The 57,671-nt window shown below is 44.7% G+C and carries 48 protein-coding genes and 1 tRNA gene (2 of these 49 cut by a window edge); 35 read left to right on the plus strand and 14 right to left on the minus strand.

Annotated features, from left to right (window positions below):
- A protein-coding gene (locus A4V03_RS07250) for a cytochrome ubiquinol oxidase subunit I (RefSeq protein WP_065538440.1) crosses the window boundary here: on the plus strand, positions 1-1,326 show its 3' portion. 222 nt of this gene lie to the left of the window's left edge; the window shows 1,326 of its 1,548 coding nt (coding positions 223-1,548); the start codon falls outside the window, past its left edge; it ends in the stop codon at positions 1,324-1,326.
- Between the two features lie 149 nt (positions 1,327-1,475).
- Positions 1,476-2,618 (plus strand): cytochrome d ubiquinol oxidase subunit II, encoded by a 1,143-nt coding sequence (locus tag A4V03_RS07255; RefSeq protein ID WP_065538441.1) that lies wholly within the window; start codon positions 1,476-1,478, stop codon positions 2,616-2,618.
- A 367-nt stretch (positions 2,619-2,985) separates the two neighbouring features.
- Here A4V03_RS07255 and A4V03_RS07260 read toward each other — a convergent pair whose 3' ends face one another.
- The 4 genes from A4V03_RS07260 to wecB form a co-directional block, all read right to left on the minus strand.
- Positions 2,986-3,942 carry a D-2-hydroxyacid dehydrogenase gene (locus A4V03_RS07260; RefSeq protein ID WP_065538442.1) on the minus strand — a complete coding sequence of 319 codons (957 nt, stop codon included), beginning with the start codon at positions 3,940-3,942 and terminating at the stop codon, positions 2,986-2,988.
- A gap of 145 nt (positions 3,943-4,087) precedes the next feature.
- Complete coding sequence (locus A4V03_RS07265; protein WP_065538443.1) at positions 4,088-5,368, minus strand: replication-associated recombination protein A; 1,281 nt, start codon at positions 5,366-5,368, stop codon at positions 4,088-4,090.
- A 9-nt stretch (positions 5,369-5,377) separates the two neighbouring features.
- Positions 5,378-7,954 (minus strand): DUF5686 and carboxypeptidase-like regulatory domain-containing protein, encoded by a 2,577-nt coding sequence (locus A4V03_RS07270; RefSeq protein ID WP_065538444.1) that lies wholly within the window; start codon positions 7,952-7,954, stop codon positions 5,378-5,380.
- Positions 7,955-8,300: 346 nt separating this feature from the next.
- On the minus strand, positions 8,301-9,386 hold the full coding sequence (gene wecB, locus A4V03_RS07280) for a non-hydrolyzing UDP-N-acetylglucosamine 2-epimerase (RefSeq protein ID WP_065538445.1): 1,086 nt from the start codon (positions 9,384-9,386) through the stop codon (positions 8,301-8,303).
- Between the two features lie 92 nt (positions 9,387-9,478).
- On the opposite strand from wecB, the gene A4V03_RS07285 reads away from it, so the two are divergent.
- On the plus strand, positions 9,479-10,102 hold the full coding sequence (locus tag A4V03_RS07285) for a trimeric intracellular cation channel family protein (RefSeq protein WP_065538446.1): 624 nt from the start codon (positions 9,479-9,481) through the stop codon (positions 10,100-10,102).
- A 192-nt stretch (positions 10,103-10,294) separates the two neighbouring features.
- Here A4V03_RS07285 and A4V03_RS07290 read toward each other — a convergent pair whose 3' ends face one another.
- A complete protein-coding gene (locus A4V03_RS07290; RefSeq protein ID WP_065538447.1) occupies positions 10,295-10,789 on the minus strand; it encodes a DUF4251 domain-containing protein in 495 nt (164 codons plus the stop codon).
- Between the two features lie 406 nt (positions 10,790-11,195).
- On the opposite strand from A4V03_RS07290, the gene A4V03_RS07295 reads away from it, so the two are divergent.
- Entirely contained in the window at positions 11,196-11,699 is a 504-nt protein-coding gene (locus A4V03_RS07295; protein WP_065538448.1) for an RNA polymerase sigma factor, read from the plus strand.
- A 173-nt stretch (positions 11,700-11,872) separates the two neighbouring features.
- Here the strand turns inward: A4V03_RS07295 and A4V03_RS07300 are convergent, their stop codons facing one another.
- Positions 11,873-12,589: an OmpA family protein gene (locus tag A4V03_RS07300; protein WP_004306354.1), complete on the minus strand. Its 717-nt coding sequence runs from the start codon at positions 12,587-12,589 to the stop codon at positions 11,873-11,875.
- A gap of 289 nt (positions 12,590-12,878) precedes the next feature.
- Here A4V03_RS07300 and A4V03_RS07305 point away from each other — a divergent pair, with 289 nt between their 5' ends.
- The gene (locus A4V03_RS07305) at positions 12,879-14,264 is read left to right on the plus strand and encodes a GDSL-type esterase/lipase family protein (protein ID WP_065538449.1); all 1,386 of its coding nucleotides are present in this window, start codon (positions 12,879-12,881) and stop codon (positions 14,262-14,264) included.
- A gap of 469 nt (positions 14,265-14,733) precedes the next feature.
- Here A4V03_RS07305 and A4V03_RS07310 read toward each other — a convergent pair.
- Positions 14,734-14,806: transfer RNA gene (locus A4V03_RS07310), tRNA-Lys, on the minus strand.
- Between the two features lie 185 nt (positions 14,807-14,991).
- On the opposite strand from A4V03_RS07310, the gene ettA reads away from it, so the two are divergent.
- Positions 14,992-16,683 carry an energy-dependent translational throttle protein EttA gene (gene ettA / locus A4V03_RS07315; protein WP_071807645.1) on the plus strand — a complete coding sequence of 564 codons (1,692 nt, stop codon included), beginning with the start codon at positions 14,992-14,994 and terminating at the stop codon, positions 16,681-16,683.
- Between the two features lie 124 nt (positions 16,684-16,807).
- Here ettA and A4V03_RS07320 read toward each other — a convergent pair whose 3' ends face one another.
- Positions 16,808-17,401, minus strand: a complete 594-nt coding sequence (locus A4V03_RS07320) for a hypothetical protein (RefSeq protein WP_065538450.1) — start codon at positions 17,399-17,401, stop codon at positions 16,808-16,810.
- A gap of 172 nt (positions 17,402-17,573) precedes the next feature.
- Between A4V03_RS07320 and A4V03_RS07325 the strand changes: the two genes are divergently transcribed.
- A complete protein-coding gene (locus A4V03_RS07325) occupies positions 17,574-18,458 on the plus strand; it encodes a DUF7833 domain-containing protein (protein WP_065538451.1) in 885 nt (294 codons plus the stop codon).
- Between the two features lie 229 nt (positions 18,459-18,687).
- Positions 18,688-20,481 carry a bifunctional DNA primase/helicase gene (locus tag A4V03_RS07330; RefSeq protein ID WP_065538452.1) on the plus strand — a complete coding sequence of 598 codons (1,794 nt, stop codon included), beginning with the start codon at positions 18,688-18,690 and terminating at the stop codon, positions 20,479-20,481.
- 78 nt (positions 20,482-20,559) lie between these two features.
- Here the strand turns inward: A4V03_RS07330 and A4V03_RS07335 are convergent, their stop codons facing one another.
- Positions 20,560-20,817: a DUF4248 domain-containing protein gene (locus A4V03_RS07335; RefSeq protein WP_065538453.1), complete on the minus strand. Its 258-nt coding sequence runs from the start codon at positions 20,815-20,817 to the stop codon at positions 20,560-20,562.
- Between the two features lie 274 nt (positions 20,818-21,091).
- Between A4V03_RS07335 and A4V03_RS07340 the strand changes: the two genes are divergently transcribed.
- Entirely contained in the window at positions 21,092-21,619 is a 528-nt protein-coding gene (locus A4V03_RS07340) for an HU family DNA-binding protein (protein WP_065538454.1), read from the plus strand.
- A 368-nt stretch (positions 21,620-21,987) separates the two neighbouring features.
- On the plus strand, positions 21,988-22,434 hold the full coding sequence (locus A4V03_RS07345; RefSeq protein ID WP_065540334.1) for an N-acetylmuramoyl-L-alanine amidase: 447 nt from the start codon (positions 21,988-21,990) through the stop codon (positions 22,432-22,434).
- 17 nt (positions 22,435-22,451) lie between these two features.
- On the opposite strand, the gene A4V03_RS07350 is transcribed toward A4V03_RS07345, so the two are convergent.
- Positions 22,452-23,621 carry a BamA/TamA family outer membrane protein gene (locus A4V03_RS07350; protein ID WP_071807726.1) on the minus strand — a complete coding sequence of 390 codons (1,170 nt, stop codon included), beginning with the start codon at positions 23,619-23,621 and terminating at the stop codon, positions 22,452-22,454.
- 247 nt (positions 23,622-23,868) lie between these two features.
- On the opposite strand from A4V03_RS07350, the gene A4V03_RS07360 reads away from it, so the two are divergent.
- The 21 genes from A4V03_RS07360 to tnpC (A4V03_RS07465) all read left to right on the plus strand — a co-directional run bounded on the left by A4V03_RS07360 (position 23,869) and on the right by tnpC (A4V03_RS07465) (position 46,534).
- Positions 23,869-25,263, plus strand: coding sequence for a C1 family peptidase (locus A4V03_RS07360; RefSeq protein WP_065538456.1), 1,395 nt, complete (start codon positions 23,869-23,871; stop codon positions 25,261-25,263).
- 668 nt (positions 25,264-25,931) lie between these two features.
- Positions 25,932-27,281: a Na(+)-translocating NADH-quinone reductase subunit A gene (locus A4V03_RS07365; RefSeq protein WP_065540335.1), complete on the plus strand. Its 1,350-nt coding sequence runs from the start codon at positions 25,932-25,934 to the stop codon at positions 27,279-27,281.
- A 247-nt stretch (positions 27,282-27,528) separates the two neighbouring features.
- Positions 27,529-28,701, plus strand: coding sequence for an NADH:ubiquinone reductase (Na(+)-transporting) subunit B (locus A4V03_RS07370; RefSeq protein ID WP_065538457.1), 1,173 nt, complete (start codon positions 27,529-27,531; stop codon positions 28,699-28,701).
- A gap of 12 nt (positions 28,702-28,713) precedes the next feature.
- The gene (locus A4V03_RS07375) at positions 28,714-29,388 is read left to right on the plus strand and encodes a Na(+)-translocating NADH-quinone reductase subunit C (RefSeq protein ID WP_065538458.1); all 675 of its coding nucleotides are present in this window, start codon (positions 28,714-28,716) and stop codon (positions 29,386-29,388) included.
- A 21-nt stretch (positions 29,389-29,409) separates the two neighbouring features.
- The gene (locus A4V03_RS07380; protein ID WP_065538459.1) at positions 29,410-30,051 is read left to right on the plus strand and encodes an NADH:ubiquinone reductase (Na(+)-transporting) subunit D; all 642 of its coding nucleotides are present in this window, start codon (positions 29,410-29,412) and stop codon (positions 30,049-30,051) included.
- A gap of 110 nt (positions 30,052-30,161) precedes the next feature.
- Complete coding sequence (gene nqrE / locus A4V03_RS07385; RefSeq protein ID WP_065538460.1) at positions 30,162-30,788, plus strand: NADH:ubiquinone reductase (Na(+)-transporting) subunit E; 627 nt, start codon at positions 30,162-30,164, stop codon at positions 30,786-30,788.
- An 18-nt stretch (positions 30,789-30,806) separates the two neighbouring features.
- Positions 30,807-32,081 carry an NADH:ubiquinone reductase (Na(+)-transporting) subunit F gene (gene nqrF / locus A4V03_RS07390; protein WP_065538461.1) on the plus strand — a complete coding sequence of 425 codons (1,275 nt, stop codon included), beginning with the start codon at positions 30,807-30,809 and terminating at the stop codon, positions 32,079-32,081.
- A 257-nt stretch (positions 32,082-32,338) separates the two neighbouring features.
- Entirely contained in the window at positions 32,339-33,673 is a 1,335-nt protein-coding gene (locus A4V03_RS07395; RefSeq protein ID WP_065538462.1) for a DEAD/DEAH box helicase, read from the plus strand.
- Positions 33,674-33,999: 326 nt separating this feature from the next.
- Positions 34,000-35,067: a 3-phosphoserine/phosphohydroxythreonine transaminase gene (serC, locus tag A4V03_RS07405; RefSeq protein ID WP_065538464.1), complete on the plus strand. Its 1,068-nt coding sequence runs from the start codon at positions 34,000-34,002 to the stop codon at positions 35,065-35,067.
- Between the two features lie 107 nt (positions 35,068-35,174).
- Complete coding sequence (locus tag A4V03_RS07410; protein WP_065538465.1) at positions 35,175-36,095, plus strand: NAD(P)-dependent oxidoreductase; 921 nt, start codon at positions 35,175-35,177, stop codon at positions 36,093-36,095.
- Between the two features lie 88 nt (positions 36,096-36,183).
- Positions 36,184-37,431 (plus strand): DUF1015 domain-containing protein, encoded by a 1,248-nt coding sequence (locus tag A4V03_RS07415; RefSeq protein ID WP_065538466.1) that lies wholly within the window; start codon positions 36,184-36,186, stop codon positions 37,429-37,431.
- Positions 37,432-37,664: 233 nt separating this feature from the next.
- A complete protein-coding gene (locus A4V03_RS07420) occupies positions 37,665-38,282 on the plus strand; it encodes an IMPACT family protein (RefSeq protein ID WP_065538467.1) in 618 nt (205 codons plus the stop codon).
- Positions 38,283-38,298: 16 nt separating this feature from the next.
- Positions 38,299-39,096 carry a C39 family peptidase gene (locus A4V03_RS07425; RefSeq protein ID WP_236588649.1) on the plus strand — a complete coding sequence of 266 codons (798 nt, stop codon included), beginning with the start codon at positions 38,299-38,301 and terminating at the stop codon, positions 39,094-39,096.
- A gap of 82 nt (positions 39,097-39,178) precedes the next feature.
- Complete coding sequence (locus A4V03_RS07430) at positions 39,179-40,264, plus strand: HpaII family restriction endonuclease (RefSeq protein ID WP_065538468.1); 1,086 nt, start codon at positions 39,179-39,181, stop codon at positions 40,262-40,264.
- A gap of 184 nt (positions 40,265-40,448) precedes the next feature.
- Positions 40,449-41,018, plus strand: coding sequence for a nitroreductase family protein (locus tag A4V03_RS07435; protein ID WP_065538469.1), 570 nt, complete (start codon positions 40,449-40,451; stop codon positions 41,016-41,018).
- 210 nt (positions 41,019-41,228) lie between these two features.
- Positions 41,229-41,597 (plus strand): hypothetical protein, encoded by a 369-nt coding sequence (locus A4V03_RS07440; RefSeq protein ID WP_016272333.1) that lies wholly within the window; start codon positions 41,229-41,231, stop codon positions 41,595-41,597.
- Position 41,598: 1 nt separating this feature from the next.
- Complete coding sequence (tnpB, locus tag A4V03_RS07445) at positions 41,599-41,943, plus strand: IS66 family insertion sequence element accessory protein TnpB (RefSeq protein WP_065538242.1); 345 nt, start codon at positions 41,599-41,601, stop codon at positions 41,941-41,943.
- An 87-nt stretch (positions 41,944-42,030) separates the two neighbouring features.
- Positions 42,031-43,812: an IS66 family transposase gene (gene tnpC, locus A4V03_RS07450; RefSeq protein WP_065538470.1), complete on the plus strand. Its 1,782-nt coding sequence runs from the start codon at positions 42,031-42,033 to the stop codon at positions 43,810-43,812.
- A gap of 161 nt (positions 43,813-43,973) precedes the next feature.
- Positions 43,974-44,342 carry a hypothetical protein gene (locus A4V03_RS07455; protein ID WP_065538471.1) on the plus strand — a complete coding sequence of 123 codons (369 nt, stop codon included), beginning with the start codon at positions 43,974-43,976 and terminating at the stop codon, positions 44,340-44,342.
- Between the two features lies 1 nt (position 44,343).
- Positions 44,344-44,691, plus strand: a complete 348-nt coding sequence (tnpB, locus tag A4V03_RS07460) for an IS66 family insertion sequence element accessory protein TnpB (RefSeq protein ID WP_065538472.1) — start codon at positions 44,344-44,346, stop codon at positions 44,689-44,691.
- Between the two features lie 82 nt (positions 44,692-44,773).
- Complete coding sequence (gene tnpC, locus A4V03_RS07465; protein WP_065538473.1) at positions 44,774-46,534, plus strand: IS66 family transposase; 1,761 nt, start codon at positions 44,774-44,776, stop codon at positions 46,532-46,534.
- Positions 46,535-46,845: 311 nt separating this feature from the next.
- Here tnpC (A4V03_RS07465) and gcvP read toward each other — a convergent pair whose 3' ends face one another.
- From gcvP to A4V03_RS07485, 4 genes are all read right to left on the minus strand, one after another.
- The gene (gene gcvP / locus A4V03_RS07470; protein WP_065538474.1) at positions 46,846-49,695 is read right to left on the minus strand and encodes an aminomethyl-transferring glycine dehydrogenase; all 2,850 of its coding nucleotides are present in this window, start codon (positions 49,693-49,695) and stop codon (positions 46,846-46,848) included.
- A 138-nt stretch (positions 49,696-49,833) separates the two neighbouring features.
- Positions 49,834-50,472: an MBL fold metallo-hydrolase gene (locus A4V03_RS07475; protein ID WP_065540337.1), complete on the minus strand. Its 639-nt coding sequence runs from the start codon at positions 50,470-50,472 to the stop codon at positions 49,834-49,836.
- Between the two features lie 43 nt (positions 50,473-50,515).
- Positions 50,516-51,136, minus strand: coding sequence for a 16S rRNA (guanine(527)-N(7))-methyltransferase RsmG (rsmG, locus tag A4V03_RS07480; RefSeq protein ID WP_049702941.1), 621 nt, complete (start codon positions 51,134-51,136; stop codon positions 50,516-50,518).
- Positions 51,137-51,249: 113 nt separating this feature from the next.
- On the minus strand, positions 51,250-52,101 hold the full coding sequence (locus A4V03_RS07485) for an RsiV family protein (protein WP_065540338.1): 852 nt from the start codon (positions 52,099-52,101) through the stop codon (positions 51,250-51,252).
- A gap of 334 nt (positions 52,102-52,435) precedes the next feature.
- Between A4V03_RS07485 and A4V03_RS07490 the strand changes: the two genes are divergently transcribed.
- From A4V03_RS07490 to A4V03_RS07505, 4 genes are all read left to right on the plus strand, one after another.
- Complete coding sequence (locus tag A4V03_RS07490; protein ID WP_065538475.1) at positions 52,436-52,834, plus strand: hypothetical protein; 399 nt, start codon at positions 52,436-52,438, stop codon at positions 52,832-52,834.
- A gap of 124 nt (positions 52,835-52,958) precedes the next feature.
- Positions 52,959-55,181: a TonB-dependent receptor gene (locus tag A4V03_RS07495; protein WP_065538476.1), complete on the plus strand. Its 2,223-nt coding sequence runs from the start codon at positions 52,959-52,961 to the stop codon at positions 55,179-55,181.
- A gap of 69 nt (positions 55,182-55,250) precedes the next feature.
- The gene (locus A4V03_RS07500) at positions 55,251-55,574 is read left to right on the plus strand and encodes a heavy-metal-associated domain-containing protein (protein WP_065538477.1); all 324 of its coding nucleotides are present in this window, start codon (positions 55,251-55,253) and stop codon (positions 55,572-55,574) included.
- A gap of 100 nt (positions 55,575-55,674) precedes the next feature.
- Positions 55,675-57,671, plus strand: the 5' portion of a protein-coding gene (locus tag A4V03_RS07505; protein WP_065538478.1) for a heavy metal translocating P-type ATPase. Its footprint extends 214 nt past the window's final position; only the first 1,997 of its 2,211 coding nucleotides appear in the window; the start codon lies at positions 55,675-55,677; the stop codon falls past the right edge of the window.

A 57,671-nucleotide genomic window follows, 5' to 3' on the forward strand; every position in this document is an offset into this window, starting at 1 on the left:
GGTTTGATTCTGGAGTTCGAGTTCGGTACGAACTGGAGTAATTATTCGTGGTTTGTAGGAGATATTTTCGGTGCCCCGTTGGCTATTGAAGGTATTCTGGCATTCTTTATGGAAGCTACGTTTATTGCGGTTATGTTTTTCGGATGGGGAAAAGTAAGTAAACGTTTCCACTTGGCTTCCACTTGGCTGACAGGATTGGGGGCTACGATTTCTGCCTGGTGGATTCTTGTTGCCAACGCATGGATGCAGCATCCGGTAGGCATGGAGTTCAATCCTGACACTGTCCGTAATGAAATGGTCGATTTTTGGGCGGTGGCTACTTCACCTGTAGCAGTCAATAAGTTCTTCCACACGGTATTGTCCGGCTGGGTGTTGGGTGCTATTTTTGTAGTAGGTGTCAGTTGTTGGTACTTGCTGAAAAAACGCAATCGTGAGTTTGCGCTGGCGAGCATCAAGATTGGTGCCATCTTCGGATTGGTGGCATCGTTGCTCTCTGCTTGGACGGGCGACGGTTCCGGTTATCAGATTGCCCAAACGCAACCGATGAAACTGGCTGCTGTGGAAGGTCTGTATGAAGGCGGCACGAATGTCGGTCTGGTCGGAATAGGAGCATTGAACCCTGAAAAGAAGACTTACAACGATGGGAAAGATCCTTTCCTTTTCCGTTTTGAAATCCCGAGTATGCTTTCTTTCCTTGCCGAGCGTGATGTGGACGGCTACGTTCCGGGCATTGCGAATATCATCGAAGGTGGTTATCAGTTGAAAGACGGATCGACAGCTCTCTCTGCTGCCGAGAAGATAGAACGTGGTAAAACGGCTATCGGCGCACTGGCTGCCTATCGTGCCGCAAAGAGTGCCGGACACGAGGAGGATGCGAAGATTGCCTATCGTGTATTGCAGGAAAATATTCCCTATTTTGGCTACGGATATATCAAAGACGTGAACCAACTGGTTCCGAATGTTCCTCTCAACTTCTATGCATTCCGTGTCATGGTCATCTTGGGCGGATATTTCATCCTGTTCTTTATCGCCGTTCTTTTCTTCATCTATAAAAAGGATTTGAGCCGGATGCGCTGGATGCATTGGATTGCTCTGCTGACAATTCCTTTGGGGTACATCGCCGGACAAGCCGGATGGGTGGTTGCCGAATGTGGTCGTCAGCCGTGGGCCATCCGCGATATGTTGCCTACAATGGCTGCCATCTCCAAATTGGATGTAAGCTCCGTGCAAACTACGTTCTTTATCTTCCTGCTCCTGTTTACAGTGATGCTAATTGCCGGTGCCGGAATTATGGTAAAAGCCATCAAGAAGGGACCGGAAAAATAAGTATTAAGTATTAGGTATTAAGTGTTAAACGTAGCTGCGGGTATGGTTTGCTGCTTTGTTAATACTTAATATTTGATGCCTAATACTTATTACGAACCTTCAAAGGCGAAGCATAATACCTAATACTTATTACTTAATACTTAAACTTTATGTATATATTTTTGCAACAATATTGGTGGCTTGTCGTTTCCTTGCTGGGAGCCATACTTGTGTTCTTATTGTTTGTGCAGGGGGGTAATTCATTGTTGTTCTGTCTGGGTAAAACCGAAGAGCATCGTAAGATGATGGTGAATTCTACCGGGCGTAAGTGGGAGTTTACGTTTACTACGTTGGTGACGTTTGGAGGAGCTTTCTTTGCTTCTTTCCCGTTGTTCTACAGTACCAGTTTCGGTGGTGCTTATTGGCTTTGGATGATTATACTTTTCAGTTTTGTATTGCAGGCTGTCAGTTATGAGTTTCAGAGTAAGGCAGGAAATCTGTTAGGTAAAAAGACATATCAGACTTTCTTGGTGATTAATGGGGTAGTGGGTCCTGTGTTACTTGGCGGGGCGGTGGCTACTTTCTTCACTGGTTCTGATTTCTATATTAATAAGGCGAACATGACAGACACTATTATGCCGATAATCAGTCATTGGGGAAATGGCTGGCACGGATTGGATGCGTTGACGAATATCTGGAATGTAATTCTCGGATTGGCAGTCTTCTTCCTTGCACGTGTATTGGGAGCACTCTATTTCATTAATAATATTGATGATAAAGCGTTGACCGACAAATGTCGTCGTGCAGTACGCAATAACACAGTTTTGTTTCTTGTATTCTTTTTGCCGTTTGTCATTCGTACATTAGTGTCCGAAGGCTTTGCCGTTAACCCGGAAACGCAGGAGATTTATATGCAGCCATACAAGTATTTCACTAACTTTATTGAAATGCCGGTAGTGCTGGTTTTATTCCTGATTGGGGTGGCGCTGGTTCTTTTCGGTATCGGAAAGACATTGCTTAAAAATACTTTTGATAAAGGTATCTGGTTTGCCGGAATCGGTACGGTACTGACTGTTTTGTCTTTGCTACTGGTAGCGGGATATAACAACACTGCCTATTATCCGTCATACACCGACCTGCAAAGCTCATTGACGTTAGCCAATAGCTGCTCCAGTGAATTTACACTGAAGACAATGGCTTATGTTTCCATTCTTGTTCCGTTTGTGATTGCTTATATTTTCTACGCTTGGCATAGTATCGACCGGCATAAGATTACCGGGAAAGAGATGGATGAAGGAGGACACTCATACTAATATATCATTAAAAACTCCCCTTATTTTACATCACTCTAAGTCATGGTAGAGAGAGGAAATAAGGGGAGTTTTTTATATATTACACTTAGCGTGTATGCCAAAATACTTTTCTTTAGAAAAATACCCCTGCCACACACACAACTTGGATTGCACACTTAAAGTTTTGTGTGAAACTTTTTGGGGAGTGCAGTTCTGTTTCAATGTGTAGCAGAGGTAAATATTTCAATGAGGGCATTATGACACCCTCGTTATGAATTACGCTAATGCTAATTAACGTCAGTTCGATATAAGCTTGTACTATTCCAATTCTCCTCCTTCCCGAAGGAAGGGAAACCATGCGGACGAAGTCATATCGAACTTACATTAATTATTTATTGACTACATTCTCCGGTTTGCCGGAAATATAAGCCTGAAGATTACTGGTTGCAATATTCATCAGACGTTCGCGCGCCTCTGTGGTTGCCCAAGCAATGTGCGGAGTGATATAACAGTTCTTCGCTGTCAGCAATGGATTGTCGGCGCAAGGCGGTTCGGTAGAAAGCACGTCTACGCCAGCTGCATAAATCTCGCCACTGTTCAAAGCATCTGCAAGATCTTGTTCGTTGATAAGCGGTCCGCGACCGGTATTGATTAAGATGGCTGTCGGCTTCATCATGGCAAGGCGGCGTGCATTCACCATTTCGCGTGTCTCCGGCGTAAGCGGGCAGTGCAAACTGATAATATCGCATTCGCTGAACAACTGATCCAACTCCATCTTCTTGATTTCCGGTGGCAACTGGAAGTGGGATTTAGAAGTAAATGCGTACACTTGCATACCGAACCCGATAGCAACACGGGCTGTGGTATATCCGGTGTTTCCCAGTCCTACCAGACCGATTTTCTTATCCCGAAGTTCCATCAACGGAGTATCCCAAAAACAGAAATCTTTGTTGTCTGCCCAACGGCTTTTGTGCACTTCTTCGGAGTGGTGTTGCACTTGCTGAGTGATGTTCAGGATATGCGAAAATACCATTTGAGCAACGGAGGCGGTGCTGTATGAAGGAATATTAGTAACGATGATTCCCCGTTCTTTGGCAGCAGCTGTGTCTACCACGTTGTATCCGGTAGCCAATACACCGATATATTTCAGTTCGGGCAGTGCAGCCATGTGGTCTGCATTGATGATTACCTTGTTAGTCAGAATTGCTTCTGCACCGACTGCACGTTCTAATACTTCTTCCGGAGCTGTACGATCATAAATGGTACATTCTCCAAGAACTTTCATTCCTTCCCAGGATAAATCTCCGGGATTGGCGGCATAGCCGTCTAAAACTACAATCTTCATATATTTAAAGTATTAAATGTTAAGTATTAAGTATCAAGTATTAGATGTTAATGGTGTTACCATTGTTTTTTAGTTTTACAATTATGGCTATCAGTAATTTAAGTATTTCTTTTATTAAATGTTTTTTCATAGCCACGGCTAATACTTAATACTTGAATTTCTTAAATTTCTCTCCCCACAATTGTATCATCCGTTCGGCATGCTTCTGTTCTGCCGGATTGTTTTGCGGTTGCCATATCCGTTTGTCTTTCAGCTCGTCCGGTAGGAATTGCTGTTTGACAAAGTTACCTTCATAGTTGTGTGCATATTTATATTCCTGTCCGTAGCCCAGTTGCTTCATCAGTTTGGTTGGAGCGTTGCGCAGATGCAAGGGTACAGGCAGGTTGCCGGTTGAGCGTACTAACTCCAGTGCGTCATTGATTGCGTTGTATGCCGAATTACTTTTCGGGCTGGTAGCTAGATAAATCGTTGTTTCAGCTAGAGGAATCCGTCCTTCGGGCCAGCCGATTTTCATCAGTGTATCAAAGCAGGCGTTGGCGAGAAGCAGTGCGTTCGGGTTTGCCAAACCGATGTCCTCGGCAGCCGAAATCACTAGTCGGCGGGCAATGAAAGCAGGGTCTTCGCCTCCTTCCACCATACGGGCAAGCCAGTAGATCGCTCCGTCGGGGTCGCTGCCACGGATCGACTTGATGAAAGCGGAGATAATGTCATAATGCATCTCCCCATCCTTGTCGTATGCCAGCGGATTTTGTTGCAACCGTTCGGTCACCATTTCATCGGTGATGACAACCGTCTCTTCCGTTTCCGATTGCACAACGAGTTCCAATATATTAAGCAGCTTGCGGGCATCTCCACCGGAGAAGCGCAGCATGGCGGTTGTTTCTTTCAATTCAATTTTGCGATCCTTCAATACGGCATCCGTGGTGATGGCACGTTGCAGAAGTTCCAATAAATCTTCCTTCTCCAAAGATTTGAGCACATAAAGTTGGCAGCGGGACAGGAGAGGGCGGATGACCTCAAACGACGGATTCTCCGTTGTTGCGCCAATCAGCGTGACCGTTCCGTTCTCTACCGCTCCCAACAGAGAGTCCTGCTGCGACTTGCTGAACCGATGGATTTCATCGATAAACAGAATCGGGCTGGACTGTGAGAAGAAGCGGTTGCTCTTGGCGCGCTCTATCACTTCGCGCACATCCTTCACACCGGAAGTCACGGCGCTTAACGTATAGAAAGGCGTTTCCAGTTTGTTGGCTATGATTTGCGCAAGGGTTGTTTTACCCACTCCAGGAGGTCCCCAGAGAATAAACGAAGAGATGCGTCCTGCGTCAATCATTTTCCGCAAGATAGCCCCCGGTCCAACTAAATGTTTCTGACCGATATAATCATCCAAAGTCTTTGGTCGTAAGCGTTCTGCTAGTGGTTGCATGGTGTTTTTTTAGAATGCTGTTAGTATCATGAAGCGAATACCATGAATGTTGATATTCGGATTGTTGCGGTAGGTGAGGCGGTGTATGTACTCGACGTGCAGCAACTTGAATATATTGAAGATACCGAAACCCACTTCCACGTAAGGCACTTTGGGGTCCATTACGAAACTGGTGAACTTACCGTCGCGTGTCGGGAAGCGGAACAAATCGGGATTGTTACTTTTGAATGGATTGTTTTTGTCGGTCAGTGTTCCCCATAGGGCACGCACGCGGAACATTTCCCTCCATTTCAGCTTTTTGATGAGAGGGATGCGGTTGAACAGTTTCCCGTTCATGTTGTACGAAAGAGACAAGGCGGCAAACCGGTCGTTCAGAAACTCCATGTTGTTGATCAGGCAGAAAGTCTCATGCTGGGTGATGTAGGACAAGTTGGCTTCCGGCAGGATTAACAACGGGAAGGGGACTGTGTTCCATTCGGCACCTGCTTTCAGGCTGACATCCACCTTTCCCCACGAAGCCGGGAGCCAGAAACGTTTCCACACACTTGCTTCCGTGCGGTTAAAGCTGTAATCACCGCCCAATACGCCTTTGAAACCCATGGCATGAGTGAGCGTGAAGATAGGGGCGTCCAGCGAAACGGGTATGCGGCGTTGCTTGGAGTTGACAAACGATTCGCCCGGTGCATAGCGCAGCGTCAGGCTTGCTTCGGAAGTCGTGACATCGTGCACACGGGTTTGTGCGGCATTATTGAGCAGATATTCCAGTTTGCCGGTAGGCTCGTCGTTGCGGTGGCGCAGCATGGCTTTCACTCCGAATCCTGTCAGCGTTTCGAGTTCGTAATTAATGGTGGCGTCGCGCATGTACGACATTTGGTCTACCGTCGTTGTCTTGACCGACAGGAAGATATTATCTTTATCCGTAAACAGGAATTTGTCCATCGGCGACATGACGTCATAACTGTACGTAGCCGAAAGATAATGTTTCGGGAATTCCCAGACCACATAATCGCGTTTGTTGAACGAATAAGTCACCGTCCCGCTATATTTCCAGCGTTCGTCTTTCAGACCGTATGCTCCGTATCCGCTCAAAAACCAGTGCTTGTTGAAATGAGCCGTAGTCATGCCGCTCAACCGGAAACGGGTGCCGTCAACGTAATTGCTCGAAATCATGGTGTTGATAGGACCGATGTCCACTTTGCTCGGATGCTCTTTGCTTCCTGTTTCCACAAAGTTTTCAATCAGTGCTTTCGCTCCGAAGATGATGTATTTGAATCCCGGAATCTGTTCGATCCGCTTGACGAATATGTCCATCGTACTTTCTTTCTTTGTCAATGGTACTTGACGGACACTCGCCCAATACTCATCGCTTTTCGAGAGCATGTCCGCTTCTTTTATCACGCTGCCTTTCAACCGGAACAGTCGTTGTTCGATCGGATCGAATTTATAGTTACTATATTTCGTGGTTCGTTCCACCTGCAATCCGCCTGCTGTTTTGTTGGAATTCCAGGAAAGGTCTACGGTCATGTCATCATCCGCCAACACCCAGTTGCCGTTGGGCAGTTGCTCATACAGTTGCGTGATGTCCATGCGGTTGACAAAGTTGACTCCGGTCTTTTTAGGCAGGTTCATCGTACATTTCTGAACGGCGTATGTAGAATCGTTCAATACATACAGATGTCCGGTGAATCCGAAGTCCTGCGAGTTTTGCGGAACAAAAGTAAGGTGGACACATTCGCGCTTGTTTACCATCAATGTGTCCATCAGGTAATATTTATAAAATGAGATGGCATTGTTGCCGATCGGACTGACGAAACGCTGCTGGAGCAGCCGGATATCATCATCGTAGATATTGATATCGGCAAATACGTCTTTCAGTACGGTGCCGAGCATATCTCCCGTAGAGAAGAACTCTTCTATACCATTGGAGTTTTTGCCTTTGATAATCGTTTTCTTGCTTTCGGGGTTTTTGCGGTAGACGGTTTGCGACGACGTTTCCTGTACGGAAATAGGGAGAATCAGCTTATTGGTTGTTTCCGACACTTCCACCTGGTCTTTTAAAAAAGAATATTTCTTGTAGATACCTTTTTCGAGTTTTTCCGGTGTGAGGTCGTTGATAGACATTTTCATTTTCTCGTACTTGTCGTACTGGTAGTAATCGTTCACTTCGAGGACTTGTGCCTTTTTGTGTTCGATCACCTTCTTCATGAATTCCACTGCCGGATTGTTCTTGCGTGAGTATTTCTCTTTTTGAGGCTTCACGGTGACTTCGTTCAGGATCACATTGTCCGGAGCTAATGTAACGTTCACAGTCTGATTGCTGGAACCTACTTTCACCGTTTTGCTAATGTAGCCTATAGCAGAGAATACCAATGTTCCTCCGTTTCTGCGGGTGTCAAGAGTGTATTCTCCGTCAATATTGGTGATGGTTCCCATATCTCTCTTCTCCTGATAGTAGACAGAGATATACATCAATGGCTCGTGGGTAACCGAATCGGTGACTACTCCTTTAATTTGCTGCGCAAAAGCATTGGAGGTTGCCAATACGAGTAAGAACAGTATAAGTATTTTGTTATATTGTTGCATCATAACGTTCGTAGTAGAGCTGCAAAGTTAACAAATAACTCTCAGGATAGATAGAGTATATAACTTTTTTTACTTATCGTTTTTGGTTGTTTACAAGCATATATCGCCTGATAATCGAAGGAACATTCCGCTGTTAACTCTGTTGATCAGGTTGTTTCGGCATTTTGTTCTCTCGGTTCCGGAAATTTTGTTTTCCTGATTTCGGCATTTGAAACTTTCCGTTTCCCGGCATGAAACCAATAGTCCCATGCCGTGTAACGGTCAGAAACATGTCGCATGGCGGTCAATAACATGCCGTGTGGCGATCAGTCCCATGTTGTGTGGCGATCAATAACATGTCGCGTGAATGTTATTTGCTTGTAAGTATTTGTACAATACGCTCTGCGGTGCGTCCGTCCCAGCGTTCGGGGAGTTCGCCCCGTTTCCATTCCCCGTGCATCAGAGTATCCATTGTTTTGGCAAGCAGTGCAGGGTCTTCTCCGACAAGTTCGTTGGTACCCATGCGCCACGTCTCCGGATGTTCGGCATATGTGTTGAGCGTGATACAAGGAATACTCAGGAAGGTTGCTTCTTCGGCCACGTTTCCCGAATCCGTTATGATTCCTTTCGCCTTGTTTATCAGATAACCGAAGAACAGGTAGTTCTGCGGCGGCATGATATGGAGATTCGGCGCTTCGATATTCAGCTCTTTGATAGCATTGCGTACGTAGGTATGCAGCGGTGCAACGATAGGCATACCGGCAGATTTGTCGATGATTGTTTTCATCAGCTGGCGCAGATTCTCCTTATTGCCGAGTAATGCACGACGGTTGAGAGTAAACAGGAGATAATTTCCTTCTTGCAGCCCCAGGACGGAGAACCATATCGGTTTGAGCAAGCGGTTCCGGTTGTAGCGGATGGCATCGATCAGGATGTTGCCTACGTAATATACGTTTTCGCTTTCCGTTCCCGTCTGATTCAGGTTGCGGTTGGCAACCATGCCGGCTGTGAACAGATAGTCGGATAGTCCGTCTGTAATCATGCGGTTGACTTCTTTGGGCATTTTCATATCGAAAGAACGGGTTCCGGCTACGAGGTGTGCCACCTTGGTGCCTTGTTTCTTGGCAACGATGGCACAACTCATGGTTGCGGTCAGGTCGTCTACCACAAGGACTACGTGTGCCGGGTTCTCCGTCAGTTCCTGTTCGAAGGCTACCATGATTCCGGCTGTCAAACTCGTCGGGTTACTGCTTTCTACTCCCAGATACACATCGGGAGCTTTCATATCGAGATCCGAAAAGAGAGAAGCGTCCAAACTCGTATCATCTTTCCTTCCTGTATAAACCAATCGGTAAGAGATGCTTTTACCCAGCGCCCGTGCGGCTTCAATAGCGCGTGTGATGGGAGCTATCTTCATAAAATTGGGGCGTGCCCCCGCAACAATTGTTATTTTCATATTGTTTCTATCTTATTCGGTTTAATTCGTGAAGCAAAAGTACATTTTCTTACGGAATTTATTTGTTACTTTGCATACAAAATAACAAATATATGCCCACATTCGTTCAAATTCTTGATTTTATAGGCACATTTGCCTTTGCTATTAGTGGTATCCGGCTAGCTTCGGCGAAACGTTTCGACTGGTTCGGCGCTTACGTGGTAGGACTTGCTACGGCTATCGGCGGTGGTACCATCCGTGATGTACTGCTCGACGTGACCCCGGGATGGATGACCGACCCTATCTATCTGATTTGTACAGGACTGGCGTTGGTATGGGTCATCTGTTTCGGACGCTGGCTTATCCGGCTCAATAATACTTTCTTCATTTTCGATACCATCGGTCTGGCACTGTTTACCGTGGTAGGTGTAGGCAAGAGCATTGCCCTAGGCTATCCTTTTTGGGTGGCGATTATCATGGGTAGCATTACGGGAGCGGCCGGTGGAGTGATTCGTGACGTATTTATCAATGAAATACCTCTTATCTTCCGAAAGGAGATTTACGCAATGGCTTGCGTGGTAGGCGGTATTGCCTATTGGATTTGCAACCTCGCAGGTATGGAGTCCTACGCTTGTCAGTTGATTGGCGGATCAGCCGTGTTTCTGACTCGCATCTTGGCTGTAAAGTATCACATCTGCCTGCCTATATTGAAAGGTGGTGAAGAGCCGGAAGAATAAATTCAGGTACGGATTGCACGGTTGCATAGTTGCATGGATTGCACAGTTGCACGGTTGTACGGATTATACGATTGCATAGTTGTACGGAATATACAGTTATGTATGGCAACCATTATTCTAATAATTGTGTAATCCGTGCCTAATAATACAAAATTAGTTACTCCGTTTTTCTTACCAGTCTTTTGTTTCTCACTAATCTTCTTTCACCTCCAATTCCCCCTGAAAACTAATGGACTGCCGGTTTTGCATATTGACATCAATGCTTGCCGCTCCATTGGGGAATACTTTGACTCTGTATTCATACCTGTCTTCAGGATTTCGTGCGATAAACTTGATGACGGCGTTTCCTTTCTTGTCCGTTTCCGTACTATATTCCTTGAGCGCAGCTTTGAAATTAAGCCCGTTGCCTCCGCCATAAGGGATGTTGTAAGCCCGTCCGTAATAAGGCAGATAAGAGATGACCGAATCGTTTCTTATTTCCAGTGAGTAGGAAGATGTCAAAGGGATGGAGCGTCCGCGCATCGGCATGGCGGTATTGACATCTATCTTGTAGTTTTCAGATTCAACCAGCTTCATTACGGCTTCTTTCTTCTGTTCCTTCTTTTCCTTTTTACTTTGAGCCGAAAGGGTAGGGATGCCCGCTAGCAAGGCTAGCAACAGTATAAAGATTTGTTTCTTCGTTCTCATATCAGTTGTATTTAGATTGATGTATATACGTATAACAACCAAATATACGAAAAAGACAGGGATAGTCCTGTTTCCTTTATGAAAATTAAACAGAAATCCCTGTTATTTATAAGTTTAGACCATTTTTCACCCGCTTGATCGTTTCCTTCTTACTTAATAATATAACGTGAAGTCTTAGAATTCACATTCATATAAAATCCCAAGTAATCTATTGTTTTTTTAACCAAGCAATAGGGGATAAATTCCGCTAATTGCCACCTAAAAACTATCAGAAAACACCTAAAATCTATCAATTGATAGAATTTCACCCTAAAAATAACGGATCCTACCCTGTTTGATAAGCAAAAAAACTTTAAACTTGCAAACATCGAGAAAATCGAGATATTAACCATAAAACCATTAAAGTATGAAAAGTTTAAGTTTCAGAAAAGATTTAATTGGAGTACAGGAAGAGTTGCTTCGTTTTGCTTATAAATTGACTGCCAACCGCGAAGAAGCAAACGATTTATTGCAAGAAACGTCTTTAAAAGCATTAGATAATGAAGAAAAATATGTTCCGGACACGAATTTCAAAGGATGGATGTACACCATCATGCGTAATATATTTATTAATAACTACCGTAAAATAGTACGTGATCAGACTTTTGTTGACCAGACTGATAATTATTATCATTTAAATATGCCACAAGATTCGGGATTTGAAAGTACGGAAGGTGCTTACGACCTGAAAGAAATGCACCGCATCGTTAATGCACTTCCCCGGGAGTATAAAATTCCTTTCTCTATGCATGTGTCAGGCTTTAAATACCGCGAAATTGCAGAGAAATTAGGACTACCGTTGGGCACAGTGAAAAGCCGCATATTTTTCACGCGGCAACGTTTGCAACGCGAATTGAAAGATTTTGTATAATGGAGGGATAACACATATAAACAAGTCTGTTAGCAGAAGAGGCTGTCTAAAAAGTCGGTTCCATCATCATTCTCCTTCGGGAAGGAGGGGAGTTGGAATTACTGACGACTTTTTAGACAGCCTCTTATCTCTTTAGAAAAAACAGTAGATTGCGTGTACGACGCAGTCATTTTTTAGTTAGCGGCTGCCTGTGCATCTTTAATCATTTGCTCGCTTGCGTACATGTATACCTCTACACGACGGTTTTGTTCGCGACCGGCAGCAGTGTCATTGCTTGCAACAGGATCGCTTTCACCCATTCCCTGTACACTCTTGATTTGATTGGTAGAAACACCGCAACTCAACAAGTAGCTGGACACACTTTGCGCACGTTCTTGTGATAAGTTCAGGTTCTTTTGCTGGCTTTGTGCAGCAGTGCTGTTTTTCCAGCCCTGGTTGTCGGTATATCCGTAGATAGATACGTCCATGTCCCGGTTCTGGTTGAGCACATTGTTGGCAAACTTGCTTAAAGCAGATTTGGCAGCAGCACTTAGATTGGCATTACCGGTAGTGAAAAGAATACCCGAATCGAATGTTACTTTCACGGCTTGCAACCCGTTGTTGTCTGTTATCTGTTCTACTTGTGCGCCTTCAATTTGTTTTGCTTCAGCTGCTGCTTTGTCCATCTTCTTACCGATAAGAGCACCTGTGCCGGCGCCTACTGCTGTACCGATAGCAGCACCGATAGCGGCACCTTTACCTTTGCCGATAACACCTCCCAGAATCGCACCCAGTGCAGCGCCCGAACCACCACCGATGGCAGCACCTTTACCAGTGTTGTTCATACTTCCACAGCTACCAAATATCATGGCAATGCTCATAAAGAGAACCATAAATTTCATCTTGTTCATAATCTTGATGTATTTTAATAGGTTTATAAAAATGTTTTTATACGAATCACTTCGCATAATCAATAACAATGCAAAGATACATATTATTTGGCAAGCGTGTACTTTTTAAGTTAAAATAACTCGAACCGACATCGGCATTGCCAAGTTAAACAGTTGACGGTTGATAGCGCCTTGTGTCAGATTCTTTATTCCTTGCATATCATTTTTCTACTCAAAATGGGGTGCAAAGAGACGCAAAATTACTATCTTCGCGCATCTAATTATTCACTAATCAAAATATATAGATACTATGAAACAGAAATTTTCTACTATTTTTATCTTGCTGCTTCTCTTTTTAGCAGGTTCACAAACGGTAGCGCAAAATGCTCCGAAACCTTTTGATATTGAACAACCTTCACTTCGCGTATTCCTTCCTGCGCCTGAGTTGGCAACAGGACGTGCGGTGGTGGCGTGTCCGGGAGGCGGATATTCGCATTTGGCATTCGAACACGAAGGATGCGATTGGGCGCCCTATTTCAATAAACAAGGCATTGCATTGATTGTGCTGAAATACCGGATGCCGAACGGTGACCGTACATTGCCCATTTCGGATGCTGAAGCAGCAATGAAACTGGTGCGTGACAGTGCCGATATCTGGAATTTGAACCCGAATGACATTGGCATCATGGGCTCTTCCGCCGGCGGACATCTGGCTTCTACCATTGCCACTCATGCCAAGCCCGAACTTCGTCCGAACTTTCAGATTCTTTTCTATCCTGTGATTACGATGGATAAATCTTATACCCATAGAGGCTCTCACGACAATCTTTTGGGGAAAGATGCTTCTGCCGAACTGGAATCTGAATATTCTAATGAAAAGCAAGTAACGAAAGATACGCCACGTGCTTTTATCGTATATAGTGATGATGATAAGGTCGTTCCGCCTGCTAACGGAGTGAATTATTATTTGGCGCTGAACAAGAACCATGTTCCTTCAGTGCTTCATATTTATCCTTCCGGCGGACATGGATGGGGAATTCGCGAGGGCTTCCTCTATAAGAATGAAATGCTGGACGAGCTGACGTCTTGGCTCCGTAGTTTCAAAGTGCCTCATAAAGATGCGATCCGCGTAGCTTGCATCGGAAATAGCATTACGTATGGAGCACGTATCAAGAATCGCGATCGTGACGGTTATCCGGCAGTGTTGGGCCGTATGCTGGGCGAGGCTTATTGGGTAAAGAATTTCGGAGTCAGTGCCCGCACTATGCTCAACAAGGGCGATCATCCTTATATGAAAGAAAAGGCATATCAGGATGCGCTGGCTTTCAATCCTAATATTGTGGTGATCAAGTTGGGTACGAATGACAGTAAATCATTCAACTGGAAATATAAGGCAGACTTCACGAAAGATCTGCAAACAATGGTCGATGCTTTCAAAGCGTTGCCTGCTCAACCGAAGATTTATCTTTGTTATCCTTCCAAAGCTTATCTGACCGGTAATGGTATCAACGATGACATCATCTCTAAACAAATCATTCCGATGATAAAGAAGGTTGCCAAGAAAAATAACCTGCCTATTATCGATCTTCACACAGCAATGGATGGGATACCCCAGATGTTCCCGGATAAGATCCATCCGAATGAAGAAGGGGCCAAAGTAATGGCAAAAGCTGTCTATCAGTCCTTGAAAAAGTAAAATAAGGAATTTGACGATTGTGAAATATCCGGTTGAAATAATCCACCCTTGGGGAGAAGTTTCAACCGGATTCTTTTTAATCTTTTCTTTGGAAGATTTTATAGAACAGATGGTATTCCATAAATGTCCTCCAATATTCATCTTTCTGGTATTTGACAACCATATTCACATCAGAAAAATCGTTCATGGAAAATACTGTACATAAAGTTTTCATGCGTAAGTCCCTGTCATACAAACAGGCAACTATCTCTTTATAGGAACAGTCTCTTAGTAGATACCATAATCTGCGTATCTCCTTCAGGGCCTGACAGTTTAATTTCGCAGATCCAATAGTCGCACGTATGTCATCCTGTTTACCTACGCCGTTTCTACCAAAAAGGTTTACACAAATACCATAGAACGTAGTGTTTATAATGAACAAAGCAGCTGTCTGATTTAGACAACTGCTTGATTCTTAATCTCTTAAGAGTGATCCGCCTGGGGCTCGAACCCAGGACCCCAACATTAAAAGTGTTGTGCTCTACCTGCTGAGCTAGCGAATCAATCCTTATGTGCTTTCTTTTCGAATGCGGGTGCAAAGGTAGAACAATTTTTTATAACTCCAAAACAATTCAGACATTTTTCTCATCTTTCCTTTGAAGAAAAGCATTTTTTATGCTGTCGGTGTAGAAATCTCGCGGTTTATATGTAAATTTGTGCCATTATCAACAATATACATTATTAATATATGGCTGCTGACGATAAAAAAATTATCTTCTCGATGGTGGGAGTGAGCAAAGCATTCACTCCTAATAAGAATGTGTTGAAAGACATTTACCTCTCTTTCTTCTATGGAGCAAAAATCGGAATTATCGGTTTGAACGGTTCCGGTAAATCAACGTTATTGAAGATCATCGCCGGTTTGGAGAAATCCTATCAGGGAGAAGTCGTGTTCTCTCCGGGATACTCTGTGGGTTACCTGGCACAGGAACCTTATTTGGACAACACAAAGACAGTAAAAGAAGTAGTGATGGAAGGTGTGCAACCCATTGTGGACGCACTGGCGGAATACGAAGAAATCAATCAGAAATTCGGCTTGCCGGAGTATTATGAAGACCAGGACAAGATGGACGCCCTCTTTGCCCGCCAGGGTGAACTGCAAGACATCATTGATGCAACCGATGCATGGAATCTGGACAGCAAGCTGGAACGTGCGATGGATGCCCTCCGTTGCCCGCCCGAAGACCAACCGGTAGAAAACCTCTCCGGAGGCGAACGTCGTCGTGTAGCACTTTGCCGTCTGCTGTTACAAAAACCGGATATACTTCTGCTGGACGAACCTACCAACCACCTGGACGCAGAGTCTATCGACTGGCTGGAACAACACCTGCAACAATATGAAGGTACGGTGATTGCTGTGACGCACGACCGCTACTTCCTCGATCACGTTGCCGGATGGATCCTCGAACTCGACCGTGGCGAAGGCATCCCCTGGAAAGGCAACTACTCTTCCTGGCTGGAACAAAAGACCAAACGTATGGAAATGGAAGAAAAGACCGCCAGCAAACGCCGTAAGACGCTGGAACGCGAGTTGGAATGGGTACGCATGGCCCCGAAAGCCCGTCAGGCGAAGGGTAAGGCACGTCTTAACTCGTACGACAAATTGCTGAACGAAGACGTGAAGGAGAAAGAAGAGAAACTCGAAATCTTTATTCCGAACGGTCCCCGTCTAGGCAATAAGGTCATTGAAGCCAAACATGTGGCTAAGGCATACGGTGACAAACTGCTGTTCGACGATCTGAACTTCATGCTCCCTCCCAATGGCATTGTCGGTGTGATTGGCCCTAACGGTGCAGGAAAAACAACCCTGTTCCGCCTGATTATGGGATTGGAATCGGTAGATAAAGGCGAATTTGAAGTAGGAGAGACTGTAAAAGTGGCGTATGTAGACCAGCAACACAGAGATATCGATCCGAATAAGAGTGTCTACCAGGTGATTTCCGGAGGCAATGAGCTGATCCGCATGGGCGGACGCGACGTGAATGCGCGTGCATACCTTTCCCGTTTCAACTTCTCCGGAGGCGATCAGGAAAAACTCTGCGGCGTATTGTCCGGTGGTGAAAGAAACCGTCTGCATTTGGCAATGGCTTTGAAAGAAGAAGGCAATGTGCTGCTGCTCGATGAGCCTACCAATGATATCGACGTAAACACACTGCGTGCTTTGGAAGAAGGTTTGGAAGATTTCGCCGGCTGTGCGGTAGTCATCTCGCACGACCGCTGGTTCCTCGACCGTATCTGTACACACATCCTGGCTTTTGAAGGAGACTCTAACGTGTTCTACTTCGAAGGTTCTTATTCAGAATACGAAGAAAACAAAATGAAACGTTTGGGAAATGAAGAACCGAAACGTGTCCGTTACAGAAAGTTGATGACCGACTAGTGTGAAGGAAATGGCTTGAAGCATCTATAATGTTTTCTGTTTCAAGATAAAAGGGGCTGTCCAAAAAGTCGGATAGCCCCTTGGTATTCTCATGGTCTGAAACCCAAAGAGATGCACATGCCATCTAACTTTTTTGCGTTTTCTTTTGCTTGGTTTGCTTTTGGGGTGATTCTTTCTTCTGCCGCTTCTCCTCACTTTTCTTCTGTCGCTTTGCTTCGCCTTCCTTCTTCTGCTTTGCCTCGCTTTTTTTCTTCCACCTTGCTTCGCCTCGCTTCCTGTTTTTCAAGAGAGTTGCCTCTCTATGCTGGCGTCTTCTGTCAAGCTCTTCCACGTCATCCGACTGTTGCCGGAGAAGTATCTGGTTGGAGGCATACTCGGACAGTTGGTCAGAGTTTACGGCGAACATGACGATGCATTTCCCGTTCAGCAACGCCTTTGCAACTTGGTAGAAAATGTTGTGAATATTGATGATGCATTTTACTGACTTCAGATAATAATGGATAGCCTGTGCGTATGAAAGGATGGAATAATTGCGTATTTGCTCCATCCTCCATATCATGCCGGAATTGACGGACGATATTTCTTGCAACTTCTCGAGAGTCAAAGGTGAGATCGTGCGTATAAAAATCAACAGGCGTCCGATGCTGATATAAAGACATCTTTTTAATTTTTCCTGCATAAGTTCGTCTTCGTTGAGACTTTTTTTCGATTTGTTCATTCTTTTTTTATTAGTTATGTTACTGAGCGCAAAGGTCTTCTAAAAATTTCATATTTAGCTATTCATATAAAGATAAGTATATGTCGAATATTTAAAAGACCTTTGCACTCACCAAGTTAACTCGCCAAAAAAGCATGAAATTTTGTTGAAATATTAATTTAATTATATAAAAATGAAGAATGATAATTTTTTTAAGCACGATGCTACAGCCGCAGATGATGAAAAAATATTGCTGCTCATCGAACGGGAAGGATTGAAAGGATATGGTGCCTATTGGATACTGATCGAGGCATTGCGAAAGCAAGACGATCTTTGTTCCTCTTTCAGCGTGCTCCGTTCGTTGGCTATCCGGTCCAGGGTCCGCCAGGCATATTTGGTGCATATCGTAAAAGATTTCGGGCTTTTTGTGATTGAAGGAGACCGTTTTTATTCGCCGGGGATGAAGCGGAGAATGGCTAAGTATTTGCTGGGCGCGGCTTACCAAAGTGTTAAACAAAGTGTTAAAGAGGAAGATAACACGCTGATTGACAATGTAAATGTGGCTATACACGCGCGTGAAACAGAACAGAATAGAAAAGAAAAGATATTATCCGTCGTCGATATGGGTGCGATAGAGGGGCAACAGCCGGTCTGCCCTTATCAGAAGTGGGAATCGCTGGTGGACGAGATGGCGGCGAGCGAGGATTACATGAATCAGGCAGGAATGCACTCGGGGCTGGGGAAGCTGTTCATCAGCAATGAAAAGTACATTGTCCAGCTTTTCAAAAATCAGATTTGCCTGCAAGGAAAGCAGGACAGGATGATGAACTTGGGCGAGGTGAAATCGTATTTCTCGAATTTTGTAGCCAATGGCTCGGTGACGAACAAGAAGATCCGTGTGGCATTGGAATACGAAATGTCACAGCAGAATAAACGAAACGGGCGGTATGCTTATCGCTATGAGCAGCTTGTCGACGGTAAACGGATGTATCTGGGACATGAAATCCCGGATGATGCACCGCCACGGCCGAACTCATCTGCTGTGTGGGACGAGGTGAAAAAGAAGTGGGGGAGTTGAGAGACGGTTCGTTGCTTCGGACGCGCCCACGCCTTGCCTGTGCTGTGCCGATGCCTTGCTCGCATTGTGCCCACGCCTTGCCTGTGCTGTGCCGATGTCTCGCTCGCATTGTGCCCACGCCTTGCCTGCACCGTGCCGCTGTCTTGCCTGCGCTCCCCATCAGTTACGAGTTTTTAAACAGCCTCTTTTCGGCCGAACATTTCAACCAAACTAAAAAAGAAAATAAATTATGAGGAATTTTTCTAATTACGATGTCGATATTCGTGGAAAATCGAGTGGTGTTCTCAAAACCATTTGTAAAAAATGTCTTCCCACCCGGCGTAACAAGCGTGATCGTTCGTTGCGTGTCAACATCGACACCGGACATTGCCACTGTTACCACTGTGGAGCCGATTTCTATGTCCCCGACGACAACGAAGAGCGTGAAAAAGCCGAACGCCAGGCTGCCCGTCAACGCCGTGCGGCAGTCGCTCCGCAGCACTTTCAACGCCCCGTATTTGATGCTGCAAAGACCACGCTTTCCGAAGCTGCGGAGCGTTGGCTGGTAGAGACACGTTGTATTCCGCAATCCGTCATAGCCGGATTGCGCATCACCGAACAGGAGGAGTTCATGCCCCAATCCGCTAAAAAAGAACGTTGCGTCTGCTTCAACTATTTTGAGGGGGATCAGCTGATAAACACCAAATTCCGCAGTGGCGCAAAGCATTTCAAAATGGTGCAGGGAGCCGAACTAATCCCTTACAACATCGACTCCGTGCTCGGTCAGACCTCCTGCATCATCCACGAAGGCGAGCTGGATGCCGCATCTTCCATCGCTGCCGGATTCAAAAGCGTCATTTCCGTTCCTGCCGGAGCCAATTCGAACCTTTCCTGGCTCGACCGTTTCATGGAAACCCATTTCGAGGACTTGAAGGAGATTATCATCGCTGTAGATACCGATTCGGCAGGGCTCCGACTGCGTGACGAACTCATCAACCGCCTGGGAGCCGAACGCTGCAAAGTGGTGACTTACGGACCGGAGTGTAAAGACGCCAACGAGCATCTCGTCAAATACGGGATTCAAAGTCTCCGTATCGCCATCGAACAGGCAGCGGAAGTCCCTCTTGAAGGTATTTTCACCGCAACCGACCTGCATGGCGAATTGCGTGCTCTTTTCGACAACGGCTTCGGTTCCGGTGCCGAAACGGGCTGGGAGGCGATGGATAAAATCTGCACTTACGAACGGGGGCGTAATGTCTACGTCACCGGAATCCCCGGTTCCGGGAAATCTGAGTGGGTAGACGAACTGGTGTTGCGCCTCTGCCTGCGCCACCAATGGAAGATAGGGTTCTTCAGTCCGGAGAATCATCCTATTGTCTATCATTACCGGAAGCTGGTTGAGAAACTGACCGGTCGCCGTTTCCAAAATGCTTGCGGCATGACGGAGGGACTTCTCGCACGTTCGGAGGAGTTTTTGGCTGAAAACATCTCTCATATTTCTCTCAAAGGCAATGTGGCTCCCGACCGTGTGCTTGCCAAGGCTCGCGAACTGGTGGTCCGTCGAGGGTGCCGCATTCTTGTGTTCGACCCTCTCAACCGCTTCGACCATAACCCGTTGCCGGGACAGACGGAAACGCAATATATATCTAATTTGTTGAATAAGTTTACGGAGTTTGCCATGCAGTATAATTGCCTGCTGATAGTCGTGGCACACCCGCGCAAAATGAACCGTAACCCAGTGACGGGTGCCACGCCGCGTGTGGGGATGTATGACATCAACGGCTCTGCCGACTTTTACAACAAAGCTGATTATGGAATCGTTGTGGAACGCGATAAGGAGGTCGGCGTCACCCGCGTATATGTCGATAAAGTGAAGTTTAAACATCTCGGAGCGGGGGGAGTGGCGGCCTTTGTCTATGATCCCGTAAACGGACGCTACCTGCCTTGCGAGGAATCGCACGACCCGTCCGTCCCCATAGACAAACGGGTGAGCGGCACTGTTTATGATGGCACTTGCTGGCTGCCTGAAAAGGAGGTTTTTTAAGTATTAAGTGTCAGGTATTAGGTATTCAAATTTCGCAAGTGTTCTGCATAGCTTCAGTTAAACATACTTATTATTTGATTAAGGCTCTTGGAGAACTTCAATGATTAGTCTCACTTGTGCAGGTGTGTAGCGTCTGCTTCGGGGATTCATGCCCGTGGCAATGAGTCGTTCTTTCAATCCGGGGGCAGCCTCTATCCATTTATTGAATTGGTCCACTGCGCTTTGCTGCTGTATGTCGGGGAGGTATAGCATGGCAAGTTCGCCTTTCCCGTAACTGCGGTATTGGAATGTTTTTTCTTCTTTCTGTTCGGAGGTAATCTTGTTGTTAGTTTCCATTTATGAGAGTATTTATGAGTTGATGTAATAGACGTAAAGTTACACATTTTTACTGGAATAAGCAAGGGTTGAAGAGTTGTATTTATGCGTATTAACATAGAATAATAGGGTAATAGGCTACTTATCTTATTCTAATCCGTTTTATCACGGCATAACCCGACATAATCCGGCGTAATCCGGTGTAATCCGGCAACTCACTAACGTGCTGCCGTATCTTTGTTTCACCAACAGAAAGGGAGAACGTCCTCCTTTTCGTAGAAACAAATTTAAGTATATGACAACAGTTACAGTAGTGCGCTATAAGCGCAGAAAACGAATCGGTGATGAAAACTCGCCGATGGTATTTGCTCTCAAACTCAAGTCCGGAGAGGCGAAAATCTATTCCATTGAGTCGTTGGCACGTGAAATAGAGACGATCGGATCGCTCTCGGTGGAAGACGTGACGCACGTTATGAAGTCTTTTGTCCGTGCGATGAAAAAAGTGCTGGTGGCGGGGAATAAGGTGAAAGTGGATGGGCTGGGTATCTTTTATACTACGCTGACCTGTCCCGGTGTGGAAATGGAAAAAGATTGCACTGTGAAGAATATCACTCGTGTCAACCTCCGTTTCAAAGTGGACAATTCCTTGCGCCTGGCTAACGATAGCACGGCAACCACTCGTGGAGGTGAGAATAATATGATGTTCGAATTGCTTTCCGAAAAGAAGGCTGCTTCTGGTGAAGACAGTGGCGAAGATTCGGGTGATGATAACAAGGGAGAGGGCAACTCCAGCGGTGGAGAGGCACCTGACCCGGCGGCTTAATCGTTCGCCGTTCCGGTGAAGCTATTACCGATGATGAAATGTACTTTTGCAGTGATACTCTTGCAATAATGCTTTTGCAGTGAATGTCTTTTCGCAGTGAACACATCTTTGCGGTAGCTGGGTTGCTCTCCCCCGATAACGGGGGAGTCGGAGGGGGTGAGTCCCCGTAGGGGGAGGTGGTAGGTAAAAGTGTAAACTTAATATATTACAGAATAATATGTATTCCTACCACGCCGTCCTTCGAACTTACATTAAATAATAATCAATAAACTGTAAAACAATGATTGACAAAATCTTAGAAGTCGTATTGGAACTGCTGTTTTTCTTTCGCAGAAAGAGAAAAGCCAAAAGAATGAAAGGAAAGGTTGATGAGGAAGATTAACCTGATTGTGATCCACTGTTCCGCCACAAGGGCGGACAGGGATTTCACGGAAGATGATTTGGAAGTCTGTCATCGCCGACGAGGGTTCAACGGGGCGGGCTATCATTTTTATATCCGTAAAAATGGAGCCATAAAGACTACCCGTGAGATTGAGAAGATCGGTGCGCACGCAAAGGGTCACAACGCTCACTCGATAGGTATCTGCTATGAAGGGGGACTTGACTGTCAGGGGCGCCCTGCCGATACCCGCACTGAGTGGCAGATTCATTCCATGCACGTACTCATACTGACGCTACTCCGTGATTATCCGGGCTGTCGTATTTGCGGACATCGGGATTTAAGTCCCGACCTGAACGCAAACGGGGAGATTGAGCCGGAAGAATGGATCAAGGCTTGTCCGTGTTTCGATGTGAAGGCAGAGTGGGACGGTTGAGCGGAGTGGATGGCTGATCAGAAAGCCTCTGTCATATTGAAATAGAATAAATTCTGTTTGTTCACCATGTCTCTGCCGATATCAAGGCGTACATTCATACGAGGCTGGACTTCAATGCGTAGCCCTACTCCGAGGTTTGGAAGCACACCTTCTATCTTGCCTGGAGTGGGGCCCATGAATCCGCAGCCTCCCCATGCCACATATCCTATATGGCTCAACATTTTCCTCACCCATGTGCTTTTGTCTGTATTGATCATCTGACGGTATTCGGCCATCATTACATGCGATGACTTGTCGCGAAACTGCCCCATGTAGTAACCGCGAAGATCGAAAGGGGTTCCGCTAAGCACGTATTTTGTCAGCGGAACATTCCCGAATGCGTTTTTGCTCTGCACGGTCCAAGCTATCACTTTGCGACGCCCCACTGTTTTGTATTGGCGGTAGTCTATCTCTAAACGATAAAAGTTATTATCACTGCCGAACGTTTTATGGTACATCATTCCCCGGAAGTCGAGGTACGTTCCGCGGTAAGCATTGGCGGGGATATCGCGTGTGTCATACGTCAGCAGGAAACCAAGTCCCGAACTGAAATTTTTGTACCCGTGCTCCGTGCCCCCTGCCGCTATGTACGAGGGCTCATTGACCATCCCGGCAGCCGGTTCGGTAATTTTATCGTAGTTTAAATCGACCTGAGGACCTGCAAAGAAATCGCTTTCTCCCAGGCGGAACAAGAACCAGGGGTTTACTTGAATGCCACTATAACGGTATTCGCTGGTATCTTCTCCACGTTCGTAATCTTTATTGGTGGAGTATCCGATGCCATAAAAGTTCTCGATCGTATTTTTATATGAGAAGGTGCCGAAGATACGGAAACGATCGCCTTTAAAGAAGAGCTGCGGCTTCGCCATCAGGTTCAAGCCGCCCTTGAACATCAAGGCAACGGACATGGGCACTACCGAACGTCGCTGGGTGGTGTCGCTCGGATTCATCCGGAACGTCAACAATGCGCTACCGCCCACTAGCAGACCAAAATCCGGTGTATAACTGGGACCGCCCAATATGTTATAGTGCAGATTACGTTTTGCCACGCGCTGGCGATGCAACTCGCGCTTGGAAAGGGCAGGGACGGTGTCCGATGGGGTGTCAGCAGTCGTAGCCGACATCATATTGATGGATGGAAGCATCATCAATATTCCTATTATATATTTCTTCATAACTTCTCTCTGAGGAATCCGGCTGCAAAGAAAACTATTTTATCTCGATTAGTTTTGATATTCTTAGATAATAAATCTAAAAAAGAATCGTATTTTTGCAGAATAAGATGTTTCTCGATATGCTGATAAATAAAGTTGCATGATTTATCTCCATACACCAACACATAATTTATTAGTATATCATGATCCGTCAGCCTATTAATTACTTATATATATCATAATGAATAAACAGATTTTATCCATTTTTGTTTTCTGCGCTTTCTCTTGTTCTACACAAGCGCAAGAACTGAAAGGCGGCATCAGCGACTCCATGATGCAACAAATCAAGCAGAGTTATGCAAACACTCCCTCTGACAAGGCTATCCGCAACGCCATCGGAAACAACGACATCCGCAAACTGGCTCTCAACCAGGATAACCTGAAAGGCATGGATACGCATTTTTCCATCAAAGTGCCCTCTAAAGGTATCACCGACCAGAAATCTTCCGGCCGGTGCTGGCTCTTCACAGGGCTGAACGTGATGCGTGCCAAAGCGATCGCAAAGCATAACCTCGGCGCCTTCGAATTCTCGCAGACTTATCCTTTCTTCTTCGACCAACTGGAGAAAGCGAACCTCTTCCTGCAAGGTATCATCGACACCAGCAGCAAACCGATGGACGATAAAATGGTGGAGTGGCTTTTCCGCAATCCTTTAAGTGACGGGGGCACATTTACCGGCGTAGCGGACATCGTAAGCAAATACGGACTTGTCCCCAAAGATGTGATGCCCGAAACAAACAGCAGTGAAAATACTTCCCGCATGGCAGGCCTGATCGCCCTGAAACTCCGTGAACAGGGGCTGCAACTCCGTGAGCTCGCCGCCAAAGGCGCCAAACCCGCTGTCATCGAAAAAACGAAGACTGAAATGTTGAGCGTAATCTACCGCATGTTGGTGTTGAATCTCGGTGTTCCCCCTACAGAATTTACCTGGACCGAACACAATGCCAAAGGTGAGCCTGTATCTACCGAAACTTACACCCCGCTTTCTTTCCTGAAGAAATATGGCGACGAAAATCTGATTGACAGCTACGTCATGCTTATGAACGACCCCAGCCGCGAATACTACAAATGTTATGAAATAGATTACGACCGCCACCGCTACGACGGTAAAAACTGGATGTATGTCAATCTCCCCATCGAGGATATCAAGGAAATGGCTATCGCCTCTCTCAAAGACAGCACAATGATGTATTTCTCCTGCGATGTGGGCAAATTCCTGAATTCTGACCGGGGACTGCTGGATGTCAAAAACTACGACTACGAATCTCTAATGGGGACGTCTTTTAATATGAATAAGAAGCAACGTATCCAAACCTTTGCCAGCGGCTCCAGCCACGCCATGACGCTCATGGCTGTCGACCTCGACAAGAATGGAAAACCAACGAAATGGATGGTTGAAAATAGTTGGGGACCAGCCGCCGGCTATCAGGGGTATCTCATCATGACGGACGAATGGTTCAACGAATATATGTTCCGATTGGTGGTGGAGACCAAGTATTCATCGGAAAAGGTGCTGGAGGTGTTGAAGCAGAAACCAATCCGGTTGCCGGCGTGGGATCCTATGTTTGCTGAATAGTTCTTTGAGGGGAGAGAGTTCTTTTTCTTTCGTCTTGATACGAAAGAAAAAGAACCAAAAAGAAAGAATCAAGGCTGCGTTTTTCCGTCTACTCCGGTGCTTCCCCTGGCTAAAGGGCAGAAACTCGCTACGCTCAAACAGTCTGCCCTTCTTAACGCCGAAGGAAACACCTGCGCTTGACGCCGGAAAAACGAGGCCGGGGAAACCATTCGGCATGGGGCCACAGCACCGGACTTTCTACTGCGAACCAGTTGCTAGCTTCCCACAGCGAACTAACTGCCAGTTTCCTTTGCAACGAACCAGCTGCCAGCTTCCTACAGCGAACTCACCGACAGCTTCCTTATGTAGCGAACCCGCAGCGAACACTGGCCTACTTTTTTCTCCGTTAAGCGAGTGCCCGTAACGTAGCGTTAAGAAGGGCAGACTGTTTGAGCGTAGCGAGTTTCTGCCCTTTAGCGAAGTGAAGGAAGCGAGTAGGAGAAAAAAGTCAGCCTTGAATTTTTCTTTGCTTCTTTCTTTTGTTTCAAGACAAAAGAAAGATGACTCACGTGTACGAGCACGAACGCAATTACGGATTTATTTCCGTAATTCCTTTCTTTTTTCCTCCCGAATCCCAATCTTATTTATTACTTTTGCGGAAAATTTATGAAACCATTATTTTATATAGCATGGCAAATGTAATAAAGTTACGTAAAGGCCTTGACATAAACCTGAAAGGGAAAGCTGCTGAAACGTACGCAACAGTAAAAGCGCCGGGATTCTACGCACTTGTACCCGACGACTTTCCTGGAGTGACGCCTAAGGTAGTTGTGAAAGAGCAGGAATATGTAATGGCTGGTGGACCCTTGTTTATCGACAAGTATCATCCTGAAGTGAAATTTGTTTCGCCGGTGAGCGGCGTGGTGACGAGTGTAGAACGTGGTGCTCGTCGTAAGGTATTGAACATCGTAGTAGAAGCTGCTGCCGAGCAGGACTATGAAGATTTTGGGAAAAAGAATGTTGCTTCGATGGATGCTGAAGCTGTGAAATCCGCTTTGTTAGAAGCCGGACTTTTCGCGTTTATCAAACAGCGTCCTTATGACATCATTGCCGATCCTACGGTAACCCCGAAAGGAATCTTCATCTCCGCATTCGACACCAACCCGTTGGCTCCGGACTTCGAGTTCGCCCTCAAAGGTGAGGAAGCAAACTTCCAGACAGGACTCGATGCTCTTGCCAAACTGGCAAAAACTTACCTGAGCATCAGTGTGAAACAGAACGCTGCCGCACTGACACAGGCTCAGAACGTTACAATCACCGCATTCGACGGACCGAACCCTGCTGGTAATGTAGGCGTTCAGATCAACCATCTTGATCCTGTATCTAAGGGCGAAACGGTGTGGACTATTGATCCGCAAGCCGTCATCTTCATCGGCCGCCTTTTCAATACAGGCCATGTAGATTTCACCCGCACAGTAGCCGTGACAGGTTCCGAAGTGTTGAAGCCTGCATACTGCAAATTACAGGTAGGCGCATTGCTCACCAACGTCTTTGCCGGCAATGTAACAAAAGACAAAGACTTACGCTATATAAGCGGTAACGTGCTGACAGGAAAACAAGTATCTCCGAACGGATATTTAGGCGCATTCCATAGCCAACTGACGGTTATCCCCGAAGGTGACAACATTCACGAAATGCTTGGATGGATCATGCCGCGCTTCAACCAGTTCAGTGCCAACCGTTCGTATTTCAGCTGGTTGATGGGTAAGAAGGAATATACGCTGGATGCCCGCATCAAAGGTGGCGAACGCCACATGATTATGTCGGGCGAATACGATAAGGTATTCCCGATGGACATACTGCCCGAATATCTGATTAAAGCAATCATTGCCGGTGACATCGACCGTATGGAAGCACTTGGCATCTACGAAGTAGCCCCCGAAGATTTCGCCCTTTGCGAGTTCGTATGCTCTTCAAAGATGGAACTGCAACGCATCGTTCGTGTCGGGCTCGATATGCTCCGTGCAGAAATGGCGTAATCGTATAAGAGATTAAATAATAAAAATTAAAATAAGCGATAGTTGAAATCTTGCGAAACGGCTCTCTGTGGGGGACAGCACTTTGTAAATGCAGCTTTTAGGTAATGTATACACAGTATGTAAATGCAACTCTTAGGTCGTGTATAGCATACCAGTACAGCTTTTAGTAATACACTGCATGCAAATACAGCATAAACCCCGGTACTGCCAGTTTCCAACTCTCAACTTTCAATTTTCAATTAAATAAATGAAAGCGTTAAGAAATTATCTCGATAAGATAAAGCCGAACTTTGAAGAGGGCGGCAAATTCCACGCATTCCAGTCGGTGTTCGACGGCTTCGAAACATTCCTGTTCGTGCCCAGCCAGACTGCGAAAACGGGAACGCACATACACGACGCAATCGACAGCAAACGCATCATGTCGATTGTGGTTATTTCGTTAATACCGGCTTTGCTGTTCGGTATGTACAACGTAGGTTACCAGCATTTCACTCACACTGGTGCTACAGGCAGCTTCATCGAAATGTTTATCTACGGATTCCTGGCAGTATTGCCTAAAATAATCGTATCATACGTGGTAGGTCTCGGCATCGAGTTCGTTGTAGCTCAATGGAAGAAAGAAGAAATACAGGAAGGATTCCTCGTTTCCGGTATCCTGATCCCGATGATCGTTCCGGTAGACTGTCCGCTGTGGATTCTTGCCGTAGCTACTGCATTCTCTGTTATCTTTGCCAAAGAAGTATTCGGTGGTACAGGTATGAATGTGTTCAACGTTGCGTTGATCACCCGTGCATTCCTGTTCTTCGCATATCCGACCAAGATGTCCGGTGACGCCGTTTGGGTGTCAGGCGACAGCATCTTCGGTTTAGGACAAAGCGTAGACGGACTGACCGTTGCCACTCCATTGGGACAGGCTGCTACAACAGGCAGTGTTCCTGCGTTCAACATGGATATGATAACAGGTCTGATTCCGGGTTCTATCGGTGAAACCAGCGTAATCGCTATCCTGATAGGTGCCGTAATCCTGCTTTGGACAGGCGTTGCAAGCTGGAAAACAATGATTTCCGTATTTGTAGGTGGCGCATTCATGGCATGGGTATTCAACGCAATCGGCATGGAAAACAACACAATGGCTCAAATGCCTTGGTACGAACACCTCGTTCTCGGCGGTTTCTGCTTCGGTGCCGTATTTATGGCTACTGACCCTGTGACTTCCGCACGTACAGAAAGAGGTAAATATATCTTCGGATTCCTGATCGGTGTGATGGCTATCGTTATCCGCGTACTGAATCCGGGTTATCCGGAAGGTATGATGCTTGCCATCCTGCTGATGAACATCTTTGCTCCGCTGATCGACTACTGTGTAGTACAGAGCAACATCAGCCGTCGCGAGAAACGCACTATCAAGTCTAACCAATAATACCGAGAGAAAATGAATACGAATAGTAATAGTTATACTATCATTTATGCTTCGGTAATGGTTATTATCGTAGCATTCCTGCTGGCATTCGTTAGTTCTTCACTGAAATCTACGCAAGAGAAGAATGTGCAGCTGGACACTAAGAAACAAATCCTCGCTGCATTGAACATCAAGGATGTGAAAGACGCAGATGCTGAATATCAGAAATATGTGAAAGGGGATATGCTGATGAACGTAGATGGCACGCTGACCGAAAACACAGGTGAATTTGCTACCAACTACGAGAAAGAAGCAAAAGAGCAACAACGTCTGCACGTGTTTGTATGCGAAGTGGACGGTCAGACTAAATACGTAGTTCCTGTATACGGTGCCGGTCTTTGGGGCGCTATCTGGGGCTATGTTGCACTGAACGAAGATAAAGATACTGTTTACGGCACTTACTTCTCACACGCTAGCGAAACTCCGGGTCTGGGTGCTGAAATCGCAACCGACCGATTCCAAAATGCATTTGTAGGTAAGAAAACCTTGGAAAATGGAGCTATCACATTGGGAGTCGTAAAAAATGGCAAAGTAGAGAAACCTGACTACCAAGTGGATGGTATCTCCGGTGGTACAATTACTTCAGTAGGTGTAGATGCTATGTTGAAGGCTTGCCTGAATAGTTACTTGAGTTTTTTAACTAAATAATAAGGAGGAGAAATATAGAATATGGGACAACTGTTTTCAAAGAAAAATAAAGAAGTATTCTCTGCTCCGCTGGGAATTGATAATCCGGTAACCGTACAGGTGCTCGGTATCTGTTCTGCACTTGCTGTTACCGCAAAGCTGGAGCCTGCCATCGTGATGGGACTTTCAGTGACGGTGATTACTGCATTTGCCAACGTTGTTATCTCACTGTTGCGCAAGACCATTCCTAACCGCATCCGCATCATCGTCCAGTTGGTTGTGGTAGCTGCCTTGGTAACCATCGTAAGTGAAGTTCTGAAAGCGTGTGCTTACGACGTAAGCGTACAACTCTCTGTATACGTAGGTCTGATCATCACCAACTGTATCTTGATGGGACGTCTGGAAGCATTTGCCATGCAGAACGGTCCTTGGGAGTCTTTCCTGGATGGTGTAGGTAATGGTTTGGGCTATGCCAAGATCTTGATTATCGTTGCTTTCTTCCGCGAACTGTTTGGATCGGGAACATTGCTTGGTTTCAATATCCTGAATTATGAACCGATTCAAAATATCGGATACGTAAACAACGGCTTGATGTTGATGCCGCCGATGGCATTGATTATCGTAGCATGTATTATCTGGTATCAACGCGCACGTCATAAAGAATTGCAAGAACAAAGTAATTAATTATTTCTGATTTCTGAATTATGATTTATGTCTAGCTTTATAGTCATAGTCGCATGATAAGTCTGCTGAATCATAAATTATAAATCATAAATCATAAATCAAAAAGAATTATGGAACATTTATTAAGTTTATTCGTCCGCTCTATCTTTGTGGACAACATGATATTCGCATTCTTCCTGGGTATGTGCTCATACCTGGCTGTTTCGAAGAATGTGAAGACTGCCGTAGGACTGGGTATCGCCGTAACTTTCGTGTTGCTGGTGACGCTTCCGGTCAACTACCTGTTGCAAACTAAGGTGCTGGCTGCCAATGCTATTATTGAAGGTGTCGACCTTAGCTTCTTGAGCTTTATTCTTTTCATTGCCGTTATCGCCGGTATTGTGCAGCTGGTGGAGATGATCGTAGAACGTTTCACTCCGTCATTGTACGCTTCGCTGGGTATCTTCCTGCCGTTGATTGCCGTTAACTGTGCCATCATGGGTGCTTCTCTGTTTATGCAACAACGTATCAATCTGGGTCCGAGTGATCCGAAATACATTGGTGATATCTGGGATGCCCTCGCTTATGCATTGGGCTCTGGTATCGGTTGGCTGCTGGCTATCGTAGGTCTGGCTGCTATCCGCGAGAAAATGGCTTACTCTGACGTACCTGCTCCGTTGAAGGGCTTGGGTATCACATTTATCACAGTAGGTCTGATGGCAATCGCGTTTATGTGTTTCTCTGGTTTGAACATCTAAAAAGAAAGGAATAAGACAATGGATATGAATTTAATATTAGCGAGCATTGGGGTATTCCTTGTGGTTATTCTGTTGCTTGTTGTAATCTTGTTGGTTGCCAAGAACTTCCTGGTACCCTCAGGAAACGTAAAACTGACAATCAACGGCGAAAAGGAAGTGGAAGTGGCTTCCGGTTCTACTTTGTTGAATACGCTGTCTGTAAACGGGATATTCCTGTCATCTGCTTGTGGTGGTAAGGGATCTTGCGGACAATGCAAATGCCAAGTACTCGAAGGAGGCGGCGAAATCCTGCCTTCTGAGGTTCCTCACTTCAGCCGCAAACAGCAGCAAGACCATTGGCGTCTGGGCTGTCAGGTGAAAGTGAAAGGCGACATGTCAATCAAGATTGACGAATCTGTACTGGGTGTGAAAGAGTGGGAGTGTGAAGTGATCTCCAACAAGAACGTGGCTACATTTATCAAAGAGTTCATCGTTGCTCTGCCTAAAGGCGAACACATGGACTTTATCCCGGGTTCTTACGCACAGATCAAGATTCCTAAATTCTCAATGGACTATGACAAGGACATTGACAAGAGCTTGATTGGCGACGAATACCTGCCTGCATGGGAGAAATTCGGTTTGCTGGGTCTGAAGTGTAAGAACGAAGAGGAAACAATCCGTGCTTACTCTATGGCCAACTATCCTGCCGAAGGTGACCGTATCATGTTGACTGTACGTATCGCTACTCCGCCGTTCAAACCGAAAGATCAAGGTCCTGGATTTATGGATGTGATGCCGGGTATCGCTTCTTCTTATATCTTTACCCTGAAACCGGGCGACAAAGTTATCATGAGTGGACCTTACGGAGACTTTCATCCGATCTTCGATTCTAAGAAGGAAATGATGTGGATTGGTGGTGGTGCCGGTATGGCTCCGTTGCGTGCACAAATCATGCACTTGACCAAGACATTGCATACTACTGACCGTAAGATGTCTTACTTCTATGGTGCCCGTGCGCTGAATGAAGTGTTCTATCTGGAAGATTTCCTGCAAATCGAAAAGGACTTCCCGAACTTCTCATTCCATCTGGCTCTCGACCGTCCGGACCCTGCTGCTGATGCCGCAGGCGTGAAGTATACTCCGGGATTCGTTCACAACGTAATTTACGAAACTTACCTGAAGAACCACGAAGCTCCTGAAGATATCGAATACTACATGTGTGGTCCTGGTCCGATGTCGAAAGCTGTTGAGAAGATGCTCGACGATCTTGGCGTTCCGGCACAGAACCTGATGTTCGACAACTTCGGAGGATAATTCGCAGAAAAGGAGAAACCAAACCGGTCGGAAAACAGGCTGGAAAGGTTACATAAACACAGAGCGGGAAATCTGAAAAGCAGCAATGCTTCTTCGATTTCCCGCTTCTTTTTACTATTATTTCATAATGTCTTTCCGGCATAGTTTGTATCTCTTCTATGCCTGTTTTAAAGAAGGTTATTATATATTGCCCGGCATAGCTAAAGTTTGATTGTATTTTTATCTCCGTACTCTTTCCTTTTTGTATCTTTGCCCCCATGTTAGAGAAAAATGAAATTATACAGTCGGCTCTCCGCCATTTGAAGATCAAAGAGCTGAATCCGATGCAAGAAGCATCACTTGAACAAGCTACCGGAAGAAAAGACGTTATTCTGTTGTCACCGACAGGATCGGGCAAGACATTGGCCTATCTGTTACCTTTACTCCTTGCTCTAAAACCGAACGACGACAGCGTGCAGGTTTTGATTCTGGTTCCCTCGCGTGAGCTTGCCCTGCAAATAGATTCTGTGTTCAAAGCAATGGGGACTTTCTGGAAAACCTGCTGTTGCTACGGTGGGCATCCCATCGCTGAAGAAAAGAAAAGCATATTAGGCAATCGTCCTGCTATCATCATCGGTACTCCGGGACGTATCACCGATCATCTGTCTAAAGGCAATTTCAACCCTGAAACCATTGAAACTTTAATTATCGACGAGTTCGACAAATCGTTGGAGTTTGGTTTCCACGATGAAATGGCAGAGATCATCACCCAGCTTCCGGGATTAAAAAAACGTATGCTGCTTTCAGCTACCGATGCCGAAGAGATTCCCGAATTTGCAGGATTGAACCGCACGGTTAAGTTGAACTTCCTTCCGGACGCTTCTGAAGAACAGGAGTCCCGCTTGACATTAATGAAGGTGCTTTCGCCTTCCAAAGATAAGATTGATACTTTATATAACCTGCTTTGTACATTGGGAAGCAGTTCAAGCATCGTGTTTTGCAATCATCGGGATGCAGTGGACCGTGTACATCAGTTATTGGCGGATAAGAAATTGTTTGCAGAACGTTTCCATGGTGGTATGGAACAGCCGGATCGCGAACGTGCGCTCTACAAATTCCGTAACGGCAGTTGTCATGTCTTGATTTCTACCGATCTGGCTGCCCGCGGACTAGATATTCCAGAAGTCGGACATATCATCCATTATCATTTGCCGGTCAATGAGGAAGCCTTTACGCACCGCAACGGACGAACAGCACGCTGGGATGCAACCGGAACATCCTATTTGATTCTTCATGCCGAAGAGAAACTTCCTTCTTATATCCCGGAAGAGATGGAAACAGTGGCATTGCCCGAAAATCCTTCCCGTCCTCCGAAATCGCTTTGGGCTACTATATATATAGGTAAAGGAAAGAAGGAGAAACTTAGTCGGATGGATATTGCCGGATTCTTATATAAAAAAGGAAATCTGGCTCGCGAAGATGTCGGAGCAATTGATGTCAAAGAACATTATGCTTTCGTTGCCGTTCGCCGGGCTAAGGTGAAGCAACTCCTGAATCTGATCCAAGGAGAGAAAATAAAAGGAATGAAGACCATTATCGAGGAAGCGAAGTAAAGTTCTTTTCGGACTGACCACATTTTCCTGTTAATCTAAGCTGAATTCACTGTTATAGTTTATAAATATTCATTTATATTGCATCAATCTTTTATTTTATCATCAATAATTCCGGTTCTGTTTCAATCTCGACTTTTATCCCATACTTGACATCCATAGATAACAATATGGTGTATATATCCTGTATAAACCAATAAAAAGAAAGGAAAATCTGCTTTAAAACAGTATTTTTATAAGGAAAGATTTGTGCGGTGGGAATAAATTCGTAAATTCGCAAGGTCAAAAGACAAAAGTAACGAAATTGTTAAACCAAAAACAAACTTCAAATGAAAAAGCATAATTTCAATGCAGGACCTTCCATTCTTCCGCGTGAGGTGATAGAGGATACAGCGAAGGCTATTTTAGATTTCAACGGCTCTGGTCTCTCTTTGATGGAAATCAGTCACCGTGCCAAAGACTTCCAACCTGTGGTTGACGAAGCAGAGGCATTATTCAAGGAATTACTTAATATCCCCGAAGGTTATTCGGTACTGTTCCTGGGTGGAGGTGCTAGTATGGAGTTCTGCATGGTTCCTTATAACTTCCTGGAAAAAAAAGCTGCTTATCTGAACACCGGTGTGTGGGCTAAGAAAGCAATGAAGGAAGCTAAAGGGTTTGGCGAAGTTGTAGAAGTTGCTTCCTCTGCTGAAGCTACATATACGTATATCCCAAAAGATTACACAATCCCGACAGACGCAGATTATTTCCACATTACTACTAACAACACGATTTACGGTACAGAATTGAAGAAAGACCTCGATTCTCCGGTTCCGATGATTGCCGATATGTCTTCTGATATTTTCTCACGTCCGATCGACGTCTCTAAATATATCTGTATTTATGGTGGTGCGCAGAAAAATCTGGCTCCTGCAGGTGTTACATTCGTTATTGTTAAGAATGACGCTGTAGGTAAAGTTTCCCGCTACATCCCGTCAATGCTGAACTATCAGACACACATTGATAATGGCTCTATGTTCAATACTCCTCCGGTAGTGCCCATCTATACTGCATTGCTGAACCTTCGTTGGATCAAAGCACAGGGTGGTGTGAAAGAAATGGAACGTCGTGCCATTGAAAAAGCGGATATGTTGTATGCTGAAATCGACCGTAACAAAATGTTCGTGGGCACTGTTGCCAAAGAAGACCGTTCACGCATGAATATCTGCTTCGTGATGGCTTCCGAATACAAAGACCTTGAAGCTGACTTTTTGAAGTTTGCCACTGAAAGAGGTATGGTAGGTATCAAGGGACATCGTTCTGTGGGTGGTTTCCGTGCATCTTGCTACAATGCTCTTCCGAAAGAAAGCGTACAAGCTTTGATCGACTGTATGCAGGAATTTGAAAAACTTCATTAATATATTATTTTCACCACAGATTACACGGATTAGCACAGAGTCCTAAATTCTATCATCTGTGAAAATCTGCGTAATCTGTGGTGAGTCTTTATAAATAGAATTAAATTATGAAAGTACTTGTAGCTACAGAAAAACCGTTTGCTAAAGTTGCAGTAGACGGTATCCGTAAAGAAATAGAAGCAGCCGGATTCGAGCTTGCTTTACTTGAGAAATATACAGATAAGGCTCAATTGCTGGATGCAGTGAAAGATGCTAATGCTATCATTATCCGTAGCGATATTATTGATGCAGAGGTGCTTGATGCTGCCAAAGAATTGAAAATCGTAGTACGTGCCGGTGCGGGATATGACAACGTTGACCTAGCTGCCGCCACTGCTCACAACGTATGTGTGATGAACACTCCGGGACAAAACGCTAATGCTGTTGCCGAACTTGCTTTGGGTATGATGGTATATGCTGTCCGTAACTTCTATAACGGAACTTCCGGTACAGAACTGATGGGCAAGAAACTGGGTATTCATGCTTATGGAAACGTAGGTCGTAATGTAGCCCGCATTGCCAAAGGTTTCGGAATGGAAGTGTATGCTTTCGACGCATTCTGCCCGAAAGAAGTAATCGAAAAAGATGGTGTGAAAGCACTTGATTCGGCAGAAGAACTGTATAAGACTTGCCAAGTAGTATCTCTGCATATTCCGGCAACTGCCGAAACGAAAAATTCTATCAATTATGCTCTGTTGAAAGATATGCCGAAAGGTGCTATGTTGGTAAACACTGCCCGTAAGGAAGTTATCAACGAAGCAGAGCTGATTAAATTGATGGAAGATCGTGCTGATTTCAAATATATCACAGATATTATGCCTGCTGCTAACGCAGAATTTGCAGAGAAATTTGCCGGACGTTATTTCTCAACTCCAAAGAAGATGGGGGCTCAAACTGCTGAAGCAAATATCAATGCCGGTATTGCTGCCGCTCAACAAATTGTAGGCTTCCTGAAAGATGGTTGCGAGAAATTCAGAGTAAACAAATAAGATTCTTTTAGAAATAAGTAGTATATTTGAGCCACAGATTTTCAATAAGTCTGTGGCTTTCATTTTTTACATATAAAATACTAATATCATGGCAATAATTAAACCTTTCAGGGGTGTTCGTCCTCCACAAGACCTTGTAGAACAAGTCGCTTCACGTCCTTATGATGTATTGAATTCAGAAGAAGCCCGCACAGAAGCGGAAGGTAATGAAAAGTCTCTTTATCATATTATTAAACCGGAAATAGATTTCCCTGTCGGTACGGATGAACACGACGGACAGGTATATGCTAAAGCTGCCGAGAACTTCCAGCTGTTTCAGGACAAAGGCTGGTTGGTGCAGGATAATAAGGAAAATTATTATATCTATGCCCAAACGATGAACGGGAAAACACAATACGGATTGGTAGTTGGAGCATACGTTCCCGATTATATGAATGGGGTTATCAAAAAACATGAGCTTACCCGTCGTGACAAGGAAGAAGACCGCATGAAGCATGTCCGTGTGAACAACGCTAACATCGAACCTGTTTTCTTTGCTTATCCAGATAATGAGAAGCTGGATATTATTATCAAGAAGTATACGGCAAGCAAGCCTGTTTATGACTTCATCGCTCCAGGAGATGGTTTTGGACATACTTTCTGGATTGTCGATCAAGATGAGGATATTGCTGCTATTACTGCCGAGTTTGCTAAGATGCCGGCACTTTATATTGCCGACGGACACCATCGCTCTGCCGCTGCTGCACTAGTGGGAGCAGAGAAAGCAAAGCAAAATCCGAATCATCGGGGTGATGAAGAATATAACTACTTCATGGCTGTTTGCTTCCCTGCAAACCAGCTAACCATCATCGATTATAACCGTGTAGTGAAAGATCTCAATGGTTTGACTCCCGAACAATTCCTGGCTGCACTTGATAAAAACTTTATAGTAGAAGAGAAGGGTGCTGATATCTATAAACCAGCTAGCTTACATAACTTCTCACTCTATTTGGATGGCAAATGGTACAGTCTGACAGCCAAGACAGGTACATACAATGATAACGACCCGATTGGCGTGCTTGATGTTACCATTTCTTCCAACCTGATTTTGGATGAAATTTTGGGCATAAAGGATTTGCGTTCAGACAAACGTATTGATTTTGTGGGCGGCATCCGCGGATTGGGAGAACTCAAGAAGCGTGTGGATAGTGGTGAAATGAAAGTGGCTCTGGCTCTTTATCCTGTATCTATGAAACAATTGATGGATATTGCAGATACAGGTAATATCATGCCACCGAAGACTACTTGGTTTGAACCGAAACTTCGTTCGGGATTGGTAATTCATAAATTGGATTAGGAAATTCTATCGGATGAAAAAGGGGCGTATCAAACTCCATTTTGAGTAATGATATGACCCTTTCTTTATCCTTTTAGAAGGTTCTAATTCCAAATTGAAAGTTCATCTTCCTAAGATTTGAGTTTTGACACAGCCTCATTTCATTCTTCCCAACCACATTTCATCGTTAAGTGGAACATTAATATTTCCAAACGATAGATTGACTTTTCTTATTAAAGCCGTATCTTTGCAGCATGACTGCTGAAGATACTTATAAAACCATCATTGAACCTTCCGAAGGCATTTATACGGAAAAACGAAGTAAGTTCATTGCTATAGCCCTTCCTGTGCGTACTCTTGATGAGATAAAAATGCATCTTGAAACGTATCAGAAAAAATATTATGACGCACGGCACGTATGTTATGCCTATATGTTGGGGGCTGCGCGAAAGGATTTCCGTGCTAATGACAATGGAGAACCTTCCGGAACAGCGGGAAAACCCATTCTCGGACAGATAAACTCGAATGAACTGACGAATATCCTGATTATAGTAGTCCGTTATTTTGGAGGAATCAAGTTAGGGACAAGCGGATTGATCGTGGCTTATAAGGCTGCCGCTGCCGAAGCTATTGCTGCTGCCACAATTATAGAAAAAACGGTAGATGAAGACGTGACGGTGATGTTCGAATATCCTTTCATGAATGACGTAATGCGTATTGTGAAAGAAGAGGAACCGGAAATTCTCAATCAGTCGTATGATATGGATTGTAGTATGACGTTACGTATTCGTCGTTCGATGATGCCTAAGTTGCGTGCTCGTTTGGAAAAAGTGGAGACAGCACGGATTCTTGATGATGATAGTGTATTATAAGTAAGATATTTAATGCATGAAAAATAAATATCATATCATTTTCAATCTGTTTGTAAGCATCTTGGCTTTGATAAGCGTTCAGCTGCAAGCACAGGAGGCTCAAAAACTCGCTCCTAACAATATTCCTGTTCCGTGGTATTCGCAGAAAATCACGGGATGTCCTTACTCGCATTGCTCTCTGGCTTCTTCGCTAATGGTATTTGATTACTTCAAAGGCATGACGACCGCTACACAACGTACAGCCCAGGATGCAGAAAAGAAACTGATTGAATATCAACGCAACTACTTTCTGAAGAAACGTGCCCCTTTCCGTCGCCGTACATCAATAGGGCAGGGAGGCTACTATTCTTTTGAAATTGATTCTTTGACACGTTATTATGAAAACATGATAAGTGCCGAACATTTCCAGCAGAAAGATTACTGCGTATTGAAAGATTATATTGATCGTGGTATACCTGTGCTTGTGAACGTGAGATATACAGGAGCAGTTCGTGGTTTGCGTCCCGGTCCGAGAGGGCACTGGATGGTGCTTCGTGGCATTGACGATCAACATGTGTGGGTAAATGACCCCGGACGTTCACCGGAGATGCGGAGTAAAGGAGAAAATATCTGTTATCCTATCAAAAAACAGCCGGGCAATCCTTCCTATTTTGACGGTTGCTGGACGGGACGGTTTATCATCATCACTCCCAAAGAATGGATTCGAAACCCTTTGGTTGCACAAGTAGGCAAGCTTCCTCCTTTGGAAGAGGTGACCCGTATACTTCCTCCTATGGTGTCGTCTGCCACCTTACCGAAGGTTATCAATCAGTAAGCAATTCATAGTGGAGATAGAAATATTCTTAGTAAAATTAGGATAAAAGAACATTGGTAAAATATAGAAGAACAAAGACATTATGGCATTCGAAGCAACCAAAAAAGAATGGTGTGAACTCTATTCTTTCTTTCGTCTCCTGGCAGACGGAAAAGTAGTGCTAGGCACAGCAGACGCAAAGGCAGGAGAAACATCTTGGCCTATTGCAATGATTCAACGCGAAGAACATGACGGAACACGCCAATATTATATTGAAGAAGATACAATCCGTATGGTGGGAGAGAGCGGGGTAAAATCAATGCCTCGTGAGGATTTTGGTATTGTAGCAGAACTGATATTGCAGGCTGTGAAAACTTCTTCGGAAAATGATGTAACCTCTCCGGAAGGAGTAGAAGAGTTTTTAGACGAAGCCGCCATTTTCGATTTGGAAGCAAAAACAGAAGATCGTACTGATTTCTCCATTGCATTTTGGCATCCGGAAGCTCCGTTGAGAGGTTTTAATGTCCGTTCGCGATTGGGGATGATGAATCCGTTGCTGGACGGAGGACGTGCTGCAAATCTAAAACTGGAACAGAGCGGAATTAAATTTGCCACTCCCACAGTGAATAAGATCAATGCCTTGCCTGAATCTCCGAATGAAGTTGCCGAACGAATGATGATGATCGAACGTTTGGGCGGTGTACTTAAGTATTCTGATGTAGCTGACCGGGTATTCCGTAGCAATCTTCTAATGATTGACCTGCATTTTCCACGCGTCTTGACGGAAATGGTTCGTATGATGCATTTGGATGGTATCTCTCGCATTAGCGAGCTGACGGAAGTTATCAAACAAATGAATCCGTTAAAGATTAAAGATGAACTGATAAATAAGCACAAGTTTTATGAGTTTAAGGTGAAGCAGTTCTTGATGGCATTAGCTTTAGGTATGCGTCCCGCGAAGATTTATAATGGATTGGATTCGGCTGTGGAAGGAATCTTGCTGGTAGGCGGAAGTGGAGAGGTGCTTTGTTATCATAAATCAGAAAAACAAGTGATGGAGGACTTTTTGTTTCAAAATACCCGGTTGGAAAAAGGAGCTTTGGAGAAAGATAAATACGGATTTTTGGAGAGAGAGAACGGAATCTATTATTTCAAACTGAATGCAAAGATTGGGCTAGTTAAGAGGTAAATAATAATTAATGAATTCACCACAGAGGACACGGAGGACACAGAGGTTTCTCTCTTTTCTTTCCGTAAGTAAAACAGAGCGATAAATGCGATAAATACGTGAGACTCTGTGTTACTCTATAGTAAATAAAAAAGATTAAACCTCTGTGTCCTCCGTGTCCTCTGTGGTGAAAAAAATGTTATCCATGAAAACGAATGAAGTTTTAGAGAACATTAAAGCGCGTCGTAGCGTGCGCGCCTATACGAGTCAGCAAGTTTCAGAAGAAGATTTGCTGGCTATTTTGGAAGCTGCAACTTATGCACCTAGTGGCATGCATTTGGAAACATGGCACTTTACAGCTATTCAAAATGCAGATAAATTGACAGAACTGAATGAGCGCATTAAAGGAGCTTTTGCAAAAAGCGATGATTCCCGTTTGCAAGAGCGTGGGCATAGCAAGACCTATTGTTGCTATTATCATGCTCCGACTTTGGTGATTGTATCCAACGAACCTACACAATGGTGGGCTGGTATGGATTGTGCTTGTGCAATAGAAAATATGTTTCTGGCTGCCCATTCTTTAGGAATCGGCTCTTGCTGGATCAACCAGTTGGGCACAACGTGTGATGATCCTGAAGTTCGTGAATATATAACCTCATTAGGTGTGCCTGCCAATCATAAAGTCTATGGTTGCGTAGCTTTGGGGTATGCTGATTCAAAGATTCCGATGAAAGAGAAAAATGTGAAAGCTGATACAGTAACGATTGTCAAGTAGAAGAAATATTCAGGATTGTAGTTGGATTTACATTCCATCTCACGATATGAGGTGCTGTCTAAAAAGTCGTTAGTAACTCTAACTCCCCTTCTTCCTAAAGGAGGAGAATGACGATAGGTAACCATTCTATTGTAACCATTCTATTTTCCGCCTTGACACGCATCGCAACCCAGCATATCTTTGCGCCATAACCAATTACTAACAAAGATTATGGCAAAAGAAAAAGTAAACTACCAAGAGGTGTACGACCTCTATCAGCTGTGCTGCGAAACCAAAGACCTTCGCGAGTTCTGTGCGGATTATGGAGTGAATTACGACAAGTTCATGAACTGGCAGCGCCACCAGCTATGGAGTGAGAAGTTAGGCAAGACAGTCCAGGTTGATCAACCCAAGGTTGCCAAGGTGCAGATAACCGGCAATCCCTGCAACAGTCCAACCGTGAAAATGGAAGTGAGACAGCCCGAAGGTGAAGCTCCGATAAGATGGGTAAAATTACAATTGGCATCAGGCGCAACGCTGTTCCTGAGAAACACCACAGTTCTTGATTTGAGCTTGTTGCTTAATAAAATGATAGGATGACATGCTGGGACTGAGTGCTAACCTGAACTATTACCTGTTCAACGGTAATGTTGATCTGCGGAAAGGTATTTTCCGATTATGTGAGAGTATAAGGGAAGAGATGTCACTTGACCCGAGCGATGCCTCCAACGTCTATATGTTCATGTCCCGTAACCGGAAGGTTGTGAAGATACTTCATTATGAACGCGGTTTTTATGTGCTTTACGAGAAACGTCCTGTCATGGGAAAGTTCAAGAAACCGGTATTTGATGAGGTCTCCAAATGCTACCGGATACAATGGTCAGACATGGTCTATCTTACGGAAAGTATTGTAGTTGACAAGATGTACGTTAGTTCAAAAGATTAATATTAATATATTGATTATCAGTAAAATGATATAAAAATAAACGATAAAAAGTTTGCGTAACTGCCTGATTTTTCGTACCTTTATATCATGATTGATGAAAGGGCATACGAGTTACTTTGCTGCCAGTTGGGTCTGGCGAATGAGGAAAAGGCAGGGCTTCGCAAACAGGTAAACGAACTGATTGCGAGGCTTAAGGCCATTGAAGAATCCAATAAGGAGAACTCCAAGGCTCTGGTTGATACAATCAATGACCTCAAAGATTCCCTCGAAAAGCAATCAACTACGGTTGAAAATTATAGGAAAGAAATGGAGCTTATGAGAAAGCAGCTTGAAGCGAAAGACGAGGTGAACCGGATGCTGGCAAACGAGATATCCAATCTCAGGCTTCAGCTGGAGGACAGCAGGAAACACCGTTTCGGTCGTACTTCCGAGCAAAGAAGGCTGCTGAACAACCGTAACCTTGACAAGTCTGCACTGCATAAGTCCGAATATGACGGTTCTGACAGAAAGGATGATGACAACGATAAGGCTGACGGTAACGAAACTGGTGGCAATACCTCTTCCGATAACGCAACTGCACAGAGCAGCCAACCTTCAAGAAGAAAGGAAACTGCACCACGTGCCGTGAAAACCAAATTGAAAGTTGACAAAGTGGTAGTACATGAAGTGGACGAGTATTACACGCTTCCCGAAGGAGGACGGTTCATGAACCGCAACGGTATGCCTGATGTGTGGGAATACAGGGTCATAGAACATGTAAGGGCTCATAACGTGGAGCATGTGTATAAGGTGGCAAGGGTAAAGCTTGCAGACGGAACTTTTGTAAGCACAATGGAACATCCGCTGAAAAAACTTGGAGGTATTTTCTCCCCTGAACTGCTTGCCCGTCTGCTCTGTCTGAAATATGACTTCAGTATGCCTGAGAACAGACAGATAAGACTGCTTGCCAGAGAGGGCATCCACATAAGCAACACCACACTGAACAGCTATATCCATAACGGAATCGCCAAACTCAAGGATTTTATCGGAGAGGTATTCAAGGGGTTTGTACAGCAGGCTGAATATCTTATGGTTGATGAGACGACCGAACTTGTAGGCATCGAAACAAAGGAAGGCAAGGCTTACAGGAGAAAGTACTTATGGGCATTCTTTGCAAAGCATATGAAGATGGTCTATTACCACTATAACAACGGCAGCAGGTCATCCGATGCGGCGAAGTCGTTTCTGGAACATTTTATGGGGACCCTTTCCACTGACGGATATACGGTTTACAGAATGTTTGATGGAGAAGACTCAAAGGTGCTTCATATAGGATGCTGGACGCACTGCAGAAGGTTGTGGGTTGACGCCTTGCCTTCGGACAGGACAGCGATGGAGATAATAGACTCCATCGGCGATATGTTCATGAATGAAGATCTGTTCCGCACCATGAAGCTCAGCGGTGAGCAGATAAGGGGGAAAAGACGGAAGCTTACAGGACCGATCCTTGAAAGTATCCATCATAAGGTGGTCATGATGATGCAGGATGCGAAGATTATGGCTAACGAACTGATGAGAAAGGCTGTCAATTATACGTTAAACCAGTGGAAGTCCCTGAGAAATATCCTCAAGGACGGTGCAGCGGAAATATCGAACAACCTCTGTGAACAAAGGATGAAACCGGTAAAGCTGTTGCTCAAGAACTGTATGAACATAGGCAGTGAGGATGCGGCAGAAAACTCGGCATTCATCTTCTCTCTGATAGAAAGCTGCAAGCTTAATGGCATAGACCCTCAGGATTACCTGAAGCACCTGTTCGAATGTATTCTTCATGGTAAGGACTGCGACAAGAAGACTCTTCTACCATGTTTTTATAAACCGGAATGTTAAAACAAAAATATTTTCTTGCGGGCATTTTTATTTTATCGGCTGAAAAACAGCCGATAAAATTGTCGTGGCGGAAAATAGAATGATTACCATTCTATTTTCCGCCTTGACACGCATCGCAACCCAGCATATCTTTGCGCCATAACCAATTACTAACAAAGATTATGGCAAAAGAAAAAGTAAACTACCAGGAGGTGTACGACCTCTATCAGCTGTGCTGCGAAACCAAAGACCTTCGCGAATTCTGTGCGGATTATGGAGTGAATTACGATAAGTTCATGAACTGGCAGCGCCACCAGCTATGGAGTGAGAAGTTAGGCAAGACAGTCCAGGTTGATCAACCCAAGGTTGCCAAAGTCCAGATAACCGGCAATCCCTGCAACAGTCCAACCGTGAAAATGGAAGTGAGACAGCCCGAAGGTGAAGCTCCGATAAGATGGGTAAAATTACAATTGGCATCAGGCGCAACGCTGTTTCTGAAAAACACCACTGTTCTTGATTTGAGTTTGTTGCTTAATAAAATGATAGGATGATATGCTTGGACTGAGTACTAACCTGAACTATTATCTGTTCAACGGTAATGTGGATTTGCGGAAAGGTATTTTCCGATTATGTGAGAGTATAAGGGAAGAGATGTCACTTGACCCGAGCGATGCCTCCAACGTCTATATGTTCATGTCCAGGAACCGTAAGGTTGTGAAGATACTTCATTATGAACGCGGTTTTTATGTGCTTTACGAGAAACGTCCTGTTATGGGGAAATTCAAGAAACCTGTATTTGATGAAGTTTCCAGATGCTACCGGATCCAGTGGTCTGATATGGCATACCTGACGGAAAGCATCGTAGTCGACAGGATGTATGTAAGCCCTAAAGATGAATAACAAGGTATTGATATCCAATGGAATAATAAAAATGAACAGTAAAAAGTTTGCGTAACTGCCTGATTTTTCGTATCTTTATATCATGATTGATGAAAGGGCATACGAGTTACTTTGCTGCCAGTTGGGTCTGGCGAATGAGGAAAAGGCAGGGCTTCGCAAACAGGTAAACGAACTGATTGCGAGGCTTAAGGCCATTGAAAATTCCAATAAGGAGAACTCCAAGGCTCTGGTTGATACAATCAATGAATTATCCGTAACAGTCGAGAACTATCGAAAAGAAATGGAGCTTATGAGAAAGCAGCTTGAAGCGAAAGACGAGGTGAACCGGATGCTGGCAAACGAGATATCCAATCTCAGGCTTCAGCTTGAGGACAGCAGGAAACACCGTTTCGGCCGTACTTCCGAGCAAAGAAAACTGCTGAACAACCGTAACCTTGACAAGTCTGCACTGCATAAGTCCGAATATGACGGTTCTGACAGAAAGGATGATGACAACGATAAGGCTGACGGTAACGAAACCGGCAGCAGTACCATTTCTGGTAGCACACCTGCACAGGACAGCCAACCTTCAAGAAGAAAGGAAACTGCACCACGTGCCGTGAAAACCAAATTGAAAGTTGACAAAGTGGTAGTACATGAAGTGGACGAGTATTACACGCTTCCCGAAGGAGGACGGTTCATGAACCGCAACGGTATGCCTGATGTGTGGGAATACAGGGTTATAGAACATGTAAGGGCTCATAACGTGGAGCATGTGTATAAGGTGGCAAGGGTAAAGCTTGCAGACGGCACTTTCGCGAACACGATGGAACATCCGCTGAAAGACCTTGGAGGCATCTTCTCTCCTGAACTGCTTGCCCGTCTGCTCTGTCTGAAATACGACTTCAGCATGCCGGAGAACAGGCAGATAAGACTGCTTGCCAGAGAGGGCATCCACATAAGCAACACCACACTGAACAGCTATATCCATAACGGAATCGCCAAACTCAAGGGTTTTATCGGAGAGGTATTCAAGGGGTTTGTACAGCAGGCTGAATATCTTATGGTTGATGAGACGACCGAACTTGTAGGCGTCGAAACAAAGGAAGGCAAGGCTTACAGGAGAAAGTACTTATGGGCATTCTTTGCAAAGCATATGAAGATGGTCTATTACCACTATAACAACGGCAGCAGGTCATCCGATGCGGCGAAGTCGTTCCTGGAACATTTTATGGGGACCCTTTCCACTGACGGATATACGGTTTACAGAATGTTTGATGGAGAAGACTCAAAGGTGCTTCATATAGGATGCTGGACGCACTGCAGAAGGTTGTGGGTTGACGCCTTGCCTTCGGACAGGACAGCGATGGAGATAATAGACTCCATCGGCGATATGTTCATGAATGAAGATCTGTTCCGCACCATGAAGCTCAGCGGTGAGCAGATAAAGGGGAAAAGACGGAAGCTTACAGGACCGATCCTTGAAAGTATCCATCATAAGGTGGTCATGATGATGCAGGATGCGAAGATTATGGCTAACGAACTGATGAGAAAGGCTGTCAATTATACGTTAAACCAGTGGAAGTCCCTGAGAAATATCCTCAAGGACGGTGCAGCGGAAATATCGAACAACCTCTGTGAACAAAGGATGAAACCGGTAAAGCTGTTGCTCAAGAACTGTATGAACATAGGCAGTGAGGATGCGGCAGAAAACTCGGCATTCATCTTCTCTCTGATAGAAAGCTGTAAGCTTAATGGCATAGACCCTCAGGATTACCTGAAGCACCTGTTCGAATGTATTCTTCATGGTAAGGACTGCGACAAGAAGACTCTTCTACCATGTTTTTATAAACCGGAATGTTAAAACAAAAATATTTTCTTGCGGGCATTTTTATTTTATCGGCTGAAAAACAGCCGATAAGATTGTCGTGGCGGAAAATAGAATGATTACTGACGATAGAACCAACTTTTTAGACAGCTTCTTTTTGCTTGTTCAGCCCCGGGTTCTTGTTTGTTCAGTCCCAGGCTTTTGCTTATTCATCCCCGGGCTGATAAAAATAATCCCAGGGCTTACATTCATTAAGCCCCGGGATTATTTCTTATTGAGATGCTTCTAAAAAAAAATCTAATGAATTGAATTTTTTCTAATGAATGGATTTTCCCAATAAATCACCTTTATTCAAACGTGCCATAACGAGTCGGTAGCAACTTGCGGTCTCCCAACGTATTGTCTACACGAGCTACATTGGTCCAGAATTTGTTATCGCGTACACTCTCTATCGGATAAGCCGCTTTCTCGCGTGTGTACGAATGTTCCCAGCGATCACCAACAATCTCGTATTCCGGATGCGGAGCATTAATCAACACATTATCATCCTTATCCGCTTCACCATTCTTCACTTCCTGAATCTCCTTCCAGATATTCAGCATGACATCTACGAAATTGTCTAGTTCTGCCAAACTCTCGCTTTCTGTCGGTTCAATCATCAACGTGCCGTGAACAGGGAAGGAGAGGGTAGGAGCATGATAACCATAATCCATCAGACGTTTGGCGATATCATTTTCCGAAATGCCCGCTTCTTCATGTACTTTTCTACACTCCAGAATCATCTCGTGACCTACGAAACCATTGGCTCCCCGATAGACAATTCCGTACGTATCTTTCAGGCAAGCCGCCAGGTAATTAGCATTCAGGATGGCGATCTTAGTTGCCTGTGTCAATCCCTCTGCACCCATCATGCGGATATATCCATACGTGATAGGCAAAATACCTGCACTACCGAATGGGGCAGCTGATACTTGATTCTGCGAATTGCCGAAGATTCCATGTCCGGAAAGGAAAGGGACCAGATGTTCGGCCACACAGATAGGACCGACTCCCGGACCTCCGCCACCATGAGGAGAGGCGAATGTTTTATGAAGATTCAAGTGGCAGACATCCGCACCGATGAATCCCGGATTGGTCAGCCCCACTTGGGCATTCATATTGGCTCCATCCATATATACTTGTGCGCCGCAGGAATGAATGATGTCGCAAATTTCCTTTATTTCTGTTTCGAAGATACCATGTGTAGAAGGGTAAGTGATCATCAGTGCTGCCAGTCCATCCTTATTTTCTTCAGCCTTGGCACGCAGGTCGTCCATATCTACATTTCCTTGTTCGTCGCATGCACAGGTGACGGTCATAAATCCTGCCTGTATAGCCGACGCAGGATTTGTCCCGTGAGCCGAAGCCGGAATCAGGACTTTATTCCGATGTCCCTGACCGATACTTTCGAGATAAGCACGGATTATACGAAGTCCTGCATATTCTCCCGCAGCACCCGAATTGGGTTGCAGGCTCACCCCGGCAAATCCGGTGATAACTTTCAGATCTTCACTTAGATTCTTGATTAATTCCCGATATCCTTCTGCTTGATCTTCCGGAACCAGCGGGTGCATACCCATAAATTCGGGACGACTTAAAGGCAACATTTCCGCAGCTGCATTCAGCTTCATGGTGCATGAACCGAGAGAAATCATTGATTGTGCAAGCGAAATATCTTTGCGATCCAAACGTTTGATATAACGCATCATCTCCGTTTCCGTGTGATATTTGCTGAATACTTCGTGTGTCAGGAAAGGAGTTGTCCGTTTCAGAGCCTTGTCGATATTGCTTTTTTCCGGGATATCGTCTATTTTCTGATAATCTTTTCCGGCAGCGATGGCAAAGATAGAGAGCAATACATTGGCGGCTGCCACATCTGTTGTTTCATCAATACTGAAACCGACATCACCATTTTCATAATAACGCAGGTTTACTTCTTTACTAAGCGCTATGGTACGGATTTGTTGTGCCGAGACGTGTTCGGGCAACTCAAAACGTAAGGTGTCGAAATATTGAGCGTTGACTTGTGTGTATCCACATTTCTTCAGTTGCTTTTCAAGAAATACAGTGATACTGTGGATGCGCGACGCAATTGTAGTGATACCTTCCTGACCGTGATAAACAGCGTAAAAGCCTGCCATGGTAGCTAATAATGCTTGTGCGGTACAAATGTTTGAAGTTGCTTTTTCTCGCTTGATATGCTGCTCACGTGTCTGCAAAGCCATCCGATAGCAGAGCTTGCCATATTTATCTTTAGACCATCCGATGATTCGTCCCGGCATGTTCCGTTTGTATTCGTCTCTGGTAGCAAAGAAAGCAGCCGACGGACCGCCATAGAACATGGGAGTGCCCAAACGTTGTGTGGTTCCGAACACAATATCCGCTCCCCATTCTCCTGGAGGAGTCAGCAGGGAAAGGCTCAAAATATCGGCGGCAACAGCTACCTTGCAATCTGCGGCATGGGCTTTTTCTGTAAATACGGAATAATCCTCTACGTTTCCATTCGAGTTCGGGTATTGCAGAACGCAGGCAAACACTTCCGGTGAAGGTTGAAAATCCTTATATTTGCCTACACGTAGTTCGATGCCTTGCGGCACGGCGCGTGTAGTCATCACAGCCAATGTTTGTGGGAAAATATTCTCGTCTACAAAGACTACGTTCGCATTGGCTTTCTGTTGCGCACGGGAACGGATGGCATACATCATGCTTACGGCTTCGGCAGCGGCAGTTGCTTCGTCCAGAAGTGAACAGTTGGCGAGCGGCATGGCAGTGAGGTCGCACACGGCTGTCTGGAAATTCATCAACGCTTCCAGGCGTCCTTGCGACACTTCTGTCTGATAAGGAGTGTAAGAAGTGTACCATACCGGGTTCTCGAATATATTCCGCTGGATAACAGCTGGGGTAATCGTGTTATACCATCCCAAACCGATATACGTAGTATATAATTTATTTTTAGTTGCCAGTTCGACGATGTGTTTTCCAAATTCGTATTCCGTCAGCGGACTAGTCAATGCCAGCGGCTCTTTCAGCCGTATATTGGCGGGAATTGTTTTATCAATTAGTTCGTCCAGTGAGTTTACGCCAATTTTGCGGAGCATCAGGGCTGTGTCTTGTTCATTGATGCCGATGTGACGGCTAGCTAACAAATCGGTTTTCATAATAATTTCAAGTATTAAGTATCTATCAAGTATTAGGCATCTATCAAGTATTAGGTATTAAGTATTCAGTATTACCGTGGCTAATGGGTGATTCGCTCTGTTGATACTTCATACTTGATACTTAATACTTATTTTTTATTATCTAAAAAATGGGTTTTCAGCTTTCTCCATTCCGATTGTCGTAGGAGCGCCGTGTCCGGGGTAAACGACAGTGTCGTTGGGGAGGACAAACAGACGGCTGCAAATGTGCTCTATCAGTTCATCGAAGTTACCTCCTGTGAGATCGGCACGGCCGATGCTACCCTGAAACAGGACGTCGCCGGAGAACATGCAGTTATCTTCCTTGCAATAGTACACCAGGCTACCGGGTGAATGTCCGGGCACGTGTATCGCTTCCAGTGTGCTATGTCCGAAAGTGATCATATCTCCGTCATGCAGGTATTTGCCCAGTGGCACAGGTTCTTCCTGCAACTGAAAACCAAACATTCTGCTTTGTTTTGGTGCTTCGTCAATCCAGTATTCGTCCGCTTTGTTTGCTTCTGCCGATAATCCGAATTCTTTCAGCATGAACGGATTTCCGAAGATATGATCTAGGTGCAAATGAGTATTCAGCAGATGCTTCACATTCAGCTCATTGGTAAGAATGAATTTTTTCAGAGCCTGCTTTTCCTCTTCATAAAAACAGCCGGGATCGATGACGACTGCTTCTTTAGTGTCGTCCCATAATACGTAGCAGTTTACGGGAAACATATTAAATTCAAATCTCTTTATTTTCATGGTTTCTTTATGATTTATCATCTATCAGCACATATAGTCTTATTTAAATCGGAACATATACCACTTTTTTGGTTTGAAAGAACTCTTCTTCGAAACTATCGCTCAAGTTATAAATGACCGTTTTATGCTTGAACGGCATCGTTTCATGTTCCAGCTCGCCGCCTTTGAGACAGATCAGTCCGTTGGGCAATGCGTTCTGTTGTTTTGAAGAGATATTCTTTTTGATAATCTTAATCAAATCTGCCAAAGGCATTACAGCACGACTAACCACAAAGTCGAATGTTCGTTTCTCCTCTTCTGCGCGGGCATGGCGGAATGTTACATTTTTTAGTCCGATGGCGTTTGCCACTTCGGTTGCTACACGTACTTTTTTGCCGATACTGTCCACGAGGTGAAAGGTTACTTCGGGAAATAAGATGGCTAAAGGAATGCCGGGGAAGCCGCCTCCTGTGCCCAGGTCCATGATGCTGGTTCCGGGACGAAATTGGATTGTTTTGGCAATGCCTAACGAATGGAGCACGTGATGCTCATATAAATTTTCGATATCCTTACGAGAGATAACGTTGATTTTAGAATTCCAATCAATGTAGAGGTCGTATAGAGCTGCAAACTGTTTGCGTTGCTCTTCCGTCAGATCAGGAAAATATTTCAGTATGATTTCCACTGTTTGAGTTTTGAGTTATAAGTTTTGAATGATATAAGCGGATGAATATCCTATTCTGCCACACGGGAGTGATAACAAGAGGATATTCATGGGTGTTCGGCTTTTTATGAAATTTAGTTTTTCAGCTCTCCCAGAATGGGGTTACTGCCTAGCAAATGCTCCATCATAGGAAATGAGATGGTTACCTTTACAGGACCCATAGAATAAGGAGTGATATCGTATACATTATAATAGAAGGTGATTCCTTCTTTGCTCAGATAGAAATTTTCTGTCGGAGTGACGTCTCCGGTAGAAGCATATCCCATATCTTCCAATGCTTCGTGAGTGCTCACTTTATTGTCCGCCATGAGCTGGTTCCAGATCAGGTCGGTCAATGCGTCTTTGTAATCTCCGACAAAAATATCATCCAGGCGGAGCGGGCGCATCAGGGTGAGGTCCATGTTCAGGAAAGTGGCCATGTAGATGCCATGTGCACCTCCGGTATATTCGTTGTAGTCGATACGATATACAAGCAGGTCTTTATCATACAGTTGCACGTGACTCTCTATACCTTTATAATAAGAATACCAAGCCCCGATGGAAGATTCGTCTTCTTTATCTTTCTCGTCCTCGGCATACATCGGTTCGAGGTCGTGGCGGTATTCGCTGATATAGTTCTCGGTATATTGCTTTACAACTTCTTCCGGCTTTTCGCCGATGTATTTATCACCGAAGCAGGCGGAAATGAAATAAGAATTCAAACTGTCTTTCAGCATATCATCCGATGATTTTACCGGATAAGCAAAATTGATAATGATATTGCATGCCGCTTTGGCTGTATCATTAAAGAGGTGTGCCGTCTCATTCACCTGAATACTATCAAATTGTAACGCACCTGTATTTTTGTTCATCTTGTCATGACAAGAAAACAAAAAGCCGCTTACCGAAAGTATAATTGCAAGCAGGCTGACATATTGTTTTTTCATACTCGTTTTTTCTATGAATTCAACATTCGTTTTATTATTCGCTATTGACAAATATAGATGAAATTCGTGAATCGGGCTAATAAAAACAGAAAAATTTGCAGCTATTTATCCTCTAAAACAGGATTGCCGGATACTATCTACTTGTTAATGCTTGCAAACTTTAGCCTGGTTGATGGGGCATAGCTGTCTGTGATGTGTGTCTGCTGAATTGCAGGTCGATGGGAGAATAACTGGTAAGAAATGCATGTATATCTATAGTTTTGAATGAGGATTGAATCTTAATTATGAAAATAGATAGGAAAATTTGTTTTTATTCTTATCTTTGTCCTCCGAAATGAAAAGACTGGCCTACATAACAGCACTAATCCTTTCTCTCCTGATTATCTATTCAGGAGGCGGAGTCTCTATTGTGCGTTATTGCTGTGCCCGTTGTGAGACATTGCAGAGTTGCTGTGATACAGGCTGTCCGAAGTGTAAAAAGTCTCATACTTGCGATTCAAAGAAAAACTGCAAAGAAAAAGGTTGTACGGCTACGATTTATAAGCTCGACCTGATGAAACACTCTACGGAACTGACCGTATCAGTTCTGGCAGTCGATCTTTTATGTGAGCATTTCTGCTATCTGCTGACTCCGACCTATGCGGATAAACCGGTAGAATTTGATAGTCTGACCTCTCCGCCACTTCTCTGCTCGAGGCAGAAGCTGGCGTTATATTCTACCTACATTATTTAGCCACTATTTCTTTCTTATTTAATCCTTTGCTTTCAATAGAACATGAAAGTAAAGCAGCACTGAATGCAACTAAGTTGCATGAGAAATGAACTAATTTTGTATCTCGAAAGTAACTTTAGAAAGAATGAAATATATGATAATAGGACTGTTCCTGTTATTTGCCGGCAATATATATGCGCAAGTACGGGGAACAGTGAAAGATAGTACCGGGGAGGCTATTCCGGGTGCCAATGTGTTTTGGATGAATACAGGACAAGGGGTGACAACCAAAGAGGATGGTAGTTTTTCTATCACTAAACCTTCCAAAAGCCACATGCTGATTGTCAGCTTTATCGGTTTTCAGAACGACACGATTCATGTGAACAGTAAAAAACAACAACTGGATATTGTGCTTCGTGATGGAGTGGAACTGAATGAAGTAAATATTGTCACTCGTAAACTGGGAACAATGAAATTGCGCAGTAGCGTGATGAACGAAGACATGATAAGCAGTGCCGAATTGAGTAGAGCCGCTTGTTGTAACCTGGGTGAAAGTTTTGTGACGAACCCTTCAGTAGATGTGAGTTATTCCGATGCGGCAACAGGAGCCAAGCAAATTAAATTGTTGGGACTGTCCGGCACTTATGTGCAGATGTTGACGGAAAATATTCCGAATTATCGGGGAGCCGCCGCTCCTTATGGATTGGGATATGTCCCCGGTCCGTGGATGCAGAGTATACAGGTTTCCAAAGGAACATCTTCGGTGAAGAATGGTTATGAAGCCATCACAGGACAGATAAACGTGGAATTTAAAAAACCACAGTTGCCGGAAGCCGATTGGGTGTCTGCCAATCTTTTTACAAGCACTACCAACCGGTATGAAGCCAATGCGGACGCTACATTGAAAATTTCCAAACGATGGAGCACTTCTCTGCTGGCGCATTACGAAAATGAAACCAAGGCGCATGATGGTAATGATGACGGATTTGTGGATATTCCGCAGGTGGAACAATATAATGTGTGGAACCGGTGGGCATATATGGGCGACCATTATGTTTTCCAGGCAGGTATCAAAACCCTTTCTGAAACACGTACCAGCGGACAGGCCAATCACGGAGGGACAATGCACTCCGGTGACCTGTATAAAGTAGGGATCGATACAGAACGCTATGAATTCTTCACTAAGAATGCCTATATCTTTAATAAGGAGAAGAATACGAATCTGGCTTTGATTCTTTCCACCACTTTACACAATCAGGATGCTACGTATGGACGCAAACTGTATAATGTGGATCAAACCAACGTCTATGCTTCGCTGATGTTTGAAACAGAATTTAATCCGCAAAATAGTTTTTCCGCAGGATTGAGTTTCAATTATGACGCTTATGACCAACATTACCGTTTGGAAAATACAACGGACAATCCTCTCAAAGCCTTTGAAAAGGAAGCTGTTCCCGGTGCTTACGTGCAATATACGTTGAACCTGAATGATAAATGGATGGTAATGGCCGGTCTGCGTGGTGATTACAGTAACGAACATGGTTTCTTCGTGACTCCGCGTGCGCATCTTAAGTACAATCCGAATGATTATGTGAATTTCCGTCTTTCTGCCGGAAAAGGGTACCGTAACAATCATGTGTTGGCGGAAAACAACTACCTGCTTTCCAGCAGTCGTAAGGTGGAAATAGCAAAGAACCTGGATATGGAAGAAGCATGGAACTACGGTGCCAGCGTCTCTACTTATATCCCTATATTCGGCAAAACGCTGAATGTGAATGCAGAATACTATTATACGGATTTTCTGAAACAAGTGATAGTGGATATGGATAGCACCCCCCATGAAGTAGCTTTTTACAATTTGGATGGACGCTCTTATTCGCATGTGTTCCAAGTGGAAGCAAGTTATCCTTTCTTCAAAGGATTCACTCTGACAGGTGCTTACCGGCTCACAGATGCAAAAACGACCTACAAAGGTGAACGAATGGAGAAACCGCTGACCAGCAAATATAAAGGACTACTCACGGCTTCTTACCAAACTCCGCTGGGAATATGGCAGTTTGACGCTACACTGCAACTGAATGGCGGTGGCAGGATGCCTACTCCTTATGAGTTGGGAGACGGACAGTTGTCTTGGGAACGTCGTTATGGTAGTTTTGAGCAGTTGAGCTTGCAGGTGACCCGTTACTTCCGCCGCTGGTCTATCTACGTAGGAGGCGAGAACCTGACAAACTTCAAACAAAAGAATCCGATTATCGATGCAGCAAATCCTTGGGGGAACAACTTTGATTCTACCATGATTTGGGGACCGGTGCACGGAGCAAAAGGATATATCGGAATACGTTTTAACTTAGCTAGAAATAGTGAGTAAAAGCAGGAAATAGCGAATGAAAGAAACGATCGTATAATAAAGAATATTAATTTTAAACTGATAAGAAAAATGAGAACAAAAAGATGGATGGTCACTTGCGTGGTGGCTCTTTTGAGTGTAACAGCTGTATTGGCAAAAGATATTCGTGTTGTTGTATTTAAAGTGTCGCAGATGCACTGTGAGAAATGCGAAAAGAAAGTAAGGGACAATATGCGTTTTGAGAAAGGGTTGAAGGATATTTCGACCGAAGTAAAAACAAAAATGGTAACCATTACGTATGACGCTGAAAAAACGAATGTAAAGAAGTTGCAGGCAGGGTTTAATAAGTTCAAATATGAAGCCGAATTTGTGAAAGAAACAAAGAAAGATAATCAGAAGGCTGATAAGAAGTAATTGAACAAATACCTCTATTAGTTTGTTTCTACAAATAAACGATGGTTCTTCCCCAATTTTCGTTTTGGAGAGGGAGGGGAAGGTTGCAAACAATAATTATATGAGTAACACAACAAAAAAGGCATTTCCTGTGCTTAATATGCATTGTGCAGGATGTGCCAATAATGTAGAAAAAACAGTAAAAAAATTGCCAGGAGTCATTGAGGCTTTCGTTAATTTTGCTACCAATACATTGACCGTTTCTTATGAGAAAGAGCAGCTGACTCCCGGAGAGATTCGTGCGGCTGTGCTTGCGGCAGGTTATGATCTGATTGTGGAAGAAGCCCACAAAGAAGAACGTCAGGAAGAGGAACAGCATAAACGTTACACTCGTTTGAAGTGGAAGGTGATTGGAGCGTGGATTTTGGTAGTACCATTGTTGGTATATTCTATGATACTGATGCATGTGCCACATTCTAATGAGATTCAACTGGTACTTGCTATCCCTGTTATGGTCTTTTTCGGAGGTGGTTTCTTCACCGGAGCTTGGAAACAGGCTAAATTAGGACGGAGCAATATGGATACTTTGGTTGCGCTTAGTACCTCCATTGCTTTTCTGTTCAGTCTATTCAACACTTTCTTCCCCGAATTCTGGTATGACCGCGGATTGGAACCACATGTCTATTATGAGGCTTCTGCGGTGATTATCGCTTTCGTTCTCACCGGAAAGTTGATGGAGGAACGTGCCAAAGGAAATACCTCGACAGCCATTCGTAAGTTGATGGGAATGCAGCCAAAGGCGGCTCGCGTTCTGCGCAATGGAGTGGAGGAGGAGATCTTGATTGAGAAACTTCAGGTAAGTGATTTGGTGGTTGTACGTCCAGGAGAGCAAATACCTGTGGACGGTCTGCTTTCCGAAGGCGACTCGTATGTCGATGAGAGTATGATTAGCGGTGAGCCGGTCCCGGTAGAAAAGAAGAAAGGTGATAAAGTATTGGCGGGAACGATCAACCAGCGTGGCTCATTTATCATTCGTGCCGCACAGGTAGGCAGAGAGACAGTGCTTGCCCGCATTATCGCTATGGTGCAGGAAGCGCAGGGCAGCAAAGCTCCCGTGCAACGCATTGTCGATCGTATTACGGGGATTTTTGTACCTGTCGTATTGTTCATTGCCATTCTGACATTTGTATTGTGGGTCACCATTGGTGGCAGTGAATATATCTCTTATGGTATTCTGTCGGCTGTTTCTGTTCTTGTCATTGCTTGCCCGTGTGCTTTGGGGCTTGCTACACTTACTGCGTTGATGGTAGGTATAGGTAAAGCTGCCAGCCAGCATATTCTGATTAAAGATGCAGTGGCTTTGGAACAAATGCGCAAAGTAGACGTCGTTGTTCTGGACAAAACAGGAACTCTGACTGAAGGTCATCCTACAGCTACTGGATGGTTATGGGCGCAGTCGCAGGAACCATATTTCAAAGGTGTACTTTTAGCTGCGGAAATGAAATCGGAGCATCCGCTTGCCGGTGCTATTGTCTCTGCGCTTCAGGACGAAGAAAAAATAAAACCTGCTGCGTTGGATAGCTTTGAAAGCATTACGGGAAAAGGAATCAAAGCCTCGTATGAGGGGCATACTTACTGGGTAGGCAGCCATAAACTCCTGAAAGATTTCAGTGCGACAGTAAGCGATGTGATGGCTGAAATGCTGGTTTGCTATGAATCGGACGGTAACGGCATCATTTACTTTGGACGTGAAAACGAGTTGCTGGCTATCATTGCTGTTTCCGACCCGATAAAGGCTACTTCTGTCGAAGCAGTGAAGGAACTGAAACGTCAAGGGATTGACATCTGTATGCTGACGGGTGACGGGCAACGGACTGCACTAGCCGTTTCTTCTCGTTTAGGAATCGAACGATTTGTTGCCGATGCTCTGCCGGATGATAAGGCAGAATTTGTACGTGAGCTTCAAATGCAGGGAAAGAAGGTTGCGATGGTGGGCGATGGTATCAATGATTCGCAGGCATTGGCATTGGCTGACGTCAGCATTGCCATGGGAAAAGGAACGGATATTGCTATGGACGTGGCTATGGTGACGTTGATGACATCGGACTTATTGTTGCT

It is taken from the genome of Bacteroides caecimuris (genome assembly GCF_001688725.2).
GTDB lineage: Bacteria > Bacteroidota > Bacteroidia > Bacteroidales > Bacteroidaceae > Bacteroides > Bacteroides caecimuris.

Coding starts and splice junctions, on each gene's coding strand:
- A4V03_RS07335 (WP_065538453.1), bottom strand. CDS start 20,817: ATGGAAACTAACAACAAGATTACCTCCGAACAGAAAGAAGAAAAAACA.
- A4V03_RS07360 (WP_065538456.1), top strand. CDS start 23,869: ATGAATAAACAGATTTTATCCATTTTTGTTTTCTGCGCTTTCTCTTGT.
- wecB (WP_065538445.1), bottom strand. CDS start 9,386: ATGAAAATAACAATTGTTGCGGGGGCACGCCCCAATTTTATGAAGATA.
- A4V03_RS07430 (WP_065538468.1), top strand. CDS start 39,179: ATGGCATTCGAAGCAACCAAAAAAGAATGGTGTGAACTCTATTCTTTC.
- A4V03_RS07350 (WP_071807726.1), bottom strand. CDS start 23,621: ATGATGCTTCCATCCATCAATATGATGTCGGCTACGACTGCTGACACC.
- A4V03_RS07435 (WP_065538469.1), top strand. CDS start 40,449: ATGAAAACGAATGAAGTTTTAGAGAACATTAAAGCGCGTCGTAGCGTG.
- A4V03_RS07340 (WP_065538454.1), top strand. CDS start 21,092: ATGACAACAGTTACAGTAGTGCGCTATAAGCGCAGAAAACGAATCGGT.
- A4V03_RS07380 (WP_065538459.1), top strand. CDS start 29,410: ATGGGACAACTGTTTTCAAAGAAAAATAAAGAAGTATTCTCTGCTCCG.
- gcvP (WP_065538474.1), bottom strand. CDS start 49,695: ATGAAAACCGATTTGTTAGCTAGCCGTCACATCGGCATCAATGAACAA.
- serC (WP_065538464.1), top strand. CDS start 34,000: ATGAAAAAGCATAATTTCAATGCAGGACCTTCCATTCTTCCGCGTGAG.
- A4V03_RS07265 (WP_065538443.1), bottom strand. CDS start 5,368: ATGCAACCACTAGCAGAACGCTTACGACCAAAGACTTTGGATGATTAT.
- A4V03_RS07500 (WP_065538477.1), top strand. CDS start 55,251: ATGAGAACAAAAAGATGGATGGTCACTTGCGTGGTGGCTCTTTTGAGT.
- A4V03_RS07420 (WP_065538467.1), top strand. CDS start 37,665: ATGACTGCTGAAGATACTTATAAAACCATCATTGAACCTTCCGAAGGC.
- A4V03_RS07375 (WP_065538458.1), top strand. CDS start 28,714: ATGAATACGAATAGTAATAGTTATACTATCATTTATGCTTCGGTAATG.
- A4V03_RS07345 (WP_065540334.1), top strand. CDS start 21,988: ATGAGGAAGATTAACCTGATTGTGATCCACTGTTCCGCCACAAGGGCG.
- A4V03_RS07395 (WP_065538462.1), top strand. CDS start 32,339: ATGTTAGAGAAAAATGAAATTATACAGTCGGCTCTCCGCCATTTGAAG.
- A4V03_RS07305 (WP_065538449.1), top strand. CDS start 12,879: ATGAAACAGAAATTTTCTACTATTTTTATCTTGCTGCTTCTCTTTTTA.
- A4V03_RS07320 (WP_065538450.1), bottom strand. CDS start 17,401: ATGAACAAATCGAAAAAAAGTCTCAACGAAGACGAACTTATGCAGGAA.
- A4V03_RS07440 (WP_016272333.1), top strand. CDS start 41,229: ATGGCAAAAGAAAAAGTAAACTACCAAGAGGTGTACGACCTCTATCAG.
- nqrF (WP_065538461.1), top strand. CDS start 30,807: ATGGATATGAATTTAATATTAGCGAGCATTGGGGTATTCCTTGTGGTT.
- A4V03_RS07270 (WP_065538444.1), bottom strand. CDS start 7,954: ATGATGCAACAATATAACAAAATACTTATACTGTTCTTACTCGTATTG.
- A4V03_RS07425 (WP_236588649.1), top strand. CDS start 38,299: ATGAAAAATAAATATCATATCATTTTCAATCTGTTTGTAAGCATCTTG.
- A4V03_RS07300 (WP_004306354.1), bottom strand. CDS start 12,589: ATGAACAAGATGAAATTTATGGTTCTCTTTATGAGCATTGCCATGATA.
- tnpC (WP_065538473.1), top strand. CDS start 44,774: ATGATTGATGAAAGGGCATACGAGTTACTTTGCTGCCAGTTGGGTCTG.
- A4V03_RS07455 (WP_065538471.1), top strand. CDS start 43,974: ATGGCAAAAGAAAAAGTAAACTACCAGGAGGTGTACGACCTCTATCAG.
- A4V03_RS07325 (WP_065538451.1), top strand. CDS start 17,574: ATGAAGAATGATAATTTTTTTAAGCACGATGCTACAGCCGCAGATGAT.
- A4V03_RS07490 (WP_065538475.1), top strand. CDS start 52,436: ATGAAAAGACTGGCCTACATAACAGCACTAATCCTTTCTCTCCTGATT.
- A4V03_RS07415 (WP_065538466.1), top strand. CDS start 36,184: ATGGCAATAATTAAACCTTTCAGGGGTGTTCGTCCTCCACAAGACCTT.
- A4V03_RS07475 (WP_065540337.1), bottom strand. CDS start 50,472: ATGAAAATAAAGAGATTTGAATTTAATATGTTTCCCGTAAACTGCTAC.
- tnpB (WP_065538472.1), top strand. CDS start 44,344: ATGCTTGGACTGAGTACTAACCTGAACTATTATCTGTTCAACGGTAAT.
- A4V03_RS07495 (WP_065538476.1), top strand. CDS start 52,959: ATGAAATATATGATAATAGGACTGTTCCTGTTATTTGCCGGCAATATA.
- A4V03_RS07255 (WP_065538441.1), top strand. CDS start 1,476: ATGTATATATTTTTGCAACAATATTGGTGGCTTGTCGTTTCCTTGCTG.
- A4V03_RS07410 (WP_065538465.1), top strand. CDS start 35,175: ATGAAAGTACTTGTAGCTACAGAAAAACCGTTTGCTAAAGTTGCAGTA.
- nqrE (WP_065538460.1), top strand. CDS start 30,162: ATGGAACATTTATTAAGTTTATTCGTCCGCTCTATCTTTGTGGACAAC.
- tnpC (WP_065538470.1), top strand. CDS start 42,031: ATGATTGATGAAAGGGCATACGAGTTACTTTGCTGCCAGTTGGGTCTG.
- A4V03_RS07365 (WP_065540335.1), top strand. CDS start 25,932: ATGGCAAATGTAATAAAGTTACGTAAAGGCCTTGACATAAACCTGAAA.
- A4V03_RS07485 (WP_065540338.1), bottom strand. CDS start 52,101: ATGAAAAAACAATATGTCAGCCTGCTTGCAATTATACTTTCGGTAAGC.
- A4V03_RS07295 (WP_065538448.1), top strand. CDS start 11,196: ATGAAAAGTTTAAGTTTCAGAAAAGATTTAATTGGAGTACAGGAAGAG.
- A4V03_RS07330 (WP_065538452.1), top strand. CDS start 18,688: ATGAGGAATTTTTCTAATTACGATGTCGATATTCGTGGAAAATCGAGT.
- ettA (WP_071807645.1), top strand. CDS start 14,992: ATGGCTGCTGACGATAAAAAAATTATCTTCTCGATGGTGGGAGTGAGC.
- A4V03_RS07370 (WP_065538457.1), top strand. CDS start 27,529: ATGAAAGCGTTAAGAAATTATCTCGATAAGATAAAGCCGAACTTTGAA.
- A4V03_RS07290 (WP_065538447.1), bottom strand. CDS start 10,789: ATGAGAACGAAGAAACAAATCTTTATACTGTTGCTAGCCTTGCTAGCG.
- tnpB (WP_065538242.1), top strand. CDS start 41,599: ATGCTGGGACTGAGTGCTAACCTGAACTATTACCTGTTCAACGGTAAT.
- A4V03_RS07260 (WP_065538442.1), bottom strand. CDS start 3,942: ATGAAGATTGTAGTTTTAGACGGCTATGCCGCCAATCCCGGAGATTTA.
- A4V03_RS07285 (WP_065538446.1), top strand. CDS start 9,479: ATGCCCACATTCGTTCAAATTCTTGATTTTATAGGCACATTTGCCTTT.